Source organism: Comamonas sp. Tr-654, from assembly GCF_011752915.1.
GTDB lineage: Bacteria > Pseudomonadota > Gammaproteobacteria > Burkholderiales > Burkholderiaceae_C > Comamonas.
Genome location: NZ_VWWQ01000010.1, coordinates 54,612 through 111,611, shown reverse-complemented (window position 1 = coordinate 111,611; position 57,000 = coordinate 54,612). Strand labels below are relative to the sequence as shown.

At 62.8% G+C, this 57,000-nt stretch carries 49 protein-coding genes (2 of these 49 running past the window's edge); 34 read left to right on the top strand and 15 right to left on the bottom strand.

The features are described from left to right. On the bottom strand, positions 1-893 hold the 5' portion of the coding sequence (locus F3J24_RS24125) for a LysR family transcriptional regulator (protein WP_167011331.1). It extends 25 nt beyond the left edge of the window; the window shows 893 of its 918 coding nt (coding positions 1-893); it begins with the start codon at positions 891-893; the stop codon falls past the left edge of the window. A gap of 109 nt (positions 894-1,002) precedes the next feature. Between F3J24_RS24125 and gcl the strand changes: the two genes are divergently transcribed. The 3 genes from gcl to glxR all read left to right on the top strand — a co-directional run bounded on the left by gcl (position 1,003) and on the right by glxR (position 4,741). Further along, complete coding sequence (gene gcl / locus F3J24_RS24120) at positions 1,003-2,793, top strand: glyoxylate carboligase (protein WP_167011329.1); 1,791 nt, start codon at positions 1,003-1,005, stop codon at positions 2,791-2,793. Between the two features lie 148 nt (positions 2,794-2,941). After that, a complete protein-coding gene (gene hyi, locus F3J24_RS24115; RefSeq protein ID WP_167011327.1) occupies positions 2,942-3,745 on the top strand; it encodes a hydroxypyruvate isomerase in 804 nt (267 codons plus the stop codon). A gap of 84 nt (positions 3,746-3,829) precedes the next feature. After that, positions 3,830-4,741 carry a 2-hydroxy-3-oxopropionate reductase gene (gene glxR, locus F3J24_RS24110; protein WP_167011325.1) on the top strand — a complete coding sequence of 304 codons (912 nt, stop codon included), beginning with the start codon at positions 3,830-3,832 and terminating at the stop codon, positions 4,739-4,741. Positions 4,742-4,837: 96 nt separating this feature from the next. Here the strand turns inward: glxR and ggt are convergent, their stop codons facing one another. Further along, positions 4,838-6,673 (bottom strand): gamma-glutamyltransferase, encoded by a 1,836-nt coding sequence (gene ggt / locus F3J24_RS24105; protein ID WP_167011323.1) that lies wholly within the window; start codon positions 6,671-6,673, stop codon positions 4,838-4,840. Between the two features lie 324 nt (positions 6,674-6,997). Here ggt and uraH point away from each other — a divergent pair, with 324 nt between their 5' ends. Further along, positions 6,998-7,348: a hydroxyisourate hydrolase gene (gene uraH, locus F3J24_RS24100; RefSeq protein ID WP_003070903.1), complete on the top strand. Its 351-nt coding sequence runs from the start codon at positions 6,998-7,000 to the stop codon at positions 7,346-7,348. 135 nt (positions 7,349-7,483) lie between these two features. Here the strand turns inward: uraH and F3J24_RS24095 are convergent, their stop codons facing one another. Further along, on the bottom strand, positions 7,484-7,873 hold the full coding sequence (locus tag F3J24_RS24095) for a DoxX family protein (RefSeq protein ID WP_003052449.1): 390 nt from the start codon (positions 7,871-7,873) through the stop codon (positions 7,484-7,486). A gap of 326 nt (positions 7,874-8,199) precedes the next feature. Between F3J24_RS24095 and F3J24_RS24090 the strand changes: the two genes are divergently transcribed. Continuing rightward, complete coding sequence (locus F3J24_RS24090) at positions 8,200-8,784, top strand: YSC84-related protein (RefSeq protein WP_167011321.1); 585 nt, start codon at positions 8,200-8,202, stop codon at positions 8,782-8,784. Positions 8,785-8,914: 130 nt separating this feature from the next. On the opposite strand, the gene F3J24_RS24085 is transcribed toward F3J24_RS24090, so the two are convergent. Then, positions 8,915-10,273 (bottom strand): sensor histidine kinase, encoded by a 1,359-nt coding sequence (locus F3J24_RS24085; RefSeq protein ID WP_167011319.1) that lies wholly within the window; start codon positions 10,271-10,273, stop codon positions 8,915-8,917. Then, positions 10,266-10,961, bottom strand: a complete 696-nt coding sequence (locus F3J24_RS24080; RefSeq protein WP_167011317.1) for a response regulator transcription factor — start codon at positions 10,959-10,961, stop codon at positions 10,266-10,268. Before F3J24_RS24080 ends, F3J24_RS24085 begins: the two co-directional genes overlap by 8 nt. A 405-nt stretch (positions 10,962-11,366) precedes the next feature. Here F3J24_RS24080 and F3J24_RS24075 point away from each other — a divergent pair, with 405 nt between their 5' ends. The 3 genes from F3J24_RS24075 (at position 11,367) to F3J24_RS24065 (ending at position 17,391) form a co-directional block, all read left to right on the top strand. Beyond that, on the top strand, positions 11,367-12,845 hold the full coding sequence (locus F3J24_RS24075; protein ID WP_167011315.1) for an efflux transporter outer membrane subunit: 1,479 nt from the start codon (positions 11,367-11,369) through the stop codon (positions 12,843-12,845). Positions 12,846-12,957: 112 nt separating this feature from the next. Further along, on the top strand, positions 12,958-14,235 hold the full coding sequence (locus F3J24_RS24070) for an efflux RND transporter periplasmic adaptor subunit (RefSeq protein ID WP_167011313.1): 1,278 nt from the start codon (positions 12,958-12,960) through the stop codon (positions 14,233-14,235). Positions 14,236-14,238: 3 nt separating this feature from the next. Beyond that, positions 14,239-17,391 carry an efflux RND transporter permease subunit gene (locus F3J24_RS24065; RefSeq protein ID WP_167011311.1) on the top strand — a complete coding sequence of 1,051 codons (3,153 nt, stop codon included), beginning with the start codon at positions 14,239-14,241 and terminating at the stop codon, positions 17,389-17,391. 85 nt (positions 17,392-17,476) lie between these two features. Here F3J24_RS24065 and F3J24_RS24060 read toward each other — a convergent pair whose 3' ends face one another. After that, positions 17,477-17,887, bottom strand: coding sequence for a hypothetical protein (locus F3J24_RS24060; protein ID WP_205244948.1), 411 nt, complete (start codon positions 17,885-17,887; stop codon positions 17,477-17,479). Between the two features lie 265 nt (positions 17,888-18,152). On the opposite strand from F3J24_RS24060, the gene xdhC reads away from it, so the two are divergent. The 12 genes from xdhC to F3J24_RS24000 all read left to right on the top strand — a co-directional run bounded on the left by xdhC (position 18,153) and on the right by F3J24_RS24000 (position 33,342). Further along, positions 18,153-18,983 carry a xanthine dehydrogenase accessory protein XdhC gene (xdhC, locus tag F3J24_RS24055; RefSeq protein WP_167011307.1) on the top strand — a complete coding sequence of 277 codons (831 nt, stop codon included), beginning with the start codon at positions 18,153-18,155 and terminating at the stop codon, positions 18,981-18,983. 292 nt (positions 18,984-19,275) lie between these two features. Continuing rightward, positions 19,276-20,610 carry a urate hydroxylase PuuD gene (locus F3J24_RS24050; protein WP_167011305.1) on the top strand — a complete coding sequence of 445 codons (1,335 nt, stop codon included), beginning with the start codon at positions 19,276-19,278 and terminating at the stop codon, positions 20,608-20,610. Between the two features lie 115 nt (positions 20,611-20,725). Then, positions 20,726-21,364 carry a Crp/Fnr family transcriptional regulator gene (locus tag F3J24_RS24045; RefSeq protein WP_167011303.1) on the top strand — a complete coding sequence of 213 codons (639 nt, stop codon included), beginning with the start codon at positions 20,726-20,728 and terminating at the stop codon, positions 21,362-21,364. A gap of 136 nt (positions 21,365-21,500) precedes the next feature. Continuing rightward, the gene (locus F3J24_RS24040) at positions 21,501-23,690 is read left to right on the top strand and encodes a diguanylate cyclase domain-containing protein (RefSeq protein WP_240154460.1); all 2,190 of its coding nucleotides are present in this window, start codon (positions 21,501-21,503) and stop codon (positions 23,688-23,690) included. A gap of 155 nt (positions 23,691-23,845) precedes the next feature. Further along, positions 23,846-24,778 carry a LysR family transcriptional regulator gene (locus tag F3J24_RS24035; RefSeq protein ID WP_043006990.1) on the top strand — a complete coding sequence of 311 codons (933 nt, stop codon included), beginning with the start codon at positions 23,846-23,848 and terminating at the stop codon, positions 24,776-24,778. Between the two features lie 76 nt (positions 24,779-24,854). Continuing rightward, positions 24,855-26,414 (top strand): ABC transporter ATP-binding protein, encoded by a 1,560-nt coding sequence (locus F3J24_RS24030; RefSeq protein WP_167011301.1) that lies wholly within the window; start codon positions 24,855-24,857, stop codon positions 26,412-26,414. Continuing rightward, complete coding sequence (locus tag F3J24_RS24025) at positions 26,407-27,501, top strand: ABC transporter permease (protein WP_167011299.1); 1,095 nt, start codon at positions 26,407-26,409, stop codon at positions 27,499-27,501. The genes F3J24_RS24030 and F3J24_RS24025 overlap by 8 nt, the downstream gene beginning before the upstream one ends. 3 nt (positions 27,502-27,504) lie before the next feature. After that, positions 27,505-28,425, top strand: a complete 921-nt coding sequence (locus tag F3J24_RS24020; RefSeq protein WP_167011296.1) for an ABC transporter permease — start codon at positions 27,505-27,507, stop codon at positions 28,423-28,425. A gap of 52 nt (positions 28,426-28,477) precedes the next feature. Further along, entirely contained in the window at positions 28,478-29,623 is a 1,146-nt protein-coding gene (locus F3J24_RS24015; protein ID WP_167011294.1) for a BMP family ABC transporter substrate-binding protein, read from the top strand. A 194-nt stretch (positions 29,624-29,817) separates the two neighbouring features. Continuing rightward, positions 29,818-30,975 (top strand): BMP family ABC transporter substrate-binding protein, encoded by a 1,158-nt coding sequence (locus F3J24_RS24010; RefSeq protein WP_167011292.1) that lies wholly within the window; start codon positions 29,818-29,820, stop codon positions 30,973-30,975. Positions 30,976-31,156: 181 nt separating this feature from the next. Further along, positions 31,157-32,131 carry an aromatic ring-hydroxylating dioxygenase subunit alpha gene (locus F3J24_RS24005; protein ID WP_167011290.1) on the top strand — a complete coding sequence of 325 codons (975 nt, stop codon included), beginning with the start codon at positions 31,157-31,159 and terminating at the stop codon, positions 32,129-32,131. Positions 32,132-32,295: 164 nt separating this feature from the next. After that, entirely contained in the window at positions 32,296-33,342 is a 1,047-nt protein-coding gene (locus tag F3J24_RS24000) for an adenosine deaminase (protein WP_167011288.1), read from the top strand. Between the two features lie 86 nt (positions 33,343-33,428). On the opposite strand, the gene F3J24_RS23995 is transcribed toward F3J24_RS24000, so the two are convergent. Further along, positions 33,429-34,460, bottom strand: coding sequence for a LacI family DNA-binding transcriptional regulator (locus F3J24_RS23995; RefSeq protein WP_167011286.1), 1,032 nt, complete (start codon positions 34,458-34,460; stop codon positions 33,429-33,431). 306 nt (positions 34,461-34,766) lie between these two features. On the opposite strand from F3J24_RS23995, the gene F3J24_RS23990 reads away from it, so the two are divergent. The 3 genes from F3J24_RS23990 to F3J24_RS23980 are packed head-to-tail and all read left to right on the top strand — an operon-like array spanning position 34,767 to position 39,446. Beyond that, positions 34,767-37,577, top strand: a complete 2,811-nt coding sequence (locus F3J24_RS23990; RefSeq protein WP_167011285.1) for a xanthine dehydrogenase family protein molybdopterin-binding subunit — start codon at positions 34,767-34,769, stop codon at positions 37,575-37,577. Further along, positions 37,577-38,146: a (2Fe-2S)-binding protein gene (locus tag F3J24_RS23985; protein ID WP_167011284.1), complete on the top strand. Its 570-nt coding sequence runs from the start codon at positions 37,577-37,579 to the stop codon at positions 38,144-38,146. Before F3J24_RS23990 ends, F3J24_RS23985 begins: the two co-directional genes overlap by 1 nt. After that, entirely contained in the window at positions 38,139-39,446 is a 1,308-nt protein-coding gene (locus F3J24_RS23980; protein ID WP_167011283.1) for a cytochrome c, read from the top strand. Before F3J24_RS23985 ends, F3J24_RS23980 begins: the two co-directional genes overlap by 8 nt. 79 nt (positions 39,447-39,525) lie before the next feature. On the opposite strand, the gene F3J24_RS23975 is transcribed toward F3J24_RS23980, so the two are convergent. The 3 genes from F3J24_RS23975 to glaH all read right to left on the bottom strand — a co-directional run bounded on the left by F3J24_RS23975 (position 39,526) and on the right by glaH (position 42,284). Next, positions 39,526-39,966: an HIT family protein gene (locus tag F3J24_RS23975; protein ID WP_167011282.1), complete on the bottom strand. Its 441-nt coding sequence runs from the start codon at positions 39,964-39,966 to the stop codon at positions 39,526-39,528. Positions 39,967-40,018: 52 nt separating this feature from the next. After that, positions 40,019-41,260 (bottom strand): alpha-hydroxy acid oxidase, encoded by a 1,242-nt coding sequence (locus F3J24_RS23970; protein WP_167011280.1) that lies wholly within the window; start codon positions 41,258-41,260, stop codon positions 40,019-40,021. 100 nt (positions 41,261-41,360) lie between these two features. After that, complete coding sequence (gene glaH / locus F3J24_RS23965) at positions 41,361-42,284, bottom strand: glutarate dioxygenase GlaH (protein ID WP_167011272.1); 924 nt, start codon at positions 42,282-42,284, stop codon at positions 41,361-41,363. 106 nt (positions 42,285-42,390) lie between these two features. Between glaH and F3J24_RS23960 the strand changes: the two genes are divergently transcribed. The 3 genes from F3J24_RS23960 to dcd all read left to right on the top strand — a co-directional run bounded on the left by F3J24_RS23960 (position 42,391) and on the right by dcd (position 45,452). Further along, positions 42,391-43,287: a LysR family transcriptional regulator gene (locus F3J24_RS23960; protein ID WP_167011269.1), complete on the top strand. Its 897-nt coding sequence runs from the start codon at positions 42,391-42,393 to the stop codon at positions 43,285-43,287. Between the two features lie 242 nt (positions 43,288-43,529). Further along, positions 43,530-44,822, top strand: a complete 1,293-nt coding sequence (gene guaD, locus F3J24_RS23955; RefSeq protein ID WP_167011267.1) for a guanine deaminase — start codon at positions 43,530-43,532, stop codon at positions 44,820-44,822. Positions 44,823-44,885: 63 nt separating this feature from the next. Beyond that, a complete protein-coding gene (gene dcd, locus F3J24_RS23950; protein ID WP_003052512.1) occupies positions 44,886-45,452 on the top strand; it encodes a dCTP deaminase in 567 nt (188 codons plus the stop codon). A 73-nt stretch (positions 45,453-45,525) separates the two neighbouring features. On the opposite strand, the gene nadB is transcribed toward dcd, so the two are convergent. The 3 genes from nadB to F3J24_RS23935 form a co-directional block, all read right to left on the bottom strand. Further along, positions 45,526-47,052, bottom strand: a complete 1,527-nt coding sequence (gene nadB / locus F3J24_RS23945) for an L-aspartate oxidase (protein ID WP_167011265.1) — start codon at positions 47,050-47,052, stop codon at positions 45,526-45,528. A 15-nt stretch (positions 47,053-47,067) separates the two neighbouring features. Then, positions 47,068-48,201: a quinolinate synthase NadA gene (gene nadA / locus F3J24_RS23940; RefSeq protein WP_167011263.1), complete on the bottom strand. Its 1,134-nt coding sequence runs from the start codon at positions 48,199-48,201 to the stop codon at positions 47,068-47,070. 213 nt (positions 48,202-48,414) lie between these two features. Beyond that, complete coding sequence (locus F3J24_RS23935; RefSeq protein ID WP_167011262.1) at positions 48,415-49,374, bottom strand: delta(1)-pyrroline-2-carboxylate reductase family protein; 960 nt, start codon at positions 49,372-49,374, stop codon at positions 48,415-48,417. Positions 49,375-49,530: 156 nt separating this feature from the next. On the opposite strand from F3J24_RS23935, the gene F3J24_RS23930 reads away from it, so the two are divergent. From F3J24_RS23930 to F3J24_RS23920, 3 genes are all read left to right on the top strand, one after another. Next, on the top strand, positions 49,531-49,860 hold the full coding sequence (locus F3J24_RS23930) for a hypothetical protein (protein WP_167011259.1): 330 nt from the start codon (positions 49,531-49,533) through the stop codon (positions 49,858-49,860). A gap of 143 nt (positions 49,861-50,003) precedes the next feature. Then, entirely contained in the window at positions 50,004-50,873 is an 870-nt protein-coding gene (locus tag F3J24_RS23925; RefSeq protein ID WP_167011258.1) for a neutral zinc metallopeptidase, read from the top strand. A gap of 210 nt (positions 50,874-51,083) precedes the next feature. Next, entirely contained in the window at positions 51,084-52,505 is a 1,422-nt protein-coding gene (locus F3J24_RS23920; RefSeq protein WP_167011256.1) for a DEAD/DEAH box helicase, read from the top strand. Positions 52,506-52,560: 55 nt separating this feature from the next. On the opposite strand, the gene F3J24_RS23915 is transcribed toward F3J24_RS23920, so the two are convergent. After that, entirely contained in the window at positions 52,561-53,415 is an 855-nt protein-coding gene (locus tag F3J24_RS23915) for a symmetrical bis(5'-nucleosyl)-tetraphosphatase (protein ID WP_167011254.1), read from the bottom strand. Between the two features lie 322 nt (positions 53,416-53,737). Here F3J24_RS23915 and F3J24_RS25240 point away from each other — a divergent pair, with 322 nt between their 5' ends. The 5 genes from F3J24_RS25240 (at position 53,738) to F3J24_RS23900 (ending at position 56,451) form a co-directional block, all read left to right on the top strand. After that, the gene (locus F3J24_RS25240; RefSeq protein ID WP_370527772.1) at positions 53,738-54,307 is read left to right on the top strand and encodes a CNNM domain-containing protein; all 570 of its coding nucleotides are present in this window, start codon (positions 53,738-53,740) and stop codon (positions 54,305-54,307) included. Beyond that, a complete protein-coding gene (locus F3J24_RS25235; RefSeq protein ID WP_370527771.1) occupies positions 54,300-54,452 on the top strand; it encodes a hypothetical protein in 153 nt (50 codons plus the stop codon). Before F3J24_RS25240 ends, F3J24_RS25235 begins: the two co-directional genes overlap by 8 nt. A gap of 52 nt (positions 54,453-54,504) precedes the next feature. Beyond that, positions 54,505-54,720, top strand: a complete 216-nt coding sequence (locus tag F3J24_RS25230) for a transporter associated domain-containing protein (protein WP_370527770.1) — start codon at positions 54,505-54,507, stop codon at positions 54,718-54,720. Between the two features lie 130 nt (positions 54,721-54,850). After that, entirely contained in the window at positions 54,851-55,141 is a 291-nt protein-coding gene (locus tag F3J24_RS23905; protein WP_003052529.1) for an H-NS family nucleoid-associated regulatory protein, read from the top strand. 119 nt (positions 55,142-55,260) lie between these two features. Further along, positions 55,261-56,451 carry an FAD-dependent monooxygenase gene (locus tag F3J24_RS23900; RefSeq protein ID WP_167011252.1) on the top strand — a complete coding sequence of 397 codons (1,191 nt, stop codon included), beginning with the start codon at positions 55,261-55,263 and terminating at the stop codon, positions 56,449-56,451. Positions 56,452-56,496: 45 nt separating this feature from the next. Here F3J24_RS23900 and F3J24_RS23895 read toward each other — a convergent pair whose 3' ends face one another. Beyond that, positions 56,497-57,000: the final stretch of an MFS transporter gene (locus F3J24_RS23895; RefSeq protein WP_167011250.1), read on the bottom strand. It continues 762 nt past the right edge of the window; the window shows 504 of its 1,266 coding nt (coding positions 763-1,266); its start codon lies beyond the right edge, outside the window — the gene reads right to left on this strand; the stop codon is at positions 56,497-56,499.

Sequence of the window (57,000 nt, the reverse complement as noted above, 5' to 3'; positions counted from 1 at the left end):
CACCAGGCATCGTCGAACTTGCCCTGCAGAAAGGCGATGAAGGACTGCACTTTCTGCGGCACCAGACGCGGCGAGGGGTAGACGGCGTGGATCTCCTGCTCGGGCAGGCGGCAGGTCTTGAGCACTTCCACCACGCGAGCGTCCTTGAGCGAGTCCTGGGCCACGTAGCGCGGCAGGGCCGCAATGCCCATGTGCGAGCGGGCTGCGGCCAGCAGGGCCGAGAGATTGTTGGAGCGCAGCCGCCCGGTGACGGGAATCGACACCGGCTCGCCGCTGGCATTGCGCAGGCGCCAGATATCGTTGCCCTGCACGCTGCTGTAGATCAGCGTGGAATGCTCCTTGAGATCCGAGGGGCGGCGCGGCGTGCCGTGCTTGCGCAGATAGGTGTTGGAGGCCACCAGCACCCAGGGGTTGACGCCCAGCATGCGCGCGCCCAGCGAGGAGTCGGCCAGCTTGCCCAGGCGCAGCGCAACGTCGATGCCGTTGGCCACTAGATCGGTGTAGCGGTCCTCGAAGCTCAGATCGACCTGCACCTGCGGGTTGTGCTTCATGAAATCCATGGCCAGCGGAATGAGTACACGGCGCCCGAAGGCCACCGAGCTGCCGATGCGCAGCTGACCCTGGACCTGGGTCTGGCGCACCTTGACCACGTTCTCCGCCTCGGCCACGTCGCTGACGATGATCTTGCACTTTTCGTAGTAAAGCGCGCCGGCTTCGGTCAGGCTCACGCCGCGTGTGTTGCGGTTGAGCAGGCGCACCTTGAGGCGCGCCTCCATGGCCGCAACCTGCTTGGTGACGGTGGGCTGGGTGGTGGCGAATTCCTGTGCGACCTTGGTGAAACTGCCGGTCTCCACCACGCGCACAAACATGTGCATCGCGTCGAGTCTGTCCATGGGTTCATCTCCTATTTATTCTTGGGTGGAATAAATTTTATGGTCTGAGAGCGGCTTCCAGCAAGCAAAGGTCTTGACTAAAGTTCAACCAAGTTTTTAGGAGACCCTCATGGCCAAAATGAAAGCAATCGACGCCGCAGTCCTGGTGCTCGAAAAAGAAGGTGTAACCGTGACGTTTGGTGTGCCCGGTGCGGCCATCAACCCGCTGTACGCTGCAATGAAGAACCACGGCGGCATCGGTCACATTCTGGCCCGTCACGTCGAAGGCGCCAGCCACATGGCCGAAGGCTACACCCGTGCTGTAGCCGGCAATATCGGCGTATGTATCGGCACCAGCGGCCCCGCCGGCACCGACATGATCACCGGTCTGTACTCGGCCAGCGCCGACTCCATTCCAATCCTGTGCATTACCGGTCAGGCTCCTCGCTCGCGTCTGCACAAGGAAGATTTCCAGGCCGTGGACATTGCCTCCATTGCCAAGCCCGTGACCAAGTGGGCCACCACCGTGCTGGAACCCGCCCAGGTACCACGTGCCTTCCAGCAGGCTTTCCACCTGATGCGCTCCGGCCGTCCCGGTCCCGTGCTGATCGATCTGCCCATCGACGTGCAGCTGGCCGAGATCGAATTCGACATCGACACCTATGAGCCCCTGCCTGCCTACAAGCCAGCTGCTTCGCGCAAGCAGGCCGAGAAGGCCATCGAGATGCTCAACGAATCCGAACGTCCCCTGCTGGTCTCCGGCGGCGGTGTGATCAACGCCGATGCTTCCGAGCTGGTGGTCGAGCTGGCCGAGATCCTGAACGTGCCCGTGATTCCCACACTGATGGGCTGGGGCACCATCCCCGACGATCACCCTCTGATGGTCGGCATGTGCGGTCTGCAGACCAGCCACCGTTACGGCAACGCCAACATGCTGGCTTCGGACTTCGTGTTCGGTATCGGCAACCGCTGGGCCAACCGCCACACCGGCTCGGTCGAGGTCTACACCAAGGGCCGCAAGTTCATCCACGTGGACATCGAGCCCACACAGATCGGTCGCGTGTTCGCGCCTGACTACGGTATCGTCTCCGACGCCAAGTCGGCTCTGGAGCAATTCGTTGCCGTGGCCAAGGAGTGGAAGGCTGCCGGCAAGCTAAAGTGCCGCAAGGCCTGGGTGGCTGAATGCCAAGGCCGTAAGAACAGCGTCGAGTTCCTGCGCAAGACGAACTTCGACAACGTGCCGATGAAGCCCCAGCGCGTTTACCAGTGCATGAACAACACACTGGACCGCGACACCACCTATGTGTCCACCATCGGTCTGTCGCAGATCGCCGGTGCCCAGTTCCTGCACGTGTACAAGCCCCGCAACTGGATCAACTGCGGCCAGGCCGGCCCTCTGGGCTGGACCACTCCCGCCGCCCTGGGTGTGCGCGTGGCCGATCCCCAGCGCAAGATCGTGGCACTGTCCGGCGACTACGACTTCCAGTTCATGATCGAAGAGCTGGCCGTGGGCGCGCAGTTCAAGCTACCCTATGTTCACGTGCTGGTGAACAACAGCTATCTGGGTCTGATCCGTCAGGCACAGCGCGCTTTCTCGATCGACTATTGCGTGCAATTGGCGTTCGACAATATCAACATGGATGAGGGTGATGCGACCCGCGGCTACGGTGTTGACCATGTTAAGGTCGTTGAAGGTCTGGGTTGCAAGGCGATTCGCGTTCATCGCGCCGAAGACTTTGCTCCCGCCATGCAGCAGGCCGAAGCCTGGATGGCAGAGCACAAGACCCCTGTGGTGATCGAGTGCATCCTGGAGCGTGTGACCAACATCTCCATGGGCGCCGAAATCGACAACGTGGTCGAGTTCGAAGACCTGGCAACCGAAAAGGCCGACGCGCCCAGCGCACTGGCCCTGCTGGACTGATAGGAAAACTCCCCCTGAGCGGCTGTGCCGCTTCCCCTCTCTTTGCGGGAGGGGGACGACGCCTTCGCTGCGGGGCGGCGCGGCCGGCTCAGGCCCTTGCTTGGCGTCTAGCGCCTGCAACTATTAACGATTACCGGAGACTTTTATCATGCCCCGTTTTGCAGCCAACCTGAGCATGTTGTTCACCGAGGTGCCTTTCCTCGAGCGTTTTGAGCGTGCCGCAAACGCAGGCTTTGAAGCCGTGGAGTTTCTCTTCCCCTACGCTCATACCGTGGAAGAGATCAAGGAGCGCCTGGACGCCACCGGCCTGAAGATTGTTCTGCACAACCTGCCCGCAGGTGACTGGGACGCGGGCGAGCGCGGCATTGCCTGCGACCCCAAGCGCGTGGACGAGTTCCGCGCCGGCGTGGCCAAGGCCGTGACCTATGCCCACGCCCTGGGTGTGCCACAGCTCAACTGCCTGGCCGGCAAGGTTCCTGCTGGTATCGACGCTGTCGTGGTACGCCGCACCTTCGTGGAAAACCTGCGTTTTGCCGCTGCCGCCCTGAGCGCCGCCAACATCCGCCTGCTGATCGAGCCGATCAACCCCTTCGACATCCCCGGCTTCTACCTGAACCGCACGGATGAAGCCCTGTCCATCCTGGACGAAGTGGGTGCGCCCAACGCCTTTGTGCAGTACGACATCTACCACGCCCAGCGCGTGGAGGGCGAACTGGCTGCCACCATGCAAAAGCAGCTGGCCCGCATCGGTCACATCCAGCTGGCTGACAACCCCGGTCGCAACGAACCCGGCACGGGCGAGATCAACTACCCCTTCCTGTTCGCACATCTGGATCGCATCGGCTACGACGGCTGGATCGGCTGCGAATACAAGCCCGCCAATGGCACCGAGTCCGGCCTGGGCTGGCTGCAGAAGATCGGCGGCTGGAGCAAGGTCGCCGTGGCTGCCTGAACGGATGAAAAGGCCTGTGGCGCCTGCTCGCAAAGCGCCACCAGCCGCCGAATTTGAGTATCAAGAAAACTGAGGAGTACAACCATGAACGCATCGTCTCTCAAGCTGGGCTTTATCGGTCTGGGCATCATGGGCGCGCCCATGTGCGGCCACCTGATTGCGGCCGGCCACCAACTGTTCGTCAACACCGTGGGCAAGGTGCCTGCCAACATCGCCGAAACCAGCGCCACCCAGTGCACCACCGCTCGCGGTGTGGCCGAGCGTGCCGACATCATCTTCATCATGGTGCCCGACACTCCCGACGTGGAGAAGGTGCTGTTCGGTGAAGACGGCGTGGCAGCCGGCCTGAAGGGCAGCTCCGGCAAGATCGTGGTCGACATGTCCTCCATCTCGCCCGTGGCCACCAAGGACTTCGCCAAGCGCATCGAAGCCGCTGGCGCCCAGTACCTGGACGCTCCCGTCTCCGGCGGTGAAGTCGGTGCCAAGAACGGCACCCTGTCCATCATGGTCGGCGGACCCGATGCGGCTTTCGAGCGCGTCAAGCCCCTGTTCGACAAGATGGGCAAGAACATCACCCTGGTGGGCGGCAACGGCGACGGCCAGACGGCCAAGGTGGCCAACCAGATCATCGTGGCGCTGAACATCGAAGCCGTGGCCGAAGCCCTGCTGTTCGCATCGCGCGCCGGTGCCGATCCCGCACGTGTGCGTGAAGCCCTGCTGGGCGGCTTTGCCTCTTCCAAGATCCTGGAAGTGCATGCCGAACGCATGATCAAGCGCACCTTCGACCCTGGCTTCCGTATTGCCCTGCACCAGAAGGACCTGAACCTGGCCCTGTCCAGCGCACGTCAGCTGGGCGTGTCTCTGCCCAACACGGCTCAGGCACAGGAACTGTTCAACAGCTGCGTGGCCCACGGAGGTGCAGCCTGGGATCATTCTGGCATGGTGCGTGCCCTGGAAATCCAGGCCAACTTCGAAATCGGTCAGAAGGCTGACTAAAGAGAGGTGGGGAGGGCGGCCACTGGCCACGCGTACGGCCAGCAGCCGCCTCAAGTGAAAGCCGCGCTCGGGGGAGCGCGGCTTTTTTGTTCAGCGTCAGAACCCAATGGTTTTTCCATCAGGATTGCGCGGGTCCGAGGCACCGCGCAGCAGGCCATCACGGACCTCGATGGTCTGCGAGCGGCCCATGGACGCCTTCAGTGCCACTTTGTGGCCCCACTGCCTGAGCAGGGCCAGCGTATCGGGGCTGAAGCCTTTTTCAACGCGCAGCTCGTCCGGCGTCCACTGGTGATGAAAGCGCGGCGTTGACGCCGCCTCGGCCGGGTTCATACCGAAGTCGATGTGATTGACGACCTGCTGCAGCACCGTGGTGATGATGCGCGCTCCGCCCGGACTGCCGGTGACGAGGACCGGCTTGCCGTCCTTGAGCACCAGGGTCGGCGTCATCGACGACAGCGGCCGCTTGCCGGCCTGCACGGCATTCGCATCGCCGCCCACCAGACCGTAGGCATTGGCCACGCCGGGCTTGGCCGAGAAATCGTCCATCTCGTTGTTGAGCAGAATGCCCGTGCCCCTGGCGACGATACCGCTGCCGAAATTGGTGTTCAGTGTGTAGGTCACGGCCACGGCATTGCCGGCCTTGTCCACCACGGAGTAATGGGTGGTCTGGTCGCTTTCATAGGCCTGAGGCCGGCCGGGCCGGATGTCTTGGCTGGGCCTCGCCTGCTGGGGCTTGATGCCCGCAGCCAGCTCGCCAGCATAGTTCTTGGAGATCAGTCCCTTGAGCGGAATCTTCACGAAGTCCGGGTCGCCCAGGTATTCCGAGCGGTCTGCATAGGCGAGCTTCATGGCCTCGGTCATGTAGTGCACGCTTTGCGCGCTGTTGGCGCCCCATTGATTCATGGGCCAGCGCTCCATCATGTTCAGAATCTGAATCAGATGCGCGCCGCCCGAGGAGGGCGGAGGCATGGTCACGATCTGGTAGCCACGGTAGCTGCCGCGTATGGGTTCGCGCTCGGCCACCTTGTAGTCGCGCAGGTCCTGCAGAGTGATGGCATTGGCATGCGGCGCCATTTCAGCAGCGATCTTCTGCGCGATCGCTCCCTGATAGAAAGCCTTGGCGCCCTGCTGGCTGATCAGGCGCAGGGACTGCGCCAGATCCTTTTGCACCAGCCGCTCGCCGGTTTGCAGTGGCGCGCCGTTCTTCCAGAAAACGGCCTGGGTGGCCGGCCAGCGGCCCATCTGCTTTTTTTCCTGCTCCAGGGTCTTGGCCAGGGTGACGCTGACGGGATAGCCCTTGTCCGCCAGCGCAATCGCCGGCGCCATGACCCTGGCCAACGGCATGCTGCCCCAGCGCGAGAGCGCGTGCGTCATGCCCGCCACGGTGCCGGGCACGCCCACGGCGTAGTGGGTGTGGAGCGATTTGCCGTCTATGACCTTGCCATCGGCATCCAGGTACATGGTGCGTGACGCGCCCCTGGGGGCCACTTCGCGGAAGTCCAGCGCAATGTCCTTGCCACTCCTTGCGTCGTGCACCATCATGAAGCCGCCGCCGCCGATATTGCCGGCATTGGGCAGGGCCACGGCCAGGGCAAAGCCGACGGCCACGGCGGCATCGACGGCATTGCCGCCCGCCTTGAGAATGTCCACGCCGATCTGCGTGGCCAGCTCCTGCTCCGAGGCCACCATGCCATTCTTGGCGATGACGGGGTGAAAGACATCCAGTTCGAAGTCGTAGGCGGCAGCGGCAGCCTGGGCAGCGGCGGTCTGGGTGACGGCTGGCGCTGCGGCCTGGGCCCTGGAATCGCTGCCGCTGGCCTGAGCCGTGCCGTCCTTGTGGGCGGCCTCCGGTGCTGCGGTGCTGCTGCAGGCGCTCAGGCCGGTCAGAGCGATGAGCAGGCTGGCTGCCAGGGCGGTGGTGCGCAATTGCATGCGTTGTCTCCTGTTCGCTTGATGAGTCGGACCAGTGTATAGAGGCTGGAAAAGAAGCCAACCGGGCAGACCTGGCTATGTGCCTGAAAGTCAAGGCAGAAAAGCCTTTGATGGAGTACAGAAACTGTATACACTTTAGAAATCAAAGCGCTGCGCTCGCGCGCGGGCAGACTTTGTGATGGCATAGATGCTTTAGGACTTGCGCAGACAGGAATGCAACAACGGCCTGCCTTGTGAGGCAGACGTCCTGCTGAACCCGTTTTGCGCAAGTCGTGTGTTTGATACAACCAAGGGCAGTGGCAAACTGCCTGTGAGGAGATTTCCATGGGCCTGAGCACCCACGTTCTCGACACCATGAATGGCTGCCCCGCCGCAGGCATGGCCGTCGAGCTGTTTTCCACCGAAGGCGACAAGGCCACGCTGATCAAGAGCCTGGTGCTCAATCACGACGGCCGTACCGATGCGCCGCTGTTCGACAACAACACGCTCAAGGTCGGCACCTACCGCCTGACCTTTGACGTTGCGGCCTACTTCAAGGCCCGTGGCGTGCAGCTGCCGGAACCCAGCTTTCTGAACAAGGTGAGCCTGGACTTCGGCGTGGCCAATGTGGAGCAGCACTACCATGTGCCTCTGCTTGTCAGCCCCTGGAGCTATTCCACTTATCGCGGCTCCTGAGCGGGACGTAAGTCTCTCGAAGCGGGAGACATGGCAAAAACAAGAGCGGCTTGCGCACGTCATTTCAAGGTTTCAGCATGCAAATGCTTTGAAACCAAGAGATGATAGGCGCAAGCCGCTCCTGTTTTTAATGACTTATTTGCCTTTGGAATAGGCCATGGCTACAACCAGGGCGCTTACGAAATAAAAGGCCTGCAACTCCAGCGCCCAGCCGCCGGTGTTGTTGAGCATCAAAATCTGCCGGGTGTGCATCAGCGCAAATGCCACCACCATATTCACTGCAATCACCAGGGCTGCCGGCACCACCCACAGACCCACCAGCAGCAGCAAGGGGGCGACCACTTCGCCCAGATAGACCGCGTAGGCCAGAAAGCCCGGTGCACCCAAGCTCTCGATCTTGGCCTCGATGCTGCCGATGCCATAGCGAATCTTGGCCCAGCCGTGCAGCAGCATGAGCAAGGCCAGCGTGACACGCAGCACAACCAGCGCTGCCTTGGGGTGGTGAAAATAATTCCAGAACTTCATGAACTTCCTGTGGTCCGAGCTATGGCTACATCAACAATGCTAGCGCCTATTTCAGTGTTCTCGGTTGATCGCGCTTAGATCAGGCCCGGTCTTGGCGCATGTCTTTGTTGTAGGTATTTTTCGACACCTGCGCTTGTCTTCTGTAGGCCAATGGCGCAAGCTGTAACTGCCGGGTTTTATCGGCAAGGCTGCCGACTAGCATCGAGCCAACCCTGCATCTGACAGCTTTGCATCGGGGGGATGTGCAAAAGCGAACCAATGTCGGACCGCAGGACCTTCTGCCTCTGAAATGTGTCTACACATTCATCCCATGAAAGGATATAGGTATGCGTCAAATTTCTCTGCGTTCTGTTGCGATGGCTGCCGCACTGGCTGCCGGTGCCCTGACCATGACGGCCTGCACCACGACCAAGCCTGAAACCGCAACGGCGCCCCGTGCTGATGCCACGACGATCAATACGCGTGCCAATGCAGCGCTGGAGCGCCTGTACCAGACCGCCCCAGGATCCAAGGAAATGGTGCAACGCGCCAAGGGTGTGCTGATCTTCCCGTCGGTGATTGGCGGCAGCTTTGTGGTGGGGGTCGAGCATGGCCGTGGCGTGCTACGCGTGGGCGGTCAGAACCGTGGCTTCTACAGCACCACGGCGGCCTCCATCGGCTGGCAGGCAGGTGGCCAGTCCAAGGCTGTGATCTATGTGTTCAACACACAGGAAGCGCTGGACAAGTTCCTGCATAGCGATGGCTGGTCTGTGGGCGCCGATGCCACCGTGGCCGCTGGCCGGATTGGCGCCAACGGCAGCGTGGACACCACGACTGCCCAGGCTCCCGTCACCAGCTATGTGCTGACCAACGCGGGCCTGGAGGCCGGGGTATCGCTGCAGGGCACCAAGATCACCAAGGTGGTCGAGTAAGTCTTGCTCGGCTTGCAGCCACAAAAAAACCGGCCTCGGCCGGTTTTTTGTTGTCCGCAGCAGCAGGCATGCGCTGCATGCGCGCCGGGACCGTGAGTCATGCGGCAAGCGCGCAGCGCACCCCACCGGCTCACTCCGGAAAAGCGACTTCGATGCAGGTTCCCCTGCCTCGCGGATGATCGAGAATCCTCAGCACCGCACCATGCCGTGCAGCGATTTCCTTGACGATAGGCAGACCCAGGCCGCAACCATCGCCGCGACCGTCCTGGCCGCGATAGAAGCGCTCCAGCACCAGCGGCCTTTCCTGGGCGGGAATGCCCGGGCCGTCGTCGTCCACGGTCAGCAGGATGGGAGTTGACTGAAGGCTCAGGGTCACCCTGCCGCCTGACTGGCCATAGCGGATGGCGTTGTCCACCAGATTGCCGATCAGCTCGCGCAGCAGCACTGCCGTGCCCAGCACCCAGACGCCACGGTCAGGACCTTCATAGCCCAGGTCGATATGGCGGGCAATGGCCGCATCGGCCCAGCGTTCGAGTTCGTCGCGCGCCAGCGCGGCCAGGTCCACCGGCGTCATCGGCGTGGATTGTTCGGAGCGCGCCAGCGTCAGCAACTGGTGGGTGAGATGGCGTGCCCGCGTCACGGCGGTGAGGATATGCGTGAACGCTTCGGCCCGCCGGGCTTCGTCGGGCTCGCGCACCGCCCGCTCCGTCTGTATCTGCAAGGTCGTGAGCGGCGTGCGCAATTGGTGGGCTGCGTTGGCGATGAAGCGCTGCTGCACATCCTGCGAGTTCGCCACTCTTGCGATCAGCTGATCCAGTGCGTTCAGCAGGGGTTCGAGCTCCGTCGGTACTCCCTCTGCCTTGTCCAGCGGCGCCAGCTTCTCGGGTTCGTAGCGATCCAGATTGCGCGTGAGCCTATCAATGACCTTGAGGCCGGAATCCACAGCAAGCCACACCACGACCCCTGCCAGCATCAGCACCAGCGCCAGCAGTGGCACGGCGTAGCGCAGGATTTCCTCGATGATGGAATCGTGCTTGCGCCGGGTCTGTGCCACCTGGATGAGGAACTCGTCGTTGGGATATTGCAGGCGCACCGCCACGATGCGAACCTGGCGCGGGCCGATTCTGCCGTCGTAGAAATAAGGTGTGTTCAGTGCCAGGCCGCTGGGCGGCAGCGGGAAATCGGCGTTGTGCAGCATGACGCCATGCTTGAGCGAGCGCACTTCTTCCGAGATTTCATCGATGCTGTCGAACTCGAACATCTCCTTGGCTGCCTTGGGCAGGTCGAGTATGGAGCGCTCGCCGTCGTGCGTGATCTGCTGGGCCAGCGTCATGGCTGCGTCGTAAAGCCAGCGGTCGTAGACGACGGAGGCGATATGTCTGGCCAGCCAGATGGTGCCCAGCGCACCAATGATCAGGGTCAGCGACAAGGGCCCGAACAGGCGCACCAGCAGGCGTCGGCGCAGGCTGAAGCGGGTCGACTTATTCATGGGCTTGAGTGCGCGGCTGCTGCTCCAGGCGGTAGCCCAGTCCGCGCAGCATGCGAATGCCGACACCGGCGCCAGCGTCCTCCAGCTTGCGGCGCAGGCGGCTCACGAAGACCTCGATGGATGAGGGATTGATGTCGCTGGCCCAGGTGTAGAGCGACTCGATGATCTGCTGCTTGCTGATGATGCGGCCCTGGCGCCTGAGCAGCAGCTCCAGCACCGCCATCTCGCGCGCCGTGAGCATCAGCTCCTGATCGTGCACGGTGGCGATGCGTGCCGCCGGGTCCAGCATCAGGTCTCCGAAACCGAGCGTGAGGTTCGCGCCGTTGGACGATCCGCGCCGCAGCAGCGCGCGAATGCGCGCTTCCAGCTCGCCCAGCGCGAAGGGCTTGGGAAGGTAGTCGTCACCGCCCGCATCCAGGCCGGAGATGCGATCTTGCAGATCGTATCTGGCCGTGAGGATGATCACGGGTGCTGCAACCCCTTGTCTGCGCAGACGGCGCAGCACGCTGAGGCCGTCCTCATCCGGCAGTCCCAGGTCGAGGATCAGCAATTCATAGGCCGTGGTTTTGCAGGCCTCTGTGGCGGCGTGGCCGGTGTGCACCGCGTCCACCGCGTAATTGGATTGCGCAAGGCTGTTCACCAGGCCATTGGCCAGTTCCAGGTCGTCCTCGATCAAAAGCAGGCGCATGGCAAGTCATCCGGAAAGGTTCAAGAAAGCTTGGGGAAGGGCTGGATCAAGCTTCGATTGCTAGAGTCAAAAAGTCTTCCGCGATTGTCACATCGGAGAGGGAAAACAGCCAATCCGGATGGTGATCGAGCATGGCGCTTCGATGGGAACAAGGCCCGTGGATTCCTTGGCTTTGCTGCTTTGCGCAGACGCCTGCACCGCGCTTGATCGGTGGTGTTTTGCTTCGAAGTCACGCCGGCTCACGAGCTGCAGAACACCGTCTGTCCTGGCCTGGTCGGCACTGTTGGGGGACTCTCCCGGCAGCTACCGATCATAAGTGGGATGCAGAGTTGGCAATGGTGCCGGCCCTGTCGTAAGAACCTTTTTTGTCCCAGGCCTGCGGCACTGGGAAGGAGCACTTCCAGAGTGAGCCCCATAGTATTCAGAACGAACAGCGGCCTGCGACTCCTCGGCTTGCCGGTCTGGGCGGTGCTGCTGACAGGCTGCGCGGTCGGCCCCGATTTCCAGCGGCCGCCACCGCCCGCCAATGCGGTTTTCACCCGCGAAGCATTTCCTGCCGCCACCGTCGCCGCGTCCGGAAGCACCAGGCAGGCGCAGCAGTTTCTGGCAGGAGTCGATGTGCCGGATCGTTGGTGGACGCACTTCCAGTCGCCCGAGCTCGATGCCCTGGTGCAGGAGGCGCTCAAGGCCAACCCGACCGTGGCGGCGGCGCAGGCTGCGCTGCGCCAGGCTCAGGCCATGGTGAAGGCGCAGCGCGGTGCATACCTGCCCAGGGTGCAGGCCGGATACACGCCGAGTCGCCAGAAGGACGCCGGCGAGTCACCCTTCACCTTGCACACGGCGCAGGTGTCGGTTGGCTTCACGCCCGATGTTTTTGGCGGCAACCGGCGCGCGGTCGAAGCACTGCGTGCCTCGGCCGAAGCGCAGCGCTTTCAGCTGGAGGCCACCTATCTGACGCTGGCTGCGAATGTGGTGACGACTGCTGTCGAGCAGGCGTCGGTGCGCGATCAGATCGCCGCTACCCGGGCCATTGTGCTCGCCAATACAAGAGCGCTGGAGATTCTGCGGCGCCAGCTGGCAGTGGGTCAGGTGGCTGGGCTGGATGTCGCCCTGGTGGAAGCCGCCTTGGCGCAGAGCGAGCAGCAGCTGCCGGAGCTCGAGAAGCAGCTGGAGCAATCGCGCAACGCCTTGGCTGCGTTGATCGGCCGTTTGCCGGCCGAGGCTCCCGAGCACCAGTTCAGCATCGATTCGCTGAAGCTGCCGCAGGAGCTGCCGCTGAGTCTGCCTTCCCAACTGGTGGAGCAGCGTCCCGATGTGCGGGTGGCTGCGGCCGAGCTGCAGGCCGCCAGTGCGCAGATCGGTGTTGCTACGGCCAATATGCTGCCGCAGTTCTCGCTCACGGCTGCACGCGGCGGAGCTGCGGCCGTTTTCGGCCAGATGTTTGCGACAGGCAATCCGTTCTGGAGCATCGTTGCCGAGATGAGTCAGACGCTGTTTGCGGGCGGCACGCTGATGTATGAGCGCAAGGCTGCACAGGCAGCTTTCGATCAGTCTGCGGCGCTCTACAAGGAGGCGGTGATCGCCGCATTCCAGGATGTGTCCAACACGCTGTATGCCTTGAAGTCGGATGCCGAAGCGCTGAACGCAGCCGTGCGTACCGAGCGTGCCACGCAGCGTGCGCTGACGCTGGTGCAAAAGCAACTCACCGCTGGTGAGGTGGATGCGCTGGCCCTGACGGCAAGCCAGCAGGCTTACCAGGAAGCGGTGATCGCGCGTGTACAGGCCCAGGCGGCCCGGCTGGCCGATACCGCTGCGCTCTTCCAGGCACTAGGCGGTGGCTGGTGGAACCAGGCCAGGGCCGACACGGTGGCATCCAAGGATTAGCACCGGCACAACCGACAGGACGCGGCACGACAGCCAAGCCTCCCGGCCTCTCTTTGCCGGGAGGCTGCCGTGCAGCGGATGAGAACCGATATTTCTGGAACTAGCGACTGATATGGACAAGCATCACCACAACCCTGTTTTGCGCTTATCTCCCAAAGCCACCGTTCTGGCCATCCTGGCGTCCTGCGTGGTGCTGGGCGGCGGGGTGCTGTTGTGGCAGGGGGGAAGCAAGCGCATGCCTGTCGCAGCGGCTGCGACGCAGGCCTCTGCGACCAAGACGCGTCAGCATCTCTTCCATCCCAGCGAAAAGCAGCGTGCAGCCTTTACCGTGCAGCAGGTGCAGAGCAGGTCCTTTTATGCCGAAGTGGTGACAGAAGGCAAGATCGCTCTGGACGAAAACCGCCTCACCCGCATTTATTCGCCATTTGGCGGACGCGTGACCGAGCTGCTGGTCAATTCCGGGGACAAGGTGCAGCGCGGGCAGAAGCTGCTATCGGTGGAAGCCTCGGACTCCATCGAGACGCAAAAGGACTTCATCGCCGCCCTGGGCGACTACCGCAAGACCAAGTCCCAACTCGAGCTGAGCGCTGCGGTGGAGGCCCGGCTCAATGCATTGCATAAGGACGAAGCCGCATCGAAAAAGGACTGGGATGAGGCGCGCGCAGCCCTGCTTGCCGCGCAAAGCGACCTGCGCTCGGCCGAGATTGCACTGCAGGCCGTGCGCAGCCGCCTGAAGCTGCTGGGCAAGACGCAGTCCGAGATCCAGAAATTCGAGAACACTGGTGTCATTTCATCGGATGCCCCGGTCTACTCCCCCATCGGCGGCGTGGTGCTGCAACGCAATGTGGGCCCCGGCCAGTTCGTGGACGGCGGCTCGGGCGAAGGCGAGGCGCCGCTGCTGATCGGCGACATCTCCAAGATCTGGTTGCTGGCCTATGTGCGCGAAAGCGATGCCGCAGCCGTTCGGTTGCAGCAGCCCGTGGACTTCACGGTGCTGACGCTGCCCGGGCAGACATTCAACGCCAAGGTCAGCTATGTGGGCTCCGCGCTGGACGGCGACAGCCGCCGCCTGCTCGTGCGCGCCGTGGTGGACAACCGCGACGGCCTGCTCAAGCCCGAAATGTTCGCGCAGGTGCGGATCCTGACCGGAGAAACCGCGCCCAGCCTGGCTGTGCCGCGCGAGGCCGTGATCCACGAGGGCGATGCCACCCGTGTCTGGATCCTGAACGCCGACGGCAGCGCCGAGCTGCGCAGCTTCAAGGCCGGTCTGGTCAACGGAAGCTGGATGCAGGTGCTCGAAGGACTGCAGCCCGACAACCAAGTCATCACAGCGGGCAGTCTGTTCATCGATCGCGCAGCCGCGCTGGCTTCTGCCGCAGACAACAGGTAAGCCATGATCCACGCACTCATCAAATCGGTCCTGCAGCTGCGGGGCCTGGTCATCGCCATGTTCCTGGTGCTGCTGGGAGTGGGCGTGATTGCCTTCACCAAGCTGAACATCGAGGCCTACCCGGACCCTGTGCCGCCTGCCGTGCAGGTCATCACGCAGAACGAAGGCCAGTCGGCCGAGGACATCGAGCGCTACATCACCATTCCGGTCGAGACCGGGCTGACCACGGCCCAACATTTGAGCGCCATCCGCTCGATCTCGCTGTTCGGCCTGTCCGATGTGCGCCTGCAGTTCACCTATGACCTGACCTACGAGGAAGCGCTGCAGAAAGTGCTGAATCTGCTGGCCCAGCTGCCGCCGCTGCAAAATGGCGTGCAGCCCGAAATCTCGCCCTGGAGCCCGATTGGCGAGGTGTACCGCTATCAGCTCGTGGGTCCTCCCGGCTACAGCGTGCTCGATCTGCGCACGCTGCAGGACTGGGTGGTCGAGCGGCGTTTTCGCGCCGTGCCCGGCGTGCTGGACGTGTCGAGCTGGGGCGGCAAGACCAAGGTCTTCGAGGTCCAGGTCGATACCAACAAGCTGGCGGCCTTCGGCCTGACGATGTCGGAGCTGGTGGAAAAACTCAATGACAGCAATGTCAACGTGGGAGGCCAGACCGTCAACGTGGGTCAGCAGTCGGCCGTGGTGCGCGGCGTGGGCCTGATCCAGCATATCGATGACATCCGCAACACGCTGCTCACGCAGTCGAACGGCAATCCGGTGCGGGTGAGCGACATCGGCGAGGTCAAGGTCAGCCAGCTTCCGCGTCTCGGTATTGCGGGCCGTGACGACAACGACGACATCGTGCAAGGTACGGTGCTGATGCGCCGCGGCGAGAAGAGCACGCCGGTCATGGCCCGCGTGAAAGCCGAGGTGGATCGCATCAATGCGTCCGACCTGCTGCCGCCGGGCGTGCGCATCGAGCGCATCTACGACCGCAGCGAGCTGATCGCAATCACCACCAAGACGGTGCTGTTCAACATTCTGTTCGGTGTGCTGCTGGTGTTCGGCGTGCAGTGGCTGTTCCTGGGCGATCTGCGCAGTGCCGTGGTGGTCGCATCGGCCATTCCGTTCGCCTTCTTCTTCGCCATCGGGATCATGGTGCTCAGAGGCGAGTCGGCCAATCTGCTGTCGCTGGGGGCGATCGACTTTGGGTTGATCATCGATGCCACGGTGATCATCGTGGAGAACATCTTCCGGCATCTGTCGGGGCATGCGAACGACGGCGAGCATGGGGACTCGCAGGCACCGCTGGCGCCCGTGCCTGCCGGCTTTACCGGCAAGCTGGCTGCTGTCTACCGCGCCTCGACCGAGGTGAGCAAGCCCATCCTGTTCGCGGCCATCATCATCCTGGCCGGCTTCCTGCCCTTGTTCACGCTCAGTGGCGTGGAAGGCCATATCTTCGGGCCCATGGCGCAAACCTATGCCTATGCGCTGGCCGGCGGCCTGATCGCCACCTTCACGGTGGCTCCCGCGTTGAGCGCATTGCTGCTGTCGGAGAACGCCGAGCACCGCGAAACCTGGTTTGTGCGCAAGCTGCGCTGCATCTACCTGCCGGCGCTGCGCGCTGCCATGGCGAACAAGTTCACCACGGTGGCCGGGGCTGCCGTGCTGGTGCTGGCCTCGCTGATCGGTATCCGCGGACTGGGGCTGGAGTTTCTGCCGACACTGGAGGAGGGCAATCTGTGGGTGCGCGCCACCATGCCGTCGTCGATTTCGCTGGAGGCCGGCAATGACACGGTGAACCGCATCCGCCGCCAGATCTCGGCGCTGCCCGAGGTCGATACCGTGGTCTCGCAACAAGGCCGCACCGATGACGGCACGGACTCCAACGGCTTCTTCAACGCCGAGTTCAATGTGCCCTTGCTGGCCCGGTCGCACTGGCGTCCCGGCATGGACAAGCCTCGCCTGATCCGCGAGCTGGGGGCACAGCTGGAGGAGGAGTTCCCCGGTGTGGAGTTCAATTTCTCCCAGTACCTGCAGGACAACGTGGCCGAGTCGATTTCGGGCGTGAAGGGCGAGAACACGGTCAAGGTGTTCGGCTACGACCTGGACCAGCTCAAGGCGACCTCGGAGCAGATCAAGGAGGTAATGAGCGAGGTGCCGGGGATCACTGACCTGAGTGTGTATACGCTGCTCGGCCAGCCCACGCTCAATATCCAGGTGGACCGGCTTGCGGCGGGTCGCCATGGCTTGAGCACAGGGGAAATCAATACCGCCATCGAGGCGGCCATAGGTGGTACCGAAGCCGGCAATCTGTTCGAGCGAGGCAGCGACCGCTTCTTCCCGATCCGGGTGCGACTGGCAGCCGAGTACCGCAACGACATCGAGGCCATCAAGCGTCTGACCGTGGGCGCCAAGGACGAAGAGTCAGGCCGCGTCCATCAGATCCCTCTGAGCGAGATCGCCAAGGTGGAGCTGGTCTCGGGTCCGGCCTTCATCTACCGCGAAGGTCAGCAGCGCTACATTCCCATCAAGTTCAGCGTGCGAGACCGCGATCTGGGCGGTGCCATCCACGAGGCGCAGGAGCGCATCGCCAAGCTGAACCTGCCACCGGGCTATCGGCTGGAATGGGCCGGTCAGTTCGGCAATCTGCAGGACGCCATCGATCGTCTGACCGTGATCGTGCCGGTGACGCTGGTCCTGATTGCGCTGCTGCTGTATGCCACTTTCGCATCGTTCACGGACACGATGCTGGGCCTGAGCGTGATTCCCATGGCCATGGTGGGCGGTGTATTTGCGCTGTTCGTCACAGGCACACCTTTCAGCGTCTCGGCGGCGATCGGCTTCATCGCGCTCTTTGGTATCGCGGTGATGGAAGGCATCATCCTGCTGTCGTACTTCAACCAGCTGATGGCGCGAGGGCGAGAACGCTCGGCTGCGGTGCTCGAGGCCTGCGAGGTGCGCTTCCGTCCCGTGATGATGACCTGTCTGGCGGCTGCCGTAGGGCTGCTTCCGGCAGCCTTCTCGACGGCCATCGGTTCGCAGGTGCAGCGCCCGCTGGCACTGGTGGTGGTCGGCGGCATCAGCATGGCGCCGCTGCTGGTGCTGATTGTCTTCCCGGTACTTATCTCGCTGTTCTCGCGCCGGGACCGTAGCGCTGCGATGACCGGGTGATCCTCGGCGTCACGAACCAGGAGAGCAGCCGGCGCAACGCCGGCACTTCGGCCCGCTGTTTGAGCGGGCCGCTTGCTATGCGGGGTTACTCGCCCAGCTGCCCTTCGGTCAGGGTGTCGAGCTGGAAGCGTCCCGACTTGTCCCACAGCCAGGTGTCGGTATAGGTCACGCTGCGACCCGGCGCAGGAAAGGGTGCGGCGGAGCGCACGGCTCGTTCGATCTCTGCCACCACTTCGGGTGCGTGGCTGGGCTTGCGCATCCAGTGCAGGTTTTTCACGCGGCCCTGGCCGTCAAGCTGGACCTGCAGCACACCGATTGCATACAGCATGGGCGGCAGCATGCCCTTGTAGATGCGGCCCGAGTTGTGCTCGTACAGATGCTGGGCAGCCTGCTTTCGATAGCTTGGACTGGCCTTGTCGGCAGGCGTCGTGCCTATGGATGGGCTTTGAGGCGCGATCTGGCAGGCGGTCAGCACTGCGGCAACGGCAGCCATCATCCCGGTCCGCAGCCAGTTCAGGGGACGGCGGGCTGGTTTGGCGCGGGAGGGTTCGTGGGTTTCGGGCATGACGCCAAGCGTAGCCGCAAATGGGTGAGGGCCGCAGCCTTGGGGCTGAATTCCGATGCTGCCTCGTGAAAAATCTGCAACCACTCGTCAGACAGGGCCCGGATATGCATCCGATTAAGGTGCTCATACGCTTGTTTGTCTATTGCGGACCGGAAAATGCATGAATATCGGTCATCAAAGCAATCGGCGTTCAGTCATGTGGAGCGAAACACAGCAAGGAATCTTGAACCGTCTGGCGCAGCAGCCGCTGTGCCGGGTGCAGGTGCAGGCCACCCGTGGCTCCGTGCCCCGTGAGGAGGGGGCCTGGATGGCTGTGTTTGCCGATGAGGTGATGGGGACGATAGGCGGGGGCCATCTGGAATGGCAGGCCATTGCTCTGGCGCGTCAGTTGCTGGTGCAGTGGGACGAGGATTGCGCCGCCTCGCGCGAGCATGTCCAGCGCTATGCCCTCGGCCCCAGCCTGGGCCAATGCTGTGGCGGTGCTCTGGAGCTGCACTTCGAATGGTTTGAGGCCCGCGACGCCCAGCGTCTGCGGGCCTTGATGCCAGAGCCCTCGCAATGCGTGGCCTTGTTCGGTGCGGGCCATGTGGGGCATGCACTGGTGCGCATTCTGCGCAGCCTGCCGTATCGGGTGATCTGGGTGGACAGCCGCGATGCAGTCTTTCCTGTGCAGGAGCAGATTGGCGTGCAGTGCGAGCATTCCGATCCGGTGCAGGCCGCGGTGGGGCAGCTGCCGCCGCAGTCCCAGGTGCTGATCATGAGCTTCAGCCATGCCGAGGACCTGGAAGTGGTGGCGCAATGCCTGTTGCGCCAGCGCGAGCGAGGAGATCTGCCTTTTGTGGGGCTGATCGGCAGCAAGACCAAATGGGCGAGCTTCAGTAGCCGCTTGCGCAGCCGAGGCTTCAGCGATGAGGAGCTGGCTCACATCACCTGCCCGATCGGCGTGCCGGGCATTACCGGCAAGGAGCCCGAGGTGATCGCGGTCGCTGTGGCGGCACAGCTTCTGCAGCGCCTGCCTGCGAGCTGATGGTGCGGGGTGTGCCCTGACTTGGTGCATCTGGCATGCAAACAGACGGTTGCATGCCCTAAAAATCAGGCCCGATACTTGCTCATGGCTCTTGTACTAGGGAAATCTCTAGGGTGGTTTATCCCGAATTCGAGAGTTGTAGTGGCAAAAACTGCATACACTTTCGGTCGACAGAATGGTCGCAGCGGTGCCCCGTGTGTAACGTCCGGGAGCGCGGCCTTTTCTTCTGCTCAGAGCGCCCGCAGTGGTGAGCAGGTTGTTCGGCAGCCCCACGCTGCCAAGGTTGAGAGCTATGGAAAGCTACATTCTCGACTGGGCCGGCCTGCTGTTGCGGTGGCTCCACGTCATTACCGCGATCGCCTGGGTCGGTTCCTCCTTCTACTTTGTGTTCCTGGACAGCAGCTTGACGCCGCCCGTGGACGACGACCTGAAAAAGCAGGGTGTCAACGGCGAACTCTGGGCTGTGCACGGTGGCGGTTTCTACCACCCCGTGAAGTTCAATGTGTCTCCTCCCAAGATGCCGGATCACCTGCACTGGTTCTACTGGGAAAGCTATACCACGTGGCTGTCCGGTTTTGCCCTGCTGACGGTCTCCTACCTCTGGAACGCCAATATCTATCTGGTCACTCCCGGTGACCCCAATGCCATGAGCACCGGCGCTGCCGTGGCTTCGGCTCTGGGCTTCCTGGTGGTCTTCTGGCTGCTGTATGACTTCATCTGCCGCACCTTCGGTCAGAAGAAGAATGGCGACGCCACCGTCGGTGCCATGGTTCTGGTGCTGGTGTGTATCGCAGCCTACCTGGCCTGCCACATCTTCCCCGGCCAGGCTGCCTTCCTGCTGATGGGCGCGATGATCGCGACCTCCATGAGCGCCAACGTGTTCTTCTGGATCATTCCTGGCCAGCGCAAGGTGGTGGCTTCCCTGAAGGCTGGCGAGCCCGTGGACCCGCGTCACGGCCAACGTGCCAAGCAGCGCAGCGTGCACAACACGTATTTCACGCTGCCGGTGCTGTTCGCCATGCTGTCCAACCACTATGGCTGGCTGTATAGCCACAAGATGAACTGGCTGGTGCTGATCGGCATGATGTTTGCCGGCGCTGCCATTCGCCAGTTCTTCGTGATGCGCCACGGTTACAAGCTGGGTCGCAACAACCACCCCTGGCCTTACGCTGCTGTCGGCGTGGCTGCTCTGCTGGCCGTTTTTGTCTGGCTCAAGCCCGCTCCCGCTCCCGTTGCTGCAGCGCCTGCCGCTCCTGCTCCGGCCGCGACTGCTGCTCCTGCTGCGGCCGTGACTGCAGCACCTGCTGCCACTGCCGAGCCAGCAGCTCCCGCCGCCGAAGGCGCAGCCACGGCACCTGCAGCCGCAGCACCAGCTGTCGCTGGTGGCGAAGGCTTCGCCAAGGTCAATGCCATCTTCCAGCAGCACTGCGTGGTATGCCACGGCACGGCCATTCAGCAAAAAGCTGTCCGTCTGGATTCGCCCGAAGCTGTGAAGTCGCATGCTCAGCAAATCTACCAACAGGTGGTGCAGCTGAAGAAAATGCCTTTCGGCAACCCTGGCGCACTGTCCGAGGACGAGCGCAATCTGATCAAGACCTGGTACGAGTCCGGCGCCGCCGTGAACTGAGTATTGGCTTGCTAAGCGAAAAGCCGCAGTTTCTACTGCGGCTTTTTTGTTGCTTACCATGCCTTGTTGACGTGGCTCAACATGAATCGGCGAAAAGACCGGCACAGTGCAGTCTATGTTCACCATGCCCTCCATGTCGCAAATCGCTTCCACGTTTGGGCAGCCCGAGAGCTTTGCTCCAGGCTACTGGCTCAGGCAACGTCGCAAATCCCTCGATTCGGTGCTGTACCTGGAAAGCGGCAGCGTGATGCTGGGTGTGGGACAGGATTCAGCCATGCGCCATCACCTCGGACAGGTGGAAGGGCCGGCCTGGCTGGATGCGGCTTTTGCGCTGCAGGATCGTCCGTCCTGCCTCGATATGCAGGCACAGACGGCAGGGCGCATCTACATCATTCCTCTGGCGCGCTTTCTCGGTGCTGTGGCGGATCTGGCTCCGGCCGTGCAGTACCTGCTCAAGGATATGGCCAAGGCCTATTGCTCGCAGACCGACCTGGCGGTCAGTCGCCTGGCGCAGGACGCAGAAGCCCGTTGTGCCCAGTGGTTGCTGAGCCATGCCAGTCCGGCTGGAAACGGCATTGGCTTGCGTGTCACCCTCAAGGCGCGCAAACGCATGATTGCCGCCCAGCTGGGGATTGCACCGGAAACATTCTCGCGAGTGCTCAGGCAGTTGCGCGAGCATGGCCTGATTGCCGGGCGCGGCAATGTCATTGAATTGCCCAGGCCGGGCGCCCTGGAAGTGCTGGCGCTGGGGTAAATACCGGGCTTGGCCTTTTGAGCCCCTGCAACGTCTGGCAATGCGCTGACTGGAGCCGCTCGGCGTAGCATTTATCGACAACCTCCGGGGTTTCCTCTCGTTGGGTTGCAGACATCGGCTCTCTATATTGAGGCCCATGTCAGATGCTGTCCTCTCACTGCCATCAGAGCCGCCCTGGGTTGCGCCGCCGCAGCCGCAGGAGGCTGCTGCCGCAGCAGATGCTGGCCGGGTACGCAGAGGGCCCGGGCCCATGCTGCGCAGCATGGTGCTGGTTGCCATGATCGCTGTGCTGCTGGCCGGCGCCGGCGCTGCGGGCTGGGTGGCCTACTCCCTGCGCCGGGCCGTCATGGATGGAGCCTTGCCGGCACAGACCAAGGCATTGGAGTACGCGGCGCGTTCGCTGGCCTTTAGGGTCGAACAGCAGCAAAAACCCTTGCATGCCCTGTCCTCTGTGCTGGCGGGGCATATGCACGACTCCCAGGAGTCTCTGGAGGCCTTGCTCAGGCAGCCCGCATCCATGGCGCAGCAGTACGAGCAGATCCAGCTTGCCAATGGCAAGGGGCAGTTGCTGGTCAATCTACGCCAGGAGCAGGCGCTTTCCGCAGAGCAGCTCGACGAGCCGCTGCGTGAAGTGCTCAAGCGATCGCTGGCAGAGGGCAAGCCCGTTACTCAGGCCTGGGTACGTCCCGGTGATGCGGGGCTGCAGCTGGAGTTTCAGAACGTGGTGCCGGTGCGTGATCTGCAAGGCAAGCTGCTGGGGGTTCTCGGCGGCAGCTACCGGGCGCCCTTGTCGGTCTTGTTTTCGCTGGAATCCACTTCTGTTGAAGCGGGCGGTCAGTTGCTGCTGATTGACCGCGATCTGCGTCCGCTGGCCTTCAGCAGCAAGGGACAGTGGCAATTGCCAGCCGCTGCGGGCGACGCCGTGCTGCCGGGCGGAATCGACCGGGCCTGGCTCAAGATGGCTCAGGCCGGTGCAGTCAGCGAGCAGAGAAACAACCAGCTCTGGAGCGCCATGCCCTTGCCCTGGGCGCAATGGACTTTGCTGAAGGTCAGCGATGTTCAGGAATGGGTACCCGGAGTCTCGGCCAGGATGATGGGCTGGCTGGCTACGGCCTTGCTGGCATTGGCTGGATTGCTGGGGGTGGTGCTTTGCCTGATCGCCTATCCGTTGACGGCCTTGTTTCGCTCGGCGGAACGGGCTTCCCGACGCGGCTTGATGCTGGAGATGGATTCGGCCACTCGGGGCGCCAACTGGTGGCATGGCCTGTCCGATCATGACTGGGGAGAGGCCCAGACCCTGCGCTCTGCCTTGCAGGCCCTGGGTGGTGGATACGAGGCGCATGGCGAGCAGGAGCGTGAACTGCAGATGCAGCTGCAGACCTTGATGGACTATGCCCCCGTGGGGCTGATCGTGACGCATGGCTCCAAGGTGCAGCGTGTGGGCATGCAGGCCGCCAGGGTATTGGGCTATCAGCCTCGGGAAATGCAGGGCCTGGCCGTGCGTGACCTGTGTGCCAGCGAGGCCGACTATGAGGATCTGATGGGGCGGGTCCGGCGGGCACTGGATACCTACGGACAGTTTGATAGCGAAGTCTGCCTGATGCGCAAAGATTCAAGGCCGATATGGGTGCGTATTCACGGTCAGAGCATGCTGCGCATGCACCGGGCCTGGGAACAGTCGGGCAAGGCGCTGGATGGCCAATATCTGGTCTGGGAGCTCGAGGATGTGACCACTCAGCGCCAGTTGCGTGAGCAATCGAGCTGGAAAGCCATGCACGATCCCTTGACGCGCCTGCCCAACCGGACGGCTTTTGCCCTGCGGCTCAAGGAATGGCTGCAGGAATATACGAGCCGCGATTATCTGGAAAGCATGGGGCGCGCGAATGCGATCGCGCGCTCGCAAAGCGAGCCCCTGGTGCATGGCATCGTGCTGTATGTGGATCTGGATCACTTTTCCCAGGTCAACCGTCAGGGGGGGCGCGAGGTGGGCGACGAGGTGCTTGGTCATATCGCCCGATTGATCGAGTCCACGGTGCGCCCCCATGGCTGGGTCGCCAGGGTGGGGGGCGATGAATTTGCGATTCTCATGGCCGGAATCAGCCGGGAGGAAGGAATGCGCCATGCGCAACTGCTGTGCATGGCCATCCAGGACTGGGAGGGCTCCTACCAGGGCCAGCGCTATATGTTGAGTGCCAGCATCGGCATGTTGCTGCTGGATGCCAGCTACCACACCGCGGCCAGCGCCTTCAAGGGGGCCGATATGGCCTGCTATGCCGCCAAGCGCAAAGGGCGCAACCGCGTGGAAGTGATGACGGCGGCGGTCTGAGCCGGATTGAGCATGCTGAATTCAAGGCAGATATGACGGCTTAGAGGGCAATCCCTTGGCTGCTCAAAGGGGCTGACTGAGTTACGCTCTGCGGCTGCTTTGTATACAAAAATGGATGAGGCTGGCCGTGCCAAGTGCCCGGATGGCCGTGACCTATGCGCGACCAGACCTTGTTCGACAAGATAGATTTGCACCTGATCAGGGTGCTGCACACCGTGCTGACGGAGCGCAGCGTCTCCAGGGCGGCCCTGCGGCTGGGCATGCATCAGCCGGCGGTGTCGGCCGCCCTGCGGCGTCTGCGCGAGCTGGCGGGTGATCCTTTGCTGGTGCGGTCCGGGGCACAGATGCAGCCTACCGATGTGGGTCTGCGCATGGTCCAGCCTTCGGCAGACATTCTGCGTGCCGCTGAAGGACTGTTCAGCGATGCGCGACATTTTGACCCGCGGACCTCGACGCGTACTTTCCGCATCGCGGCCAGCGACTATCTGGATCCTCAGTTCCTGCCACGGCTGATGTCGGCCATGAAAGCGCAGGCACCGCATTGTCCGGTGGACTTCTTGCCACTGAGCGCCGAGGCGCATTACGAGGGGCAGCTGGCCGATGGCGAGATCGATGTGGTCATAGGCAACTGGCCGCAGCCTCCGGAAGGTCTGCACATGGCCAAGCTGTTCGAGGACGAGGTGGTCTGCCTGGTCAGCCCCAAGCATCCGGCAGTGCGCAGGGGCTGGGATGTGCAGCAATGGCTGGAGGCCGAGCACATTGCGCCAACGCCGGCTTATCCCGGTGCCCTGGGCGTGATAGACGAACAATTGGCGGGCATGGGTCTGAGTCGCCAGGTCGTGGCGCGCTGCGCGCATTTCAGTCTGATACCCGACATGGTGGCATCAAGCTTGCTTGTCATGACCTCGGGCAGATTGTTCTGCGAGCGTTTCAGCGAACGTCTGTCCCTGGCCATATTGCCTTGCCCTGTGGAATTCCCTCCGCTGGTCTATTACCAGCTCTGGCATGCGCGTTCGCATGCTGGTGCCGCTACACGCTGGCTGCGAGAGGTGGTTCGCAATGTTGCACTAACGCTGCGAAATCAATAGCTTGTATCGTATTCCTGTTCAGCGCATAGAGCCTGTTTGAGTCAATTTGTTATTTGAATTGAGAGACAATCCAGCGATGAATCCCCCCCCGACACATTCCCCCTCTGCGAGTGCCCATGCGCGCTTGCAGCTGGAGGGTATTACCAAGCGGTACCCGGCTGTGGTTGCAAACAGCAAGGTATCGCTGAAAGTCAAGCCCGGCGAGATCCACGCCATCCTGGGCGAAAACGGCGCTGGCAAGTCCACGCTGATGAAGATCATCTACGGTGCGGTCAAGCCTGACGAGGGCGCCATCCTGGTTGACGGCAAGCCGGTGCAGATCCGCAACCCGCAGGAAGCCCGGGCACTGGGCATTGCCATGGTGTTCCAGCATTTCAGCCTGTTCGACACGCTGACCGTGGCTGAGAACGTCTGGCTGGGCCTGGACAAGAGCATTGCACTGGCCAAGGTGATCGAGAACATTCAGGCCACGGCCCGCGATTACGGACTGGAGGTGGATCCGCATCGCCCCGTGCATACGCTTTCCGTCGGCGAAATGCAGCGTGTGGAAATCATCCGTGCCCTGCTGACCAATCCCCGGGTGCTGATTCTGGACGAACCCACCTCGGTGCTCACGCCCCAGGCGGTGGAGATGCTGTTTGTGGTGCTGCGCCGCCTGGCAGCGGAAGGCTGCTCCATCCTCTATATCAGCCACAAGCTGCATGAAATCCGCTCGCTGTGCACGGCTTGCACGGTGCTGCGCGGCGGTGTGGTGACGGGGGAGTGCAACCCGGCCAACGAGACCAATGCTTCGCTGTCGCGCATGATGATAGGCTCGGAGCCGCCTGAGCTGGAGCACCGCACGGCGAATACAGGCGATACCGTGCTGCGTGTGCAGGGGCTGTCGCTCAGGAGCCAGGACCCTTTCGGTGTCGATCTGCAGAGCATTGCGCTGCAGGTGCGTGCGGGCGAAGTCGTCGGTATTGCAGGCGTCTCCGGCAACGGCCAGAAAGAGCTGATGTATGCGCTGTCCGGCGAGGACACACGTTCCGATGCAGAGGCCGTGCAGTTGCTCGGCAAGGGCGTGGGACGCATGGGGCCGAGTCGGCGCCGTGGCATGGGCCTGCATTTCGTGCCCGAAGAGCGTTTGGGGCGCGGAGCCGTTCCCAGCATGGGCCTGGCCCACAACCTGTTGCTGACGCGCAAGACCGCAGTGGGCAAGGGCGGCTGGATCCGCATGGCGGCGCTGCAAGCGCAGGCGCGGGACATCATCGGCCGCTTCAACGTCAAGGCAGGCGGTCCGAACTCGGCCGCGCAGTCGCTGTCGGGCGGCAATCTACAGAAGTTCATCGTGGGTCGTGAAATTGATGCCAAGCCGCGTCTGCTCATCATCTCTCAGCCCACCTGGGGGGTGGATGTGGGGGCTGCGGCGCAGATCCGGGGCGAGATTCTCAAGCTGCGCGACCAGGGTTGCGCCGTGCTGGTGGTCAGTGAGGAGTTGGACGAGTTGTTTGAGATTTGTGACCGCCTGCATGTGGTGGCCAAGGGCCGCCTGAGTCCTTCGGTGGATAGAGCGGCTGCCACGGTGCAGCAGATTGGTGAATGGATGAGCGGCCTGTGGGATGCGGCGGCGGTGCAGGGAGGTGCCCATGCTTAAGCTGGAACAACGTCCCCAGGCATCCAGATTCTGGACTTATGGCTCGCCGATTCTGGCGTTGCTGATCACCGTGCTAGTCGGGGTCTGCCTGTTCGCCCTGCTGGGCAAGGATCCGGTCAAGGGCTTGCAGGCCTTTTTCTGGGAGCCCATCAAATCGGGCTATGCCCTCGGCGAGCTGGCCGTGAAGGCCACGCCTTTGCTGCTGATTGCGCTGGGGCTGGCCGTGTGCTTTCGCTCCAATGTCTGGAATATCGGTGCCGAAGGCCAGTTCGTCATCGGAGCGGTGGCTGCGGGCGGCATTGCCTTGCTGGCCGACAAGACCACAGGACCCTGGATAGTGCCGGCCATCCTGATCGCCGGCATGCTGGGCGGCATGGTTTGGGCGGGCATCGTCGCCTTGCTGCGCGACCGCTTCAACGCCAACGAAATCCTGGTCAGCCTGATGCTGGTCTATGTGGCCACGCTGGTGCTGGGCTATCTGGTCTACGGTCCCTGGAAGGATCCCATGGGCTACAACTTCCCGCAGACCAAGAGCTTCGAACGCGTCACTCAGATTCCTCGGCTGGTGCAGGGCATGCGCATGAATATCGGCGTCGTCATCTCGCTGCTGGGTGCCGGTCTGCTGTGGGCATTTCTGTTTCGCACGCGCGCCGGCTTCGCGCTGCAGGTCGGTGGCCTGGCACCGTCGGCGGCACGCTATGCTGGTTTTTCCTCGCGCAAGGCGCTGTGGACGGCGCTGCTGATTTCCGGCGCTACAGCCGGTCTGGCGGGGGCGCTGGAAGTCGCTGGCCCCCTGGGTCAGCTCACGCCCTATGTGCCCGCTGGCTACGGCTTTGCGGCCATCATCGTGGCCTTTGTGGGGCGCCTACATCCTGTGGGCATGATTTTCTCGGCCATTCTCATGAGCATGTTTTATATCGGTGGCGAGCTGGCGCAGTCGCGTCTGGGCCTGCCCAAGGCGTTGACCGGCGTCTTCCAGGGTCTACTGCTGTTCGCGCTGCTGGCTTGCGACACGTTGGTTGCCTATCGCATCCGCTGGGTGGCGAAGAAGGTCGGCGGCGCCATTTCTGCAGTGAAGGGAGCCTGATCCATGGAATCCTATGCACTGCTGCTGGGCTCCACCCTCAGCGCCGGCACTGTTCTGGCGCTGGCGGCCCTGGGCCTGCTGATCAATGAAAAATCGGGCATCGTCAATCTCGGCGCCGAAGGCATGATGCTTTGCGCCGCCATTGCCGGTTTTGCCGCTACCGTGCACACCGGCAATACCTGGGTGGGCTTTGGTGCGGGCATGCTGGCCGGGGCCTTGCTGGCCGCCATCTTTGGCGGGCTGGTGATCTGGTTCAACACCAACCAGTACGCAACCGGTCTTGCGCTGTCGCTGTTCGGCGCGGGCTTTTCGGCATTTGTGGGCCTGGGCTATGTACAGGCCAAGCTGCCCGAGCTGCCCAAGTACTCCATTCCTGGTCTGGCAGATCTGCCGGTCGTGGGCCCGGCCTTGTTCACGCTGCACCCGCTGGTATACGGTGCCATCGTGCTGGCCGCCCTGATGGTCTGGTTTCTGTACCGCACGCGTGCGGGCCTGGTGTTGCGCTCGGTCGGCGAGTCGCCATCCTCGGCCCATGCCTTGGGCTACCCCGTGCGCCGTATCCGTCTGATGGCCGTGATGTTTGGCGGTGCGATGTGCGGTCTGGCGGGCGCCTTCATCTCCGTGGTCTACACGCCGCTGTGGGTGGAGAACATGGTGTCGGGTCGTGGCTGGATCGCTCTGGCGCTGACGACATTTGCGACCTGGCGGCCGGCTCGGGTCCTGCTGGGCGCCTATCTGTTTGGCGGGGTGACCATGCTGCAGTTCCATCTGCAGGCCACGGGGGTTCAGGTGCCCAGCCAGATTCTGTCCATGCTGCCTTATCTGGCCACCATCGTGGTGCTGGTGCTGATCTCGCGTAATCCGACCTGGATTCGGGCCAATATGCCAGCTTCCCTGGGAAAACCCTTCTACCCTGGAGCGTGATGCCCAAATGTGGTGCAATCCGCTTTTCAAAAATAACGAGAGGACAACTCCAATGACGACTCTGGGCAAACGCGCTCTGATCAAGATGATCGGCCTGTCGGCTGTTTCCATGGCGGTGCTGACCGCTTGCGGCAAGAAGGAAGAGGCTCCTGCAGCGCCTGCCGCCGCACCTGCGGCAGCACCTGCTGCCGACAAGCTCAAGATCGGCTTCATGTATGTGAGCCCCATCGGCGACGGCGGCTGGACCTATCAGCACGAGCTGGGTCGCAAGGCCATTCAGGAAAAGTTCGGCGACAAGATCGAGACCTCCATGGTCGAGAGCGTTCCCGAGTCTGCCGACGCCGAGCGTGTGATGCGCGACATGATCGGTCAGGGCAACAAGCTGGTCTTTGCCACCAGCTTCGGCTATCAGGACTTTGTGCAAAAGGTCGCTGCTGACGCCAAGGATGTGAAGTTTGAACACGCCACCGGCTACAAGACAGCCGACAACGCAGCCGTGTACGACACCAAGACCTTTGAAGGTGCTTATCTGGCCGGCATCGTGGCGGGCGCCATGACCAAGACCAAGACCGTGGGCGTGGTGGCTTCGGTGCCCATTCCCGAAGTGGTGCGCAATATCAACAGCTTCGTGCTGGGCGCCCAGAGCATCGATCCCTCCATCAAGGCCAAGGTGGTCTGGGTGAACGAGTGGTTCGCTCCTCCCAAGGAATCCGAAGCCGCCAACAGCCTGATCAACGGTGGCGTGGACGTGATGTACCAGAACACCAACTCCCCCGCCGTGCTGAAGACGGCCGAAGAGCGCGGTGCCCGTGCCTTTGGCAAGGACGGCGACATGAGCGGCTTCGCACCCAAGGCCCACCTGGGCTCGGCCGTGATCGACTGGACTCCCTACTACAGCAAGGTGGTGGAAGACACGCTGGCCGGCAACTGGCAGACCGGCAACTTCTGGTGGGGCGTGAAGGAAGGCGCCATCGATCTGAAGAAGATCGCCGACGACGTGCCCCAGGAAATCAAGGACAAGGTGGAGAAGGCCCGCGCCGGCCTGAAGGACGGCTCCTTCGCCGTCTGGACCGGTCCCATCAAGGACAACACCGGCAAGGAGTTGCTGGAAGCTGGCAAGGTGGCGGATGACGCCTGGCTGCGCAGCATCAACTTCTATGTCAACGGTATCGAGGGCAAGGTGCCCGGCGCCAAATAAGCGCTGACTGCGGGACGTCCGACCGACGTCCGATCAAAGGCCCCGAGGGGCCTTTCTTTTTGCGCTGTCGTTTTCAGGATACCGGGCTGCAATTTGGCTCGGTTTATGCATATATTGCCCAAGGTGTAACCGGCATCCCAGGTACTGCGCTGTTGCCGGTTTCAAACCTCACTCTTTGTTTCAAGGAAACTTTAATGACTGATTTGCACAAGCGTTCATTGATCAAGGTCGCCGCACTGACGGCTGTGGCCTCGGCCGCTCTCGTGGGCTGCGGCAAGAAGGAAGAAGCACCGGCGCCAGCTGCTGCCCCCGCAGCCGCACCTGCCGCCGCTGCTCCGGAACCTCTGAAGATTGCTTTTGCTTATGTCGGCCCGGTGGGCGACGGTGGCTGGTCCTTTGCCCATGACCAGGCCCGCAAGGCCCTGGAAAAAGAGTTCGGTGACAAGATCAAGACCAGCTACGTGGAGAGCGTGCCTGAAGGTGCCGATGCCGAGCGCGTGCTGCGCGACATGGCCTCGCAGGGTAACAAGCTGGTGTTCGGCACCACCTTCGGCTATATGGACGTGATCCAGAAGCTGGCCCCCGAGTTCGCCGATGTGAAGTGGGAACATGCCACCGGCTACAAGACCGCTGCCAATGTCAGCACCTATGACAGCCGCACATACGAGGGCGCCTATCTGGCCGGCATCATTGCTGGTGGCATGACCAAGTCCAACACCCTGGGTGTGGTGGGTTCGGTGCCGATTCCCGAAGTCATCCGCAATATCAACAGCTTCACGCTGGGCGCCCAGTCCGTGAACCCCAAGATCAAGACCAAGGTGGTCTGGGTCAACGAATGGTTCAGCCCTCCCAAGGAAACCGAAGCTGCAACCAGCCTGATCAACGGCGGCGCTGACATCCTGTTCCAGAACACCGATTCGCCTGCGGTGCTGAAGACGGCCGAGGAAAAAGGCAAGCGCGCCTTCGGCTGGGATTCGGACATGACGGCCTACGGCCCCAAGGCTCACCTGGGCTCGTCCATCATCAACTGGGCGCCTTACTACATCGACTCCACGCGCAGCGCGCTGGATGGCAAGTGGAGCAGCCGCCAGACCTGGTGGGGCGTCAAGGAAGGCGTGATCGACATTGTTTCTCTGGCCGAGGACATTCCCGCCGAGATCAAGGCAAAGGTTGAGGACGTGAAAAAGGGACTGAAGGAAGGTACATTCACCATCTGGAAGGGTCCTATCACCGGCCAGGACGGCAAGGAACTGATCGCTGCCGACAAGGTTGCCGACGACGGCTTCCTCAAAGGCATCAACTTCTACGTCAAGGGCGTGGAAGGCAAAGTGCCCGGCGGCGACGCCAAGTAAGCACTGCCGATCAGGCATCGCGCTGCCTTGTCGCTCCGATTGCGGCCTGTGGCGCATGTCTTCAAGGCAGACCCCTGGTTTGCCGCGTAGTGTTGGCTGTTAACAGTCGTCCAGACACGACTTGCAGCGACAGGGCCGCCGCAGAGCGGCCCTTTGTATTTCGATAATGACGAGTATCCCCATGACTGAACGTACCCTCTGGCATCCTGTTGCCCAATCCTCCGATGTGGTGAGCGCGCCGTTTTCCGTGCTACTGCTGGAACAGCCGCTGGTGCTGTGGCGCAGTGCCGAGGGACTGGTTCAGTCCTTTGTGGACCGCTGCCCGCATCGCGGTGCACGCCTGTCCATGGGGCGTGTGGAGAACGGGCATCTGGAATGCCCCTATCACGGCTGGCAATTCTCATCGGGAGGCCAATGCGTGAAGGTGCCAGCCGTGCCCGATTTCACGCCTCCTGCATCGCAGCGCGTGCAGGCCTTCGAGGTGCAGGAAGCCTATGGCCTGATCTGGGTACGGCTTGAGCCTTCCGACAGCCAGCTGCCGATGTTCGCTGCCGAAACGGACCAGCATCTGCGCAAGGTGAACTGCGGGCCCTACGATGTGGCGGCCAGTGCGCCGCGCATCATCGAGAACTTTCTCGACATGTCCCACTTCGGCTTTGTGCACGAAGGCTGGCTGGGCAGCCGTGACGCCACGGCCATTGCCGCCTACAAGGTGGAGACCACCGCCACCGGCGTGCTGGCGACGGGTTGCAAGGCCGTGCAGCCCCAGTCCAATCTGCATTCCACCCAGGCGGCCGAGGTGGAATACACCTACGAAGTGACCGCTGCCTACACCGCCGTGCTGACCAAGATTCCCGAAGAGGGCAGCTCCAAGCAGGGCTGGCGCGAGCAGATCGGCCTGTTCATCTGTCCCGTCACTCCCGAAACCAGCCGTGTCTGGTTCCGGCTGGCGGTCGCGGACTTTGAATCGACCGACGAGCAGTTGCAGACCTTCCAGCACACCATCTTTGTGCAGGACCAGCCAGTGCTGGAGTCGCAGCTGCCCAAGGCGCTGCCGCTGGACCCACGTGCGGAAATGCACTCGGCGGCCGACCGCATGTCGTCGGCCTATCGCCGCTTCCTGAAGGCCCAGGCGATAGGCTTCGGAACCTGCTGAGACCGGCCTGAGAGCCTTTGCCGCATGGTCGTACATGCGGTTGAGCCACGGGCTTGCGGCGGCAAGACCGAAGTCGCAGACCTGTCGGGCTGACCATATGGCACGAGCTGTGCCGGTTTGATAGGCTAGACATTGAATGGCGCGCAGCGCCAAGGAGAATAAAGATGAACACCGTGCCTGCCCTAGATGCTGCCCGTCTGCCGGAGCTGCTGCGCGCCATGCCCAAGGCCGAGCTGCATATGCATATCGAGGGTTCGCTGGAACCCGAACTGATTTTTGCGCTGGCGCAGCGCAACCAGATACCTCTGGCCTATGACAGCGTCGAGGCACTGCGCGCAGCCTATGCATTTACCGATCTGCAGAGCTTTCTGGACATCTATTACGCGGGTGCCAGCGTGCTGCTGCATGAGCAGGATTTCTACGACATGGCGCGCGCCTATCTGGATCGTGCCGTGGCCGACAATGTGGTGCACACGGAAATCTTCTTCGATCCGCAGACCCATACCGAGCGGGGCGTGGCGATGGAGACCGTCATCAACGGTCTTTACCGCGCCTGCCGTGACGCGCAGATCGAGCAGGGCATTTCCTCCTCGCTGATTCTGAGCTTTCTGCGCCATCTGAGCGAAGAAAGCGCCCTGCAGACGCTGGAGGCCGCGCTGCCGCTGCGTGATCGCTTTATCGGCGTGGGGCTGGATAGCAGCGAGCTGGGCAATCCCCCCGAGAAGTTCACCCGCGTTTTTGAACGCTGCAAGCAGTTGGGCCTGCGCCTGGTGGCCCATGCCGGGGAGGAGGGGCCGCCCGCCTATATCTGGGGCGCACTGGATGTGCTGAATGTGGAGCGCATAGACCATGGCGTGCAGTCCGAGCAGGATGCGCTGCTGATGCAGAGGCTGGTCAAGGAGCAGATTCCGCTGACGGTCTGCCCGTTGTCGAATCTCAAGCTCTGCGTGATCAAGGACCTGGCCGATCACAATCTGCCGCGATTGCTGGCGGCCGGGCTCAAGGTCATGATCAACTCGGACGACCCGGCCTATTTCGGCGGCTACGTCAACGAAAACTACACCCAGCTATTTGCCGCTACGGGCATGGGTGCGCCCGAGGCCTACCAGCTGGCGCGCAACAGTCTGGAAGCGAGCTTTGCCAGCCAGGCGCAGAAGCAGGAGTGGATTGCACGTCTCGACGAAGTGTTTCGGGAATATGCCGCGGCTTGACGAAGTGACTGCTGAGCGGCGCAGCGGCCGTCTTCACAAGCGTCCATAGTCTGGGTTCCGAGAATTGCAAGCCCGGTTGAAGCGATTCAGCCGGGCTTTCTTTGCGTGGAGCGGCGCAGTGCCAGGGCCGGCAAAGGTCCGGTGGCCATGCGCCTCGTGGTGTCGCCGCGCAGATGCTCGAACAGCAGATCGACCGCCTGCTGGGCGATGTCTTCCAGATGCAGGTCCAGTGCCGTCAGCGGTGGCTCGCAACTGCGCGCACGCAGGCCGTCGTAGCGCGTGGCCAGCATCAGATCTTCGGGAATGCGCAGGCCTGCCTGCTGAGCGTAGCGGGCAGCGCCCACGGCAAAGGCATCGACCATGACCAGCAGCGCGTCGAGCTCGGGGTGTTCGCACAGCAACTGCTGGGCTGCGGCATGGCCACCATCTTCGCCTTCGGCTTCATCCATGCGCAACACCACAGGTTGCATGCCATGACCGGCTGCCATGGCTGCATAGGCCTGCTCGGCCTGGCTGTAGGAAGTGCGTTCCGAGGCGCCGACCACCAGCCCGATCTGCCTGGCTCCGGCTGCCAGCATATGCGTTAGCAGCATCTGCGTGGCGGGACCCGACAGCAGATCGACATAGGGCACGTTGACATTGTCGCCACCGGGGCGGCCGATGGACACCACCGGCAGGCCCTGCTGCAGCAGCTCTGCCAGCTGGGGGTCGCCGGCTTGTGGTTCTATGACCAGGGCGCCGTCGATATCGAGCAGGTTCAGCGAAGTCTGGCCGGGCCGGTGAGGCGGAACCAGCGCCATGACCAGGCCGCGTTCAAGCGCCGACGAGGCCGCGACAGCTGCCACTTCCATGAAGAACCCCAGCCGCGAGGGGCCGCCCGAGACCGTGAATGGCATGGACGACATCAGCGCAATCATGCTGGCGCCGCCTGTTCGCAGGCGCTGCGCATGGCGATTGGGCCGGTAGCCGAGGCTGCGTGCAGCTTCCTCCACCTTCAGGCGTGTGGCCGGGTCGACCTGACCGCGGCCATTGAGCGCGTGCGAGACCGTGGTGCGTGAAACACCGGCCTCACGGGCCACGTCGGAGATGGTGATGCGTTGGCTGGGGATGTCGGCCATGGAATTCCTCAAGAGTGCGGGCGGTCATTGCGGAGCGCACGGCAGGCATTGCTGAAGTTTTTGTATACTTTACTTTGCCCAAATCGATTTGGTTATTTTGGCTTTGCATCAATTATTCATAAGAAAAATTGATGCAGTCCAGATGCCAAATCGATTTTCTTTTTGAAAACGATATCCATATGCCGCTCGGCCGCAGTGCCGGCCGATGTGCAGATATCCGAGCGTTGCCCTGGTTGTCGGGCAGCGCTGCGAGTCAATTGCGACCGGGGTGCTGGCCTGCCGCCGCTTCGGTTTGCTCACTGGAGAATGAATGTGCCCAAATCGGATTTGAGCCGGCGCAGCTTTTTGAAGGCCGCAGCCGCCCTGGGAGTGCTTGCCGGAGTACGCCCGCTGGAGCAGGCGCTGGCGCAGATGGTCGAGCCGGCAAGTGGTCAGGACGCTGGCTGGATGGACGGCGGCCAGCTCCGCTACCGCCGCGACGGCATGGCCAAGGTCACGGGCCAGAAGCTGTTTGCCATCGATCTGCGCGCGCGCGACATGGCGGGCTGGCCTGACAAGCAGTCCTATGCGCTTTTGATCATGGTTCCGCGTGCCGACCGCATCTACGAAGGTCTGGACCTGTCCGTGCTGGGCAAGGACTTTGCTCCCGATGTGCTGGTGGATGCCGAGCGCGCCGAGGCCGATGGCGTGCACATGCCCGAGCCGGGTTTTTACGGCAGCTACTTCTTGCCCAAGGGTCAGGTCTCGCCCATGCTGGGCCAGCCCGTGGCCTTGGGAATCTGGCATGACTACGAGCACTACCGCGAAGCCGTACGCCTGCTGCGTTTCAATGACGGAATCTTCCGGTGGGGCGCTGCCGCCACGCCGCCCAGACGCAAGCCCTATGTGGCCGCGCGCTATGTGCGCATGGGTGCCGAAAAGCACGACGAGCCCGATCTGTACGCACCTCTGTACAACGGTATCGTGCGCCCGCAGCTGACCGGCCCCGAGGTGCAATGGCCCGGCGCAGACGATCTCAAACATGGCAAGGCCATGCAGTACTCGGCCCAGATTCAGCAACTGCTCAGGCAGCCGCCCGAGGGCACCCAGGTCTTCTCGCGCAGCTATCACAGCCAGTCTATGGAGCCCGCCGCACTGGAGCCCGAAAACGGTCTGGCCTGGTACGAGCCCGCCAAGGGCGTGATGCACATGGTGGGTGCCACGCAAGCGCCCTACGCCACGGCGGGCCATATGGTTGGCATGGTCAAGGCCAGTCGCTTTGCGCTCAAGGAAATGGATTACCTGAGTGCCTACACCGTGGGCTACGGGCAGAAGGAGCACCACTCCTTCCCATACTACGTGGCACTGGCGGCGCTGTATGCCGAAGGCCGCCCGGTGCGCCTGGCGCTGGACCGCTGGCAGCATTTCCAGTTCGCGCTCAAGCGACACCCCTTCGACCTCAAGACCACGATTGCCGTGGATGCCGAGGGGCAGTTCCAGGCCTTCTCGGTGGATATGCGCGGCGACGGCGGCGGCACGATGAACTTCAGCCCCTCGGTGGGCACGCTCGGTGTCGCGTCTTCGCAGTCGGTGTACTACTTTCCCAAGAGCGATCTGTCGGTGGCCGTCTTCCCCAGCAGCGAGGTCACGGCAGGGTCGGTGCGCGGCTACGGCACGCTGCAGTCCATGGCTCCGACCGAAATGCTGGTCGATGAAATTGCCGAGCGGATCGGCATGGATGCCATCGCGCTGCGCCAGAAGAACATGCTGCGTACAGGTTTGCGCAACACCCAGGGCGCCGTGCCTGCGGGCCAGTTGCGCATTGGCGAGATTCTGGCCCTGGCTGCCAAGGATCCGGTGTGGGTGAACCGTGCCCAACGCAAGGCCGAGTACGAGGCCGCCAATCCCGGCGTGCGCTACGGTGTGGGTTTTGCCTCGGTGCAAAAAAGCTTTGGTACCGCTGGCGAAGCCGCGCTGGCATTGATCGAGCTATCGCCCGAAGGCAAGCTCAAGATGAAGCACATCACGGCAGAAATCGGCACCGGCACCACTACGGCGCAGATGCTGGCGGCAGAGCCCTTTCTCGGCCGCCCTGTGGACGAGGTGGAGTTTGCGGCGCAGAAATGGCCCGAGATGCCCGTGCATACGCAGGAGCAACCCAACTCCACGCCCCAGGCCGATGAGGATCGCCAGTCGCAGGATCCGTACTGGGTGCCTAGCTTCACCTCGCCGCAGTCGGCCTCCAACTCGGCCTACTACTTCACCCACACCACGCGCCAGGCCGCCAAGCTGCTGCTGGCCCATGGTCTGTGGCCTGCGGCGCTGTCCATCTGGGGCAACCCGTTTGGCGGGCCGCTGCAGGGCATGCCGGTCTCGCTCGATGAAGCCGAGTGGAAGGATGGCAAGCTGGTGGCCGGAGCCATGGAGCCCTTGACGCTGGAACGCCTGGCCGCACGTGCCCATGAGCTGGGGCTGATCACCGGTGTCTGCGTCCACACCTTCAATCGCCGCTCCTGGGCCAGTGCCGAGTTCGAGCTGGGCGGCAAGCGCTTTGCCGCCGAGATCGATGCGCTGTCCGTTCGCTTTGGCAATGGTGCCGACGCAGCCCAAAAGGCCGCGATGGACAGCGCCGGCTATGTCTTCCAGCCGCGCGTCAAGGTCAGCTATCCGCCGGTGCATCGTCTGGCGGCTGGCGCGGTGTATTACGCGCCTTGCGCCACGCTGTTGGAGCTGGCCGTATCCACGGGCACTGGCAAGGTGACGCTGCTGGGGCACAAGACCTGGCTGGAATGCGGCTCGCAAATCGTGCCCGAGCTGGTCTCTGGCCAGTTGCAGGGCGGCGTGGCCATGGGTATCGGCCACGCTCTGTACGAAGAGCTGCCCCTGGGTCCGAGCGGCCCCGGCAACGGCAGCTGGAACCTCAACCGCTACCACCTGCCGCGCGCCAGCGAGTTGGCCGTGTGGACGGCCGAGGGCCATGTGCTGCCTCCGGTATCGCGCACCGACCCGCCCAAGGGCATGGCCGAAGTGGTGATGATCCCCGTCGTCGCTGCCTGCGCCAATGCCGTGGCCCACGCCATCGGCAAGCGCTTCTATCAACTGCCGCTGAGCGCGGAGCGAATCAAAAAGGCATTGTGATGCAGCAACGTATCCAGTTTTCCGCCACCATCAACGGTCAGAAGACCGGCCCGCATGAGCTGCCCAAGGATCTGATGATGATCGAGTTCCTGCAGGAATATGCGGGCTTGAACGGTACGCGCCTTGGCTGCGGTCAGGGTGTTTGCCGCGCCTGCACCATCATCGTGGACGAGCCCGGCAAGGGCTCGCACACCGTGCCCGCCTGCGTAACCGGCGTGGCCTGGCTCAATGGCAAAAGCCTGCGCACCATCGAAGGTGCGGCCCGCACCGATGACACCGGCCAGATCACGGCCTCTGCCGTGCAAAAAGCATTCCTCGAGCATTTCTCGTTTCAGTGCGGCTATTGCACGCCGGGTTTTGTGAACTCGGCCACCGTGCTGATGGAACAGCTGCATGCCAGGCCCGTGGATGCCAACGCCGTGGAAGAAGCCGTGGAAGCCGCGCTGGACAAGCATATCTGCCGCTGCACCGGCTATGTGCGCTACTACCACGCCGTGCGCGACCTGATTCTGGGCACGCCAGGCCTGACCACGGGCCAGCGCACGCGGGAGGTCAGCCGTCATGGATAAAGCTCAACGCAGCAAGTTCACCAAGATCGCCGCAGGCATTGCCGCCGCAGCCGTGGTGGTGCTGGGCGGCATGTATATCGCGGGCAGTGCAAGCGGCAGCGTGCCGCCTGCCACGGTGGACTTTGCCAACATCAGTGCCGAGCAAAAGCAAAAGCTGTTCGATCGCGGCCTGCAGGTGTTTCGCGCTGCCGACTGCGCGGCCTGCCACAGCTCGCCCACCACGGGCGCCGAGCTGGCCGGAGGCATGGCCATGGTCACGCCCATGGGCACCTTGTACGGCACGAACATCTCGCCTTCTAAGGAGCATGGCATAGGCAAGTGGTCGGCTGACGATCTGTACCGCGCCGTGGCGCGCGGCATGGCACCGGGGCGCAAGAACCTCTATCCCGCCATGCCTTATGCCAGCTACCACGACATCACGCGCGCCGATGTCGATGCGCTCTGGGTCTGGCTGCAGGCCCAACCGGCCGTGGAAGTGGCCAACCGTCAGCCGGAGATGCACTTCCCGTTCAGCATCCGCCCCGGTCTCGCGCTGTGGAATGCGCTGGAGCGCCCTGCGGGCGAGCCCGCCCCCGAGGCAGCCAATACGCTCGATCGCGGCGCCTATCTGGTCAACACCCTGGGTCACTGCGGCGAATGCCATACGCCGCGCACCAGCAGCTTTGCCATGGACCTCAGCAAGTCGCTGGCGGGCAATGTGATCGAAGGCGCCTACGCCCCAGACCTGCGCCCCAAGGCCATGGCCGAGCGCGGCTGGAGCGAGCAGGATCTGGTGCAGTTTCTGCGCACCGGCCTCTCGCCCCAGGGCGTGATGACCATGGGCATGTTCCCCGTGCTGCAGCATTCCAGTGCGCATATGGAGGAGGGCGACCTCAAGGCCATGGCCGCCTATCTGATGCAGGGTGAAAAGCCGGCTGCAAAGCCGGAGCCCAAGGCAACTGCCGAAGCGCCTGAAACGCAGACTGCAGCCAATGGCGAACGCATCTACGTCGGTCTGTGCGCAGGCTGCCACGGCGTCGATGGCCAGGGTCAGCCGCATTCCTCGCTGCGTCTCGACACCAACACCACGGCCATGTTCCCCACGCCGCTGAATCTGGTGCGCGTGATCCGCGAAGGCCTGCCCGAGCGTGATCTGGCCCATGGCGAGCGCATGCAGGCCATGCCCGGTTTTGCCGATCAGCTCAGCCATGAAGACATGGCCGACCTAGTCAACTACATGCGTCTGCGCTGGGGCCGCCAGAAGGGCGATGTGACGCCGGCGCAAGTGGCCGACGTCATCAAGACCGCTGAATCCCACTAAAGCAGGGGTTTCAAGTAAAAAGAGCTGCCAGCGCTTATCCATCAAGCGCTGGCAGCTCTTTTTTTAATAGTGATTCGACTTAAGCGAATTCCGCCTTGATTTTCTCGGCCAGCTCACCCAGCACGGCAAAGCCCGGTTCCTCGCGCTGCCAGACCACGGACAGGCCATCGCCCTCGAAGCGCGGCAGCACATGCAGATGAAAGTGGAATACTGTCTGCCCCGCCGGCGCGCCATTGGCCTGGAAGATATTGATGCCGTCGGGATCGAAGGCCTTGTTCACCGCGGCCGCCACGCGCTGGGCCGTCTGCATCACTGCTCCGGCTTCCTCGGGCGTCAGCTCCAGCAGATTGACGGCATGGCGCTTGCTGGCCACCAGCACATGGCCGTGTGTGGCCTGGCCGATGTCCATGAAGGCGATGGTCAGCTCGTCCTCATAGACCTTGGCCGATGGAATCTCCCCTTTGACGAGCTTGCAGAAAATGCACTCACCAGCCAGCGAGTGGTCTACAAACATGGGCATGACGCTCTCCTTTTTTATGGTTCAAGCGTTCTATCTTAGAGGCTGACCGGTTTCAGGCCAGCGTCGCGCGTAGGCAGTCGCGGGTGATCTCGGCCATGGAGTTGGCGCCCAGCATGGCCATATTGCGGTCCACCTCGTCACGTAGCAGCGTGATGGCGTGATCCACGCCCTGCGCACCGCCCACGGCAGCGGCATACATGAAGGGGCGGCCCAAAAACACCATGCGCGCGCCCAGGGCCACGGCCTTGAGCACATCGCTGCCGCGGCGAATGCCGCTGTCCATCATCACGGCCGTGCGGTGGCCCACGCGGTCCACCACATAGGGCAGCATCTGCAGCGGGGCAACCACGCCGTCGAGCTGACGGCCGCCGTGGTTGGAGACCACGATGCCTTGCGCGCCGATATCGGCGGCCATCACGGCATCGTCTTCGTTGAGGATGCCTTTGATGATGAGGTTGCCCTGCCAGCGCTGACGGATGCGCTCGATGTGCTTCCAGTTCAGGTGGTCGCGGCCCGTGGTATCGCGGATGGCGGTGCCCGACAGCAGAGGCGCGCCGCGCGTGGCAAACGAGTTCTCGAAGTGCGGCATGCCGTGGTTGATCAGGGTGCGCAGCATGGTGCCCACCATCCAGCGCGGGCGGGTGATCCCGTCATAGGCCAGGCGCAGCGAGGGGCGCAGCGGCATGGAGAAGCCTGTGCGCACATTGTTTTCGCGGTTGGCCCAGACCGGAATGTCCACGGTGATGACCAGGGTGCCGAAGCCGGCGGCCTCAATGCGCTCGATCAGGCCGTCGATGCGCGTGGTGTCGCCGGGCAGATAAGCCTGGAACCAGGTCGATGGCGCGGCCTTGGCCACTTCTTCCATGGGGATCAGGGAGGTGCCGCTCATGATGGCGGGAATGCGGTTGGCAGCCGCCGTCTGCGCCAGCACCAGATCGCCACGATAGGCGGAGATGGCGCTGATGCCCACGGGGGCCACGCCGAATGGCGAGTCCCAGGTCTGGCCGAACAGCTCGACCTTCTGGTTGCGCTTGGACACATCCACCATGACCCTGGAGCTGAAGCCGTATTGCTTGAAACTGTCGCGGTTGGCCTGCAGCGTGACGCAGTCTTCGGCCGCGCCGGAGACATAGCCGTAAAGCGGGCGGGGCAGGTGCTTGCGTGCTGCGGCCTCGAAGTCCTGCAGCGACAGGATGTTCTGCAGATGACGGGGCAGCCCTGCACGTTGGCCGTAGGCGGCTTGTGCCTTGGGGGCGGGGGCTGCGTTTGCAGCAGGGGCTTGTGACGATGCCATGGTAGGGCGCCTCGGGAGCGAAATTCAGGGGTTTAACTGGCTACGCCCCCGCACACTTGCGGTGCACGGGGGCGTGACAGAAACATCAGGTGTTCAAGGTTTACTGAGCAAATGTACCGCGCTGACGCATCAGCTCGCGGTGCAGTTGCTCGTTACGCTCGAACGGCGCGCGGCCGTGCACATAGAAGTAGTTGTTCAGAACCACCAGGTCGCCGGCGGGCAGGCTGACAGTGCGGGTGCCGGGCGAATTTTCCATCGATTCCGACAGGTTCTGCAGATATTCGGCTTCTGCATCGTTGGCCGGTTGCACGAACTGGTCGATGAAGGAGATGGACAGGCCGAACTCGCCGTGGAAGAACACGGGGCGTTCCACGCGCTCGTTCACGTTCTTGGAGCCGGGGGCCTTGTACAGCAGGGGGCTGGCGCCCAGTGGATCCTGCACGAAGAGGTCCAGCTCGCTCCAGTCGTCCAGGTGCAGAAAGCGCGACTCGCCGCCCACGGCGTTCTGCTCGTCGAACTTCATCATCAGCAGCCAGTCGGTGGCTTCGGTCACAAAGGTGCCGTCGGTGTGCATGGTGAACAGGCGGTAGGCCTGACGCAGATAGGAGTCGCTGGCGTCGGTGTGCTTGACCAGGAAACGTGCGTAGTACTTGTTGGACATGGAGTCGTGGTTGGCCGGGCCCAGGATATGGCCGATGGCGGTGCCGAACTTCACGTAGTCGTCGCTATCCTGGCTTACGCGTTCCAGACCCAGCACAAAGCCGCCATGCTTGCGGTCCTTGATGATGTTCACCAGGGTCTCGCCAAAGTCGGCACCCATGTGGGCCTTCAGCCGGCGCGCCAGGTGAAAGCGCATGAAGGGAACGTACTCGAGGTTCTGCACGTCGATATCGCGCACATCGGCCAGGAAGGCGTTCAGGGCTTCGGTGTTCAGCGTCAGCTTCAGCAGGCGGGGATGCTCGGGGTGAGCGGCGATCTCGTAGGCGGCAGGCTGGATCAGGTGCTGGGGGGTAGTAGCGTTCATGGTGGGCGGGTGCTTCAATCAGGAATGGTGTGATTGAACACTTCTTGTTTGATACGATCTACGGGGTTAAAAGCATTTTTTGATAAGAAATTCAGATTAAAAAACCATGCTCAGCTACCGCCAACTCGAGCACTTTGTCGCCGTGGCCCAGGAACTGCATTTCTCGCGTGCCGCCGACAAGCTGGGCGTGGCCCAGTCCGCCGTCAGCGTGCAGGTGCAGCAGCTGGAGCAGCAGCTGGGCGTGCGCCTGCTGCAGCGCAACAAGCGCAAGCCCATCACGCTGACCGATGCGGGGGAGCTGCTTTATGACGAGGCCGTGGCCGTGCTGCGCCATATGGAGCGGGCCCAGCAGATCGGGCAACTGGCGGCCCAGGGCATGAGCGGCCATGTCAAGCTGGGCTATATCTCCTCGTCCGTGACCTCGGGTGTGCTGGCGCGCATGCTCACTCAGTTCCGCCCCGGCCATGAGCAGGTGCATATGCAGGTGCTGGCCATGGAGACGCCGCGCCAGCTGCAGGCGCTGCAGCAGGGCGAGATCGATGCCGGTCTGCTGCGGCCTCGCCGGCGCTACCCCGAGGGGGTCAAGGCGGTCATCGTGCACAGCGAGCCCTTCATGGTCGCGCTGGCCGAGAACCACCCGCTGGCACGCCATGAATCCATCAGCGTGGCCGATCTGCGCGGCCAGACCTTTATTGCACCGCAGTTCATCAACGAAAGCGAAGGCTTTGCCGAGGTGCTGGCGCGGCTGGCCGAGACGGCCGGGTTTTCGGCACGCGAGGCCTATCGCGTCAACGATTTCGTCACGGCAACCAGTCTGGCGGCCGCGGGCTATGGCATTGTGGTGCTGCCCGAGTCGAACCGACTGCTCAATCAGCCGGGCGTGGCCTTCAGGCCGCTGCGCGACTTCAAGGAGAACGTGCACATGGCGCTGGCTTACCGCGAGCGCGAGAACTCGCCCGCGGTGCGCGCCTTTCTGGCCGTGGCCAGAAGCTGTGCCGCCTAGTTACGCGGCTGCGGGCAGGGCGGTGTTGCAGCTCCGGGTTTCGGGTGTTTAACTACCTAAAGTGATAGCTTCTATCACCTTCTGATATTGGTTTTTGGATATGAATTGCATTGAATTCAATGCATGAAAAGCGCAATAAGCTTTGTTATTGATAGCGCAAGCCCTGGCCTGCGCGCAGCCGTATAGCCTCTATAAGCGCTGCCGTGTTCCGCAGGCAAGATCGGGCGCGTAAGCTCTGGTCCATGAAAATCTATCGTAGTGCCCTGCTGCGCTTCGCCGATGACGGCCAAGCGGTTTATGACTCCGACGCCTTGCTGGCGATTGCTTCCGATGCTGCGGGCGTGCAGCGTGTGGTGGCTGCGGGCAGTTGGCAGGCGCTGGCCGACCAGTATCTTGAGCGCGAAGGCGTGCAAGTCATTCACCTGCCCGGCAAGCTGCTGGCACCGGGCTTTGTCGACCTGCACATCCACTACCCGCAGACCGATGTGATTGGCGCACCGGCTCCGGGCCTGCTGCCCTGGCTGGAGAACTACACCTTCCCGCACGAGTCGCGTTTCCACGATCGCGAATATGCCGATGGCGTGGCCGATTTCTTCATGAACGAGCTGCTGCGCAACGGTGTGACCACGGCGCTGGCCTTTGCAACCTCGCATCCGACCTCGGTGGACGCCATCATGACGGCAGCGCAAAAGCGCAGCATGCGCATGATTGCCGGCAAGGTCCTGCAGGACCGCAACAGCCCCGATGGCGTGCGCGACGACACCGAGCAAAGCCTGATCGACACCGAGACGCTGATCCAGCGTTGGCATGGCGTTGACCGCCTGGGCTATGCGATCACGCCGCGCTTTGCGCCCACCAGCACGCCCGAGCAGCTGCGTGGTGCGGGCGAGTTGGCAGCCAGGTATGGCGATGTCTGGATTCAGTCCCATGTGGCCGAGAACCTTGACGAGGTTGCCTGGGTCAAGGAGTTGTTCCCCGAGTCGCGCAGCTATCTGGCCGTCTATGACGACTTCGGTCTGATGCGCGAGCGCGCCGTCTATGCGCACAGCATCTGGCTCGATGAAACCGACCGCCAGCTCATGCACGACACGCGATCGGCGGCGGCCATCAGCCCGACCAGCAACCAGTTTCTGGCCAGCGGCTATTTCGACTACCTCAAGGCCGACCAGGCCGGCATGCTTTACGGCCTGGCCAGCGATGTGGGCGGTGGCATGAGCTTCTCGCCGTTTCGCACCATGCAGGCCGCCTATGTGGTGGGGCGCGAAGGCCATGCCAAGCAGGGCCAGAGCCTGTCGCCACAGAACCTGTGGTGGCAGCACACGGCAGGCGCTGCGAGAGCCCTGGGCCTGCAGGGCGTGATCGGCAATCTGCAGCCCGGCTGCGAGGCCGATCTGGTGGTCATCAACCCCGGCTGCACACCGCTGCTGGCGCGCAAGACGGCCCAGGCACGCAATCTGGACGAGCTGCTGTTTGCCATGATCATCCTCGGAGATGACCGCCTGATTGAGCAAACCATTGTTTCTCAAGCAAAATAGCGGTCTTGCGCTTGATTTGTGAGCGCACAACGCTATGAAAAATCAAGCGATACAGGATTTCTAATGAGCATCAAGAGCGACAAATGGATCCGTCAGATGGCGGAGCAGCACGGCATGATCGAGCCTTTCGAGCCTGGCCAGGTGCGCCAGGTCGACGGCAAGAAGATCATCAGCTACGGCACATCGAGCTATGGCTACGACATCCGCTGCGCCCGCGAATTCAAGGTCTTCACGAATATCCACAGCACGGTGGTGGACCCCAAGAATTTTGACGAGAAGAGCTTTGTCGACTTCGAAGGTGATTACTGCATCATCCCGCCCAACAGCTTTGCACTGGCCCGCACGGTCGAGTACTTCCGCATTCCCCGCGACGTGCTGACCGTCTGCCTGGGCAAGAGCACTTATGCGCGCTGCGGCATCATCGTCAACGTGACGCCCTTCGAGCCCGAGTGGGAAGGCTATGTGACGCTGGAGTTCTCCAACACCACGCCGCTGCCGGCCAAGATCTATGCGGGCGAAGGCTGCGCCCAGGTGCTGTTCTTCCAGGGCGACGAGCAATGCGAAGTCAGCTACAAGGACCGCAACGGCAAGTACCAGGGCCAGCATGGCGTGACTCTGCCCAAGGCCTGAGGCCTGTTGCTTCACCAAAAAAGCCCGCTGCGGATACAGCGGGCTTTTTGCTTTCCTGGGCTGTTGGACCAGATCAGGCAGCTGCCGCTTCGAGCGCCGGCCAGTCCAGATTGCAGTGCGCGCCCACGCTGGCATGGCGCTGCAGCGCCGCGTCCACCATCAGGCTGCACAGGGCCAGCTGGTTGCGCAGTGCAGGGTCGGCACCGCGCCATTGGGCGCGCCACAGCACCAGTTGCTTGGCCGCCGCAATCAGGCTGTGGTTGCTGCGCACAATGCCCACGTTGTGCAGCATCAGCTGCTGCAGCACGTGGCGCATCTCCTGCTGGCTTTCAGCGCTCAGGCTCTTGCCGGACTTGCGCGGCCTGCCATGAATCGCCGCAGGCCGGTGCAGTGGCTGCTCGGCCATGCGCAGGGCGGCAGACCTGGCCATGACCACGCATTCCAGCAGAGAGTTGCTGGCCAGCCGGTTGGCGCCATGCAGGCCGGTGCGGGCCACCTCGCCGATCGCCCACAGCCCGACCACGGCGGTGCGGCCGTCCACATGGGCCTGCACGCCGCCGCAGGCATAGTGGGCACAGGGCGCGACAGGAATGGGCTGGGTGGCGATGTCTATGCCGTGCGCCGCGCACAGTGCCATGACGCCGGGAAAATGCCGGGCCAGCCAGTCGCGGCTGCGGTGTGTGATGTCCAGCAGCACATGGGGCAACTGGTGGGCACGCATTTCGCCATCAATGGCACGGGCCACGATATCGCGCGGCGCCAGCTCGGCGCGCGGGTCATGGCGCAGCATGAAGCGCTCGCCAGACTGGCCTTGCCGGTCCGGCAGGCACAGCAGGGCGCCTTCGCCGCGCAGCGCTTCCGAGACCAGGCCCACGGACCGGCCGCCCACCTGCAAGGCCGTGGGGTGGAACTGCATGAACTCCAGATCGCGCACGACACAGCCAGCACGCCAAGCCATGGCAATGCCGTCGCCGGTTGCCGTGGCCGGGTTGGTGGTGCTGGGGTAGATCTGGCCCATGCCGCCCGTGGCCAGCACCGTATGGCTGGCCAGCATATTCTGCTGCTGGCCATCGGCATTGCGCACGCTGGCGCCCACGCAGCGCTGCTGAGCGTCCTGCAGCAGTTCCACGGCGCTGCAATGCTGCAGCAAGGTGATGTGCTTCAGGCGCTGGCAGGCCTGCAGCAAGGTCTGGTGCACGGCCTGCCCGGTGCGGTCTGCAGCATGCACGATGCGCCGCGCGCTGTGACCACCTTCGCGCGTCAGGTGCAGGCGGCCTTCGGCATCGGTGCTGAAGGGAACGCCCAGGGCTTGCAGCCAGGCGATGGCCTGGGGGCCTTGCTCCAGGATGCGGCGCACGGCAGCTTCGTCGCAGAGGCCGGCACCGGCGATCAGCGTGTCCTGCACATGGGACTGCAGGCTGTCGACAGGGTCCAGCACGGCGGCAATGCCGCCTTGCGCCCAAGCGCTGGCGCATTCGTCGGCACGGCTTTTGCTGAGCACGGTGATGCGCAGCCTGCTGGGCAGGCTGAGCGCCAGCGTCAGGCCGGCCAGTCCGCAGCCGATGATGAGCACATCGCAGTCAGTCGGGGATTGGGGCATGGTGCTTGTCCTCTCTCAGGCCGGACCGAAGTTCTGGAACAGGGCCGCGTCGCGTTCCAGCTCGCCGCTGGCGCGTACCGGCTGGCGCTGGGCCGCCGCGAAGTCCAGCATGCGCTGTATGGGCTTGCGGGCGGCCCGGCCCAGCGCCGCATCAAGCTCTATGGCGCCGCTGCCTTGCTGCAGCGTCCGCTCCACGCCGGGCAGGCTGTTCATGGCCATCCAGGGGCAGAAGGCGCAGCTTTTGCAGCTGCCGCCCGTGCCAGCCGTCGGGGCTGCCAGAAAGCGCTTGCCCGGATAGCGCTGGCGCATATCGTGAAGAATGCCCTGATCGGTGGCAACGATGAAGGTGTTGGTGGGCAGCTTGCCCACGGCGGCAATCAGCTGGGTGGTGGAGCCCACCACATCGGCCAGCGCAGTGACGGCGGCCGGCGATTCGGGGTGAACCAGAATCGCGGCCCCAGGGTGGGCGTTGGCCAGGGCTTGCAGCTCGTCGGCCTTGAATTCGTCATGGACCACGCAGCTGCCCTGCCACAGCAGCATGTCGGCACCGGTTTGCTGCTGGATATGGCTGCCCAGGTGGCGGTCGGGTGCCCAGAGGATTTTTTCGCCGCGGGCATGTAAGGCGGCCACGATGTCCTGACCTACCGACGAGGTGACCACCCAGTCGGCCCGGGCTTTCACGGCGGCGCTGGTATTGGCATAGACGACCACGGTGCGATCGGGATGGGCGTCGCAGAAGCTGCTGAACTCGTCGGCCGGGCAGCCCAAGTCCAGCGAGCAGGTGGCATCGCCGTCGGGCATGAGCACGGTCTTCTCGGGGCTCAGGATCTTGGCGGTCTCGCCCATGAAGCGCACGCCGGCCACGATCAGGGTCCTGGCTGGGTGGTTGGCGCCAAAGCGCGCCATCTCCAGCGAGTCGCCAACACAGCCTCCGGTATCGCGTGCCAGATCCTGCAGTGCGCCGTCCACGTAGTAGTGGGCGACCATGACGGCATTGCGCTCCCTGAGCAAGGCCTTGATGCGCTGTGTTGTCTCGCGCTGCTGTTGGCGGTCCTGCGGCGGCAGCACCCTGGCCCAGGCCTGGCCTGTGCTGCTCTGGGTGCTGCTGCCCGGTGCGGGCTGGTCGAATTCCACGGTTCTGATCGTCATCGTCTCCATCCTGAGTTGTGCTGTTAAATATTTATACTCAATTTGAGTATTATTAAAACCGCTTTTTTGACGTTTGTCACCTGAGAGACAAATCAGGAGGCCGACCGCCGCCTTTTGGCGAGGGGGGTGATCAGCAGGGAATTACGAAAAATCGCTGTGATGCTTATTCATCAAAGGGTTGATGCTTCTGATAAATGAGCGTGTGGAAGCTGCTTAACCGAGGGGGTTCAGCTGATGCTGGCGCAGTGCCAGGCGTGTGGCGGCCAGATCCCAGCCTCCCCAGCCACAGGATTTGAAGAGTACAGGGGTCGTGGGGCGCGACCAGTTGCACTGCACCACGGTGGCCAATGTGGGCAGGGTGCTGACGTCAATGCCGGCCTGCAGCAGGTCGCCGGCCTCGTGCAGCGCATCTTCGGTGTCGACGACGATCTGGCCTTCACGCAGAAAGCGCTGGCACAGCGCCGGAGCCAGCTCCATCATTTTGGGCGTGAAGGCGCCCACGGCGCAGACAAAGGCATCGGGCCGCGTGGCCTCGTGCAGCACCACGGCCTGTGCGGGCGTGCAGGTCACGATCAGTGGGCAGTGCCGGGCAGCCTCCTTCAGGTCGTCGGTGATGCGTGCCTGCAGACCCAGGTCGCGGGCCTGGTTTGCAAGCCGCTGCGCACTGTCGGCGCTGCGCGAGTGAATCCAGACCTCCTGCGTGCCCAGGCCCTGGGCAAAGGCCTGCAGATGGGCACAGCCCTGCACGCCGGCGCCGATGATGAGCAGCGGGCCCTGGGGTTGAGGGGCCAGATGGCGCGCAGCCAGCAGCGAGACGGCGGCGGTGCGTCTGGCCGTGACGGTGGGGCCGTCCAGAATCAGCTGGCGCTCTCCGGTGGCTGCGTCAAAGACCACGATGTCGCCCTGAATGGTGGGCCTGCCTGCCTGGGCATTGCCGGGCGTGAAGCTGATGAGCTTGGTCATGGCCACCTGTCCATCGGTGGCCGGCATGCAGAACAGACAGTTGCCGGAAGCCGTGGGCATGACGATGCGTGGCGGAACAGTGACACCGCCACTGTTTTGCAGCTGGAGCAAAAGTGCTTCGATTTCATCGGCCAGGGCGGTCCATGGCAGCAGTGCGGCAGTGGCGCGGGCATCGAGAGACGCTGTAGAGGGCTGGGTCAGGGCATTCATGGGCAGTCGTATGAGGGCAGCGGACAGGGCTTCGAGCTTACAGAATTGCAAGCCCGGCCCGGTGTTGGCCGACAGCAGGTCGCTGCATAGACGCCGGGAGCAAGGGCTGGCAGAGCGCACAATAGCCACTGTCTTATTCATCGATTCTGTGCACTCATGTTTGGCTTTTCTTCCCGCTCCGGGCAACGCAAGGACCCTACCTGGACACAAGCGCCCTCCAGCCGTGGCCCGGTCGAGCCTGTCTGGCGGGATGGCGGCTCGGCCGCGCCCTATGAGCCGACCCAACAGCAGGCGGCTACGCCGCGCAAGTCCTCTTCTGCCCGGCTTTGGGCATCGGCCGTCCTGGCCGTGGTGGGCCTGCTGGCAGTGGCTTTCCTGTTTCTGAGCATGGTCGATGTGGTGGAAGAGCAGGTCGCCCGCAACCAGCCCCAGTCCACGCCCGGCGCGCCGGGCATGACCCTGATCTCCGTGCCTGCCGGCCGCTGAGAACCGGGCCAAACGTTAACAATGCTGCACTGCAGCTTGACCGGTGTGGCAAAAGCACAGCTTGATACCTCCGGTCGCAGCCGCAGCCCTTAATATCGCCACCCGGCGCAGGCCGCGTGCAGTACAGCAAAGGAGAAAGCACCATGAGATGGGAAGGTAACCGCGAGTCGGACAACGTCGAAGACCGCCGTGGAGAGAGTGGCGGTGGTGGTTTCCCCATTGGTGGTCGCAGCATAGGCATAGGCACCGTGGTGCTGGCGCTGATTGGCTGGGGCGTGTTCGGCATCAATCCGCTGACCACCATCGGTGTGCTTTCCGGCGGGGGCTCGCCCCAGGTGCAGCAGGCGCCCGCTCATCGTCCGACAGCAGACGACCAGGGCGCCAAGTTCGTCTCCACGGTGCTGGCCTCGACCGAGGATGTCTGGACCCAGATCTTCCGCGAGGAAAATGGCCAGTATCAGAAACCCAAGCTGGTGCTGTTCACGGGCGTGACGCCCACGGCCTGCGGCACGGGGCAGTCGGCCATGGGGCCGTTCTACTGCCCGGGCGACCGCAAGGTCTATCTGGACATGGACTTCTTCAACACCATGAGCCGCCAGCTGGGCGCGCCCGGGGAGTTCGCGCGTGCCTATGTGATTGCCCACGAGGTGGGACACCATGTGCAGAACCTGCTTGGCATCTCGGGCAAGGTGGATGCCATGCGCGGTCGAGTCAGTGAGACCCGGCAGAACGCCATGTCGGTGCGCCTGGAGCTGCAGGCCGACTGCCTGGCCGGCATCTGGGCCAACAAGTCGCAGCAGGCCAAGAGCTGGCTGGAGCAGGGCGATATTGAGTCGGCCGTGAATGCCGCCCAGCAAATCGGCGACGACAAGCTGCAGCGTGAAGCTACGGGTACGGTGCGTCCCGACAGCTTTACCCATGGCTCCAGCGCCCAGCGTGTGCGCTGGTTCACCCAGGGCTACAAGACCGGCAGCGTCAGGGCCTGCGACACCTTCTCTGCCCAGTCGCTGTAGGTCACGAGCCCACGGATGCAGGCGTGTGCTTTGTCACACGCCTTTGTTTTTGGAGCGGCAGAATGTGAAAACCCGGGTTATCCCGATAGATTGCACGGGATATTGGCAAGGCTTCTTACGCGTGAAAACAGAGGGGGCGAAGGCTTTCCGTCTGAAGAAAATCACAAAGCCAACGCGAAAAACCCACTCGGTGCGACAATAACGCCCTCAATGACAAGCTCTTTCTCCAATCTTCACTTGGCTGAGCCCCTGGCACGCGCAGTGGCCGACATGGGCTATGAGTCCATGACTCCGATTCAGGCGCAGGCCATTCCGGTGGTATTGACCGGCAAGGACGTCATGGGCGCAGCCCAGACCGGCACAGGCAAGACAGCGGCTTTCTCCCTGCCCTTGCTGCAGCGCCTGATGCGCCATGAAAACGCTTCAGCGTCGCCTGCCCGCCATCCGGTGCGCGCCCTGGTGCTTCTGCCCACGCGTGAGCTAGCCGATCAGGTGGCGCAACAGATCGCCCTGTACGCCAAGCACACCAAGCTGCGCAGCACCGTGGTGTTTGGCGGCATGGACATGAAGCCCCAGACCATCGAGCTGAAAAAAGGCGTCGAGGTGCTGGTAGCGACGCCCGGCCGTTTGCTGGACCACATCGAAGCCAAGAATGTGGTGCTCAACCAGGTGGAATATGTGGTGCTGGACGAGGCCGACCGCATGCTGGATATCGGCTTTCTGCCCGATCTGCAGCGCATCCTCTCCTATCTGCCCAAGAGCCGCACCACGCTGCTGTTCTCGGCCACGTTCTCGCCCGAGATCAAGCGTCTGGCCGGCAGCTATCTGCAGGACCCCGTGACCATCGAGGTGGCTCGTCCCAATGAGACTGCATCCACGGTGGAGCAGCGCTTCTACAAGGTCACGGATGACGACAAGCGCTATGCGATTCGTTCCGTGCTCAAGGAGCGCGACATTCGCCAGGCCTTCATCTTCTCCAACAGCAAGCTGGGCTGTGCGCGCCTGACGCGTGCCCTGGAGCGTGACGGTCTGCGCGCCGCTGCACTGCATGGAGACAAGAGCCAGGACGAACGCCTGAAGGCGCTGGAAGCCTTCAAGGCCGGTGAGGTGGATCTGCTGGTCTGTACCGATGTGGCCGCGCGCGGCCTCGACATCAAGGACGTGCCCGCCGTGTTCAACTACGACGTGCCTTTCAACGCCGAAGACTATGTGCACCGCATTGGCCGTACCGGTCGCGCCGGCGCATCCGGTCTGGCCGTGACCCTGGTGACCGACCATGACAGCCGCAATGTGGCCGACATCGAAAAGCTCACCAAGAAGAAGATCGAAGTCGAACCCGCGCCCATGCAGGACTTCCGTCCGGCACGCCGCAGCCGCAGCGATGAGGAATATCGTCCGCGTCGCGAACGCGAGTTCGATGCAGCGCCCCGCGGCGGCTATGCGCATCGTCCCTCACGCATGGCCCAGCGTCCTGTCAATGTCGACCCTTTCTTTGACAAACCCTATGAGGCCAGCAGCGTGGCCGAGACCGCATCCTGGGACAGCAAGCATGTCGCCCCGGTCAAGAGCGCGAGCATCAAGCCCAAGCGCAAGGTCGCGGCCTTGTTCAGAGCGCCTGTCGTAGCTTCCTGAGCGCACGGTAATCGCCCCAGAAAACGCCTGCCTTATGCAGGCGTTTTTCTTTGCTCTATCCCTTGGCGCCGGGTATCTGGGCCTGCGGGCACTGCAGCTGGATCAGCTCTCGCTCGCCCATGCGCTCGCCGATTCTCATCATGCTGAGGCAGCCGCCCCAGACGCAGCCGGTATCCATGGCCATCAGATCGGGTCGGTTGACATGGCCCAGCGTGGACCAGTGGCCGAAAGCCATGGGCGTACCAGCAGTGAGCCGGCCCGGCACATCGAACCAGGGCATCAGTCCTTCGGGTGCCTGATCGGCGGATTCCGCGCTCTCGAAGTCCATGACGCCTTCGGCACTGCAAAAGCGCAGACGGGTAAAGGCATTGACGACGCAGCGCAGCCGGCCATCGCCTTGCAGTTCGGCGGACCAGCGATCGGGCTGGTTGCCATACATATTCTGCAAAAAGCGCGTGTGCTCGTCAGATTGCAGCACGGACTCGACTTCGGCACTCAAAGCCATGGCGTCCTGGGCACTCCAGGAGGGCAGCACGCCTGCATGCACCATGAGCAGCTTTTCGCCCAGTGCATTGGTGTGCAGCCGGGCCAGAGGCTGCTGACGCAGCCAGTGCAGCAGGGCATCACGGTCGGGTGCGTTCAGAACCCGGGCCAATGTGTCGCGCTTGCTTTGGCGGCGCAGGCCCTGAGCAGCGGCCAGCAGATGGAGGTCGTGATTGCCGAGCAGCGGGCGCATGGCATCGCCGGCCTGCATGCAGCGGCGTAATACTTCGGCGGATTTGGGGCCGCGATTGACAAGGTCGCCGAGCACATAAAGTGTGTCCCGACTTACGGAGAAATCAATGGTCTGCAATAAGCGCTCGAAGGCGTCATCGCAGCCCTGAATGTCCCCGATACAGTAAAGTGCCATGGTCTTCTTTCTGATGGACGAGTCATGGATTTTCTGCTGGTTGCATAGCTGCCGCTGCTCAACGGGGTGTTTGCAATGTCGGAATTGGCACTGACCTCCAACTGCAAGGCAAGATTGCTGACTTTGGCGCAGGCGAAGGCAAGGGTGTGCAGGCTGCGCTGGAACTGCTCGAGAACCCCAGGCCATTTCTGTCGTCCATGCAAGTGGGGATTACTTCCATCGGGCTGCCCAACGGCATTTTGGCGAGGCTGCCTTCTGTGCTGGGCAGGCAGTTTGGCTGGTACGGCTGGGAATATCGGAGAGAGTTTCCACCATTTCGGCAATGCCTATCGTCGTAACTGCTATTACATTTATAACGATTATCTTCTGCGAACTGGTTCCTGTGCGTATAGGGCAGCTCCATCCCAAGCCGGTTTCGGTATTGGCGGCGCGACCTATGGCCTCGATTGCCTCTGTTGCAAAGCCCTTTGTGCGTTTGTTGGCATTTTCTACGCATGTCATTTTGACGCCACTCAGTATTAATGAATCTACCAGCACGACGGTGAGCGAGGAGGAAGTTGTGGCCAGTTTGGAGCAGGGCGTGATGCGGGTTCGATTGAGGCGCATGAGCACCAGATGGTGCGAATTTTTTACATTTAGACGACAGACATCTCATATCTTTAATGCTCAACCGCGCCGATATGCATTGAATGGATGGCGAAGTGACGATGTCGCAGGTTTGGATGCCTGCGCCGAAGGCTGGGCGATGGGTGGGGGTTTGTGGTATCCGGTAGAACCGTGGTTCACTAGATGGGGTGCAGGACATCACCAGCGTGTTCAGGATGTTGGCGCTGGGCGAGAGATCAAGCGACTTGCTGTGAGAGCATGCACTGGCTTCTACATTCTTGCCTGAAATCTTGAGCGGAATGGGGCGGCTCAATCAGCTGTGCGCCAAAACAGGGCGCATGGTGTTTGTGGCCGATGAATATGGCGTGATTCAGGACATCATGATGCTGCGGGACTTGCTGGAGGTGATTACCGGAGGCTTCGCTGCATGAAGGAAGCCAAGGCCTGGGTAGCCCGAAGAGAAGACGGTGCCTGGCTGATCTGATGCCTGTCGCCGAATTGAAGGGCAGACTGGCGATTCGGGTATTGCCCGATGAAGACAAAGGTATCTATGACACGCTGGCCGGTTTATGCCTCGCCGAAAGCGGTCATTTGCCCGTTCTGGGCGAGAAGGTCTGGTGTAGCGGCTGGATATCGGAAGTCGTTGATATGAATGGCAAGCGCATCGACAGGATATTGGCGGTTACCCAGAGAGAATAGCTATTTATTAACACATGGTTGCATTTTATAAAATATTTTGAATTGTGGTTTCTGCTTACTCGGAAAAAGATGAATTTGAAATTCCCGCATTTATAATGAATCCACTTTAATCAACCGAGAAGCGCAAATCATGAGCACTTACAAGGAACTCCTGAAGCAGAGAGAAGAGCTGGAACAGCAAATCAATGAAGCCCGTTCGCGTGAACTGGCCGAAGCCGTGAGCAAGGTTCGCGGCCTGATTGCTGAGTATGGCTTGACTGCTGAAGATGTTTTCCCTCCCGCTCGCGCACGCTCTTCCGCCAATGCTGGCGCCAAGGTGGCTCCCAAGTATCGTGATCCTGCAACGGGTCAGACCTGGACCGGCCGCGGCAAGCCGCCAAAGTGGATTGCAGACCAGGACCGCGAAAAGTTCGCTATCTGATCTGCTTGCGCACGTTGAAAGAGCCCGCCTTGGCGGGCTTTTTTCATGGGGCAAAGTTTGCGGCAGCGCAAATCGGAGTTCTCGTCGATGCAGCTGACTAGGCGGCACAATAAGAGTCCATGAACAAGCAGGTGTTGATTGCAGGTGGTGGTATCGGTGGTCTGGCCGCAGCCATAGGGGCGGTACGTGCCGATTGGGGGGTACGTTTGTTCGAGCGTGCCACGCAGTTTTCGGAAGTCGGTGCCGGCATTCAGCTCGGGCCCAATGTGGTGCGTCGTCTTCAGGCCTGGGGGCTGCAGCGATCCTTGCAGCAGGTCGTGGCGTCTCCCCAGGCCTTGCGTGCCTGCAGTGCTGTGACAGGGCAGGAGTTGGGTCGTTTGCCGCTGGGCGTGGATATGGTGCAGCGCTACGGGGCCAGCTATCTCACCATTCATCGCGCCGACCTGCACGGGATCTTGCTGGAGACCCTGCAGGGTCTGGCAGGGGTTCACCTCAACCTCAACCAGGCCGTCAGCAGCTACAGCGAGCAGGACGGTGTGGTCACCATTCGCACCAGCTCCGGCAAGCTCATCGAGGGCGATGCGCTGATCGGAGCGGACGGCGTGCGCAGTGCCATGCGGGCCCAGATGCTGGGCGACGGACCGCCGCGAGTGACCGGACATCTGGCCTATCGTGCCATGGTGCATCAGGCCAATCTTCCCAAGCGCTTGCGCACCAGCGAGGTCACGGCATGGCTGGGGCCGCAGCTGCACGCGATTCAGTACCCCGTGCGCCGAGGCGAGCTGCAGAATCTCGTGATCATCGTCCAGGGGCCGGCGCCTGAGGATCTCGACCACTGGGACCATTCCGCCAATCTGCCCGACCTGCTGCAGCATCTTCAGGGCACATGTGGCTATCTGCGGGATCTGGTACAGCATGTGCCCGGTGGAGGCGGTGAATGGCGCCTGTGGCCGGTGGCCGACCGCCAGCCGCTCTCGTCACAGGCCCAGATGGCGCAGGGTCTCGTGGCCTTGCTCGGCGACGCCGCCCATCCCATGCGTCCCTATCTGGCCCAGGGCGCCGGCATGGCCATCGAGGATGCGGCCGAACTGCAAAGCGCCCTGTCCATGCATGATCTGGACGTCAGCCTGCGGCTGCGGCGCTATGCGCTGAATCGCTGGCAGCGCAATGCCAGGGTGCAGGAGCGCTCGCTACGCAATGGCCGCATCTTCCATGCGACAGGGCCGCTGCGCTGGGGACGTGATCTGTCGCTGCGCGCTCTGGGGGGGCGCATCATGGATGTGCCCTGGCTCTACGAAAACGCGCTCTAGCGCGGGCGCAGTTTCCAGCGCTGCGTGCACCGCGCCAGCAGCGATCTAGTGGTCGGCCTTGAGCAGCAGTGGCGAAGGCTTGATGACCCGGTAGGCCAGCACGCCGCCGCCAAGCATGGCGGCAATCATCAGCATCACGGCCTGGTAGATGTCGGCATTCTGGCGCTCCGCAACCCCTGCGACCAGGCCCGACAGCCACTGCATGAGTGCTGCTCCGAGGAACATGGCCATGGTGAAGATGGACAGGGCGCGTCCCGTCGTGGCTGGCGGGTAGGAGGAGCGCACATCGGCGTAGATCAGCGTGCCGTAGCCCGAAAGCACACTCATGGCCATCAGCAGCACCACGCTGCCCACGGACTGGTGGACCAGGGCCAGGGCCACAAAAACGCCGGCCATGAGCAGTGCAAAGCGTGCGATGCGCTGGCGGCGTCTGGCGGGTCCCGGATCGAGTCTGCCGAACATGGAGGGCACGAACAGCGAAATGATGGAGCTGGCTAGGGCCACGTTGCCGGTGGTGACCAATGAAAACTGGTAGCGGTCCATCAGCAT

Excerpts from the sequence above, each read along its gene's own strand:
- gcl (WP_167011329.1), top strand. The coding sequence starts at position 1,003 with ATGGCCAAAATGAAAGCAATCGACGCCGCAGTCCTGGTGCTCGAAAAA.
- hyi (WP_167011327.1), top strand. The coding sequence starts at position 2,942 with ATGCCCCGTTTTGCAGCCAACCTGAGCATGTTGTTCACCGAGGTGCCT.
- glxR (WP_167011325.1), top strand. The coding sequence starts at position 3,830 with ATGAACGCATCGTCTCTCAAGCTGGGCTTTATCGGTCTGGGCATCATG.
- ggt (WP_167011323.1), bottom strand. The coding sequence starts at position 6,673 with ATGCAATTGCGCACCACCGCCCTGGCAGCCAGCCTGCTCATCGCTCTG.
- uraH (WP_003070903.1), top strand. The coding sequence starts at position 6,998 with ATGGGCCTGAGCACCCACGTTCTCGACACCATGAATGGCTGCCCCGCC.
- F3J24_RS24095 (WP_003052449.1), bottom strand. The coding sequence starts at position 7,873 with ATGAAGTTCTGGAATTATTTTCACCACCCCAAGGCAGCGCTGGTTGTG.
- F3J24_RS24090 (WP_167011321.1), top strand. The coding sequence starts at position 8,200 with ATGCGTCAAATTTCTCTGCGTTCTGTTGCGATGGCTGCCGCACTGGCT.
- F3J24_RS24085 (WP_167011319.1), bottom strand. The coding sequence starts at position 10,273 with ATGAATAAGTCGACCCGCTTCAGCCTGCGCCGACGCCTGCTGGTGCGC.
- F3J24_RS24080 (WP_167011317.1), bottom strand. The coding sequence starts at position 10,961 with ATGCGCCTGCTTTTGATCGAGGACGACCTGGAACTGGCCAATGGCCTG.
- F3J24_RS24070 (WP_167011313.1), top strand. The coding sequence starts at position 12,958 with ATGGACAAGCATCACCACAACCCTGTTTTGCGCTTATCTCCCAAAGCC.
- F3J24_RS24065 (WP_167011311.1), top strand. The coding sequence starts at position 14,239 with ATGATCCACGCACTCATCAAATCGGTCCTGCAGCTGCGGGGCCTGGTC.
- F3J24_RS24060 (WP_205244948.1), bottom strand. The coding sequence starts at position 17,887 with ATGATGGCTGCCGTTGCCGCAGTGCTGACCGCCTGCCAGATCGCGCCT.
- xdhC (WP_167011307.1), top strand. The coding sequence starts at position 18,153 with ATGTGGAGCGAAACACAGCAAGGAATCTTGAACCGTCTGGCGCAGCAG.
- F3J24_RS24050 (WP_167011305.1), top strand. The coding sequence starts at position 19,276 with ATGGAAAGCTACATTCTCGACTGGGCCGGCCTGCTGTTGCGGTGGCTC.
- F3J24_RS24045 (WP_167011303.1), top strand. The coding sequence starts at position 20,726 with ATGTTCACCATGCCCTCCATGTCGCAAATCGCTTCCACGTTTGGGCAG.
- F3J24_RS24040 (WP_240154460.1), top strand. The coding sequence starts at position 21,501 with ATGTCAGATGCTGTCCTCTCACTGCCATCAGAGCCGCCCTGGGTTGCG.
- F3J24_RS24035 (WP_043006990.1), top strand. The coding sequence starts at position 23,846 with ATGCGCGACCAGACCTTGTTCGACAAGATAGATTTGCACCTGATCAGG.
- F3J24_RS24030 (WP_167011301.1), top strand. The coding sequence starts at position 24,855 with ATGAATCCCCCCCCGACACATTCCCCCTCTGCGAGTGCCCATGCGCGC.
- F3J24_RS24025 (WP_167011299.1), top strand. The coding sequence starts at position 26,407 with ATGCTTAAGCTGGAACAACGTCCCCAGGCATCCAGATTCTGGACTTAT.
- F3J24_RS24020 (WP_167011296.1), top strand. The coding sequence starts at position 27,505 with ATGGAATCCTATGCACTGCTGCTGGGCTCCACCCTCAGCGCCGGCACT.
- F3J24_RS24015 (WP_167011294.1), top strand. The coding sequence starts at position 28,478 with ATGACGACTCTGGGCAAACGCGCTCTGATCAAGATGATCGGCCTGTCG.
- F3J24_RS24010 (WP_167011292.1), top strand. The coding sequence starts at position 29,818 with ATGACTGATTTGCACAAGCGTTCATTGATCAAGGTCGCCGCACTGACG.
- F3J24_RS24005 (WP_167011290.1), top strand. The coding sequence starts at position 31,157 with ATGACTGAACGTACCCTCTGGCATCCTGTTGCCCAATCCTCCGATGTG.
- F3J24_RS24000 (WP_167011288.1), top strand. The coding sequence starts at position 32,296 with ATGAACACCGTGCCTGCCCTAGATGCTGCCCGTCTGCCGGAGCTGCTG.
- F3J24_RS23995 (WP_167011286.1), bottom strand. The coding sequence starts at position 34,460 with ATGGCCGACATCCCCAGCCAACGCATCACCATCTCCGACGTGGCCCGT.
- F3J24_RS23990 (WP_167011285.1), top strand. The coding sequence starts at position 34,767 with ATGAATGTGCCCAAATCGGATTTGAGCCGGCGCAGCTTTTTGAAGGCC.
- F3J24_RS23985 (WP_167011284.1), top strand. The coding sequence starts at position 37,577 with ATGCAGCAACGTATCCAGTTTTCCGCCACCATCAACGGTCAGAAGACC.
- F3J24_RS23980 (WP_167011283.1), top strand. The coding sequence starts at position 38,139 with ATGGATAAAGCTCAACGCAGCAAGTTCACCAAGATCGCCGCAGGCATT.
- F3J24_RS23975 (WP_167011282.1), bottom strand. The coding sequence starts at position 39,966 with ATGCCCATGTTTGTAGACCACTCGCTGGCTGGTGAGTGCATTTTCTGC.
- F3J24_RS23970 (WP_167011280.1), bottom strand. The coding sequence starts at position 41,260 with ATGGCATCGTCACAAGCCCCTGCTGCAAACGCAGCCCCCGCCCCCAAG.
- glaH (WP_167011272.1), bottom strand. The coding sequence starts at position 42,284 with ATGAACGCTACTACCCCCCAGCACCTGATCCAGCCTGCCGCCTACGAG.
- F3J24_RS23960 (WP_167011269.1), top strand. The coding sequence starts at position 42,391 with ATGCTCAGCTACCGCCAACTCGAGCACTTTGTCGCCGTGGCCCAGGAA.
- guaD (WP_167011267.1), top strand. The coding sequence starts at position 43,530 with ATGAAAATCTATCGTAGTGCCCTGCTGCGCTTCGCCGATGACGGCCAA.
- dcd (WP_003052512.1), top strand. The coding sequence starts at position 44,886 with ATGAGCATCAAGAGCGACAAATGGATCCGTCAGATGGCGGAGCAGCAC.
- nadB (WP_167011265.1), bottom strand. The coding sequence starts at position 47,052 with ATGCCCCAATCCCCGACTGACTGCGATGTGCTCATCATCGGCTGCGGA.
- nadA (WP_167011263.1), bottom strand. The coding sequence starts at position 48,201 with ATGACGATCAGAACCGTGGAATTCGACCAGCCCGCACCGGGCAGCAGC.
- F3J24_RS23935 (WP_167011262.1), bottom strand. The coding sequence starts at position 49,374 with ATGAATGCCCTGACCCAGCCCTCTACAGCGTCTCTCGATGCCCGCGCC.
- F3J24_RS23930 (WP_167011259.1), top strand. The coding sequence starts at position 49,531 with ATGTTTGGCTTTTCTTCCCGCTCCGGGCAACGCAAGGACCCTACCTGG.
- F3J24_RS23925 (WP_167011258.1), top strand. The coding sequence starts at position 50,004 with ATGAGATGGGAAGGTAACCGCGAGTCGGACAACGTCGAAGACCGCCGT.
- F3J24_RS23920 (WP_167011256.1), top strand. The coding sequence starts at position 51,084 with ATGACAAGCTCTTTCTCCAATCTTCACTTGGCTGAGCCCCTGGCACGC.
- F3J24_RS23915 (WP_167011254.1), bottom strand. The coding sequence starts at position 53,415 with ATGGCACTTTACTGTATCGGGGACATTCAGGGCTGCGATGACGCCTTC.
- F3J24_RS25240 (WP_370527772.1), top strand. The coding sequence starts at position 53,738 with ATGCCTATCGTCGTAACTGCTATTACATTTATAACGATTATCTTCTGC.
- F3J24_RS25230 (WP_370527770.1), top strand. The coding sequence starts at position 54,505 with ATGCCTGTCGCCGAATTGAAGGGCAGACTGGCGATTCGGGTATTGCCC.
- F3J24_RS23905 (WP_003052529.1), top strand. The coding sequence starts at position 54,851 with ATGAGCACTTACAAGGAACTCCTGAAGCAGAGAGAAGAGCTGGAACAG.
- F3J24_RS23900 (WP_167011252.1), top strand. The coding sequence starts at position 55,261 with ATGAACAAGCAGGTGTTGATTGCAGGTGGTGGTATCGGTGGTCTGGCC.